This window comes from Pseudomonas sp. Au-Pse12 (genome assembly GCF_021341665.1).
GTDB lineage: Bacteria > Pseudomonadota > Gammaproteobacteria > Pseudomonadales > Pseudomonadaceae > Aquipseudomonas.
In genome coordinates, this window is the sequence record NZ_JAJTTH010000010.1 from 112450 (window position 1) to 170120 (window position 57671).

41 protein-coding genes and 2 riboswitches (1 of these 43 running past the window's edge) are annotated in these 57671 nt (G+C 65.7%); of the genes, 22 read left to right on the forward strand and 19 right to left on the reverse strand.

Annotated elements, in window-relative coordinates; genetic code table 11:
* Positions 1 to 78 precede the first annotated feature (78 nt).
* Positions 79 to 1113, forward strand: a complete 1035-nt coding sequence (sohB, locus tag LXM55_RS25320) for a protease SohB (RefSeq protein WP_233322890.1) — start codon at positions 79 to 81, stop codon at positions 1111 to 1113.
* A 118-nt stretch (positions 1114 to 1231) separates the two neighbouring features.
* On the opposite strand, the gene LXM55_RS25325 is transcribed toward sohB, so the two are convergent.
* Entirely contained in the window at positions 1232 to 1726 is a 495-nt protein-coding gene (locus tag LXM55_RS25325) for a DUF934 domain-containing protein (RefSeq protein ID WP_233322891.1), read from the reverse strand.
* Positions 1710 to 3368: a nitrite/sulfite reductase gene (locus LXM55_RS25330; RefSeq protein WP_233322892.1), complete on the reverse strand. Its 1659-nt coding sequence runs from the start codon at positions 3366 to 3368 to the stop codon at positions 1710 to 1712. The genes LXM55_RS25325 and LXM55_RS25330 overlap by 17 nt, the downstream gene beginning before the upstream one ends.
* Positions 3369 to 3961: 593 nt before the next feature.
* Between LXM55_RS25330 and LXM55_RS25335 the strand changes: the two genes are divergently transcribed.
* Entirely contained in the window at positions 3962 to 5047 is a 1086-nt protein-coding gene (locus tag LXM55_RS25335) for an ABC transporter substrate-binding protein (RefSeq protein ID WP_233322893.1), read from the forward strand.
* Between the two features lie 7 nt (positions 5048 to 5054).
* On the opposite strand, the gene LXM55_RS25340 is transcribed toward LXM55_RS25335, so the two are convergent.
* Both LXM55_RS25340 and metH read right to left on the reverse strand, forming a co-directional pair.
* Positions 5055 to 5276 carry a DUF2970 domain-containing protein gene (locus tag LXM55_RS25340; protein WP_025130386.1) on the reverse strand — a complete coding sequence of 74 codons (222 nt, stop codon included), beginning with the start codon at positions 5274 to 5276 and terminating at the stop codon, positions 5055 to 5057.
* Positions 5277 to 5415: 139 nt separating this feature from the next.
* A complete protein-coding gene (metH, locus tag LXM55_RS25345) occupies positions 5416 to 9126 on the reverse strand; it encodes a methionine synthase (protein ID WP_233322894.1) in 3711 nt (1236 codons plus the stop codon).
* A gap of 153 nt (positions 9127 to 9279) precedes the next feature.
* Between metH and LXM55_RS25350 the strand changes: the two genes are divergently transcribed.
* The gene (locus LXM55_RS25350) at positions 9280 to 11571 is read left to right on the forward strand and encodes a fatty acid cis/trans isomerase (protein WP_233322895.1); all 2292 of its coding nucleotides are present in this window, start codon (positions 9280 to 9282) and stop codon (positions 11569 to 11571) included.
* 143 nt (positions 11572 to 11714) lie between these two features.
* On the forward strand, positions 11715 to 12299 hold the full coding sequence (gene nfuA / locus LXM55_RS25355; protein WP_233322896.1) for a Fe-S biogenesis protein NfuA: 585 nt from the start codon (positions 11715 to 11717) through the stop codon (positions 12297 to 12299).
* Positions 12300 to 12461: 162 nt separating this feature from the next.
* Here the strand turns inward: nfuA and cobM are convergent, their stop codons facing one another.
* The 4 genes from cobM to LXM55_RS25375 all read right to left on the reverse strand — a co-directional run bounded on the left by cobM (position 12462) and on the right by LXM55_RS25375 (position 14603).
* Positions 12462 to 13208: a precorrin-4 C(11)-methyltransferase gene (gene cobM, locus LXM55_RS25360; protein ID WP_233322897.1), complete on the reverse strand. Its 747-nt coding sequence runs from the start codon at positions 13206 to 13208 to the stop codon at positions 12462 to 12464.
* An 83-nt stretch (positions 13209 to 13291) separates the two neighbouring features.
* Positions 13292 to 13705 (reverse strand): cobalamin biosynthesis protein, encoded by a 414-nt coding sequence (locus tag LXM55_RS25365; RefSeq protein WP_233322898.1) that lies wholly within the window; start codon positions 13703 to 13705, stop codon positions 13292 to 13294.
* A complete protein-coding gene (locus LXM55_RS25370; protein ID WP_233322899.1) occupies positions 13702 to 14403 on the reverse strand; it encodes a CbtA family protein in 702 nt (233 codons plus the stop codon). Before LXM55_RS25370 ends, LXM55_RS25365 begins: the two co-directional genes overlap by 4 nt.
* 11 nt (positions 14404 to 14414) lie before the next feature.
* A complete protein-coding gene (locus LXM55_RS25375) occupies positions 14415 to 14603 on the reverse strand; it encodes a CbtB domain-containing protein (protein ID WP_179600959.1) in 189 nt (62 codons plus the stop codon).
* A 98-nt stretch (positions 14604 to 14701) separates the two neighbouring features.
* A riboswitch (cobalamin riboswitch) is annotated at positions 14702 to 14934 on the reverse strand.
* 95 nt (positions 14935 to 15029) lie between these two features.
* A riboswitch (cobalamin riboswitch) is annotated at positions 15030 to 15241 on the forward strand.
* A gap of 98 nt (positions 15242 to 15339) precedes the next feature.
* Here LXM55_RS25375 and cobW point away from each other — a divergent pair.
* The 7 genes from cobW (at position 15340) to LXM55_RS25410 (ending at position 26610) form a co-directional block, all read left to right on the forward strand.
* Positions 15340 to 16410, forward strand: a complete 1071-nt coding sequence (cobW, locus tag LXM55_RS25380) for a cobalamin biosynthesis protein CobW (protein WP_325169916.1) — start codon at positions 15340 to 15342, stop codon at positions 16408 to 16410.
* Positions 16411 to 16413: 3 nt separating this feature from the next.
* Positions 16414 to 20187 carry a cobaltochelatase subunit CobN gene (gene cobN, locus LXM55_RS25385; RefSeq protein WP_233322901.1) on the forward strand — a complete coding sequence of 1258 codons (3774 nt, stop codon included), beginning with the start codon at positions 16414 to 16416 and terminating at the stop codon, positions 20185 to 20187.
* Between the two features lie 66 nt (positions 20188 to 20253).
* Complete coding sequence (locus LXM55_RS25390; RefSeq protein ID WP_233322902.1) at positions 20254 to 21261, forward strand: ATP-binding protein; 1008 nt, start codon at positions 20254 to 20256, stop codon at positions 21259 to 21261.
* The gene (locus LXM55_RS25395; protein ID WP_233322903.1) at positions 21186 to 21914 is read left to right on the forward strand and encodes a vWA domain-containing protein; all 729 of its coding nucleotides are present in this window, start codon (positions 21186 to 21188) and stop codon (positions 21912 to 21914) included. Before LXM55_RS25390 ends, LXM55_RS25395 begins: the two co-directional genes overlap by 76 nt.
* Before the next feature lie 602 nt (positions 21915 to 22516).
* On the forward strand, positions 22517 to 24163 hold the full coding sequence (locus LXM55_RS25400) for a phospholipase D-like domain-containing protein (protein WP_233322904.1): 1647 nt from the start codon (positions 22517 to 22519) through the stop codon (positions 24161 to 24163).
* Between the two features lie 132 nt (positions 24164 to 24295).
* Positions 24296 to 25873: a tyrosinase family protein gene (locus LXM55_RS25405; protein ID WP_233322905.1), complete on the forward strand. Its 1578-nt coding sequence runs from the start codon at positions 24296 to 24298 to the stop codon at positions 25871 to 25873.
* Complete coding sequence (locus LXM55_RS25410; protein ID WP_233322906.1) at positions 25873 to 26610, forward strand: copper chaperone; 738 nt, start codon at positions 25873 to 25875, stop codon at positions 26608 to 26610. The genes LXM55_RS25405 and LXM55_RS25410 overlap by 1 nt, the downstream gene beginning before the upstream one ends.
* Positions 26611 to 26712: 102 nt before the next feature.
* Here LXM55_RS25410 and LXM55_RS25415 read toward each other — a convergent pair whose 3' ends face one another.
* The 3 genes from LXM55_RS25415 to LXM55_RS25425 form a co-directional block, all read right to left on the reverse strand.
* Complete coding sequence (locus LXM55_RS25415) at positions 26713 to 28725, reverse strand: hypothetical protein (protein ID WP_233322907.1); 2013 nt, start codon at positions 28723 to 28725, stop codon at positions 26713 to 26715.
* Positions 28726 to 28847: 122 nt separating this feature from the next.
* Positions 28848 to 30578, reverse strand: a complete 1731-nt coding sequence (locus tag LXM55_RS25420) for a thiamine pyrophosphate-binding protein (protein ID WP_233322908.1) — start codon at positions 30576 to 30578, stop codon at positions 28848 to 28850.
* Positions 30565 to 32322: a flavin monoamine oxidase family protein gene (locus LXM55_RS25425; protein ID WP_233322909.1), complete on the reverse strand. Its 1758-nt coding sequence runs from the start codon at positions 32320 to 32322 to the stop codon at positions 30565 to 30567. Before LXM55_RS25425 ends, LXM55_RS25420 begins: the two co-directional genes overlap by 14 nt.
* A gap of 274 nt (positions 32323 to 32596) precedes the next feature.
* On the opposite strand from LXM55_RS25425, the gene LXM55_RS25430 reads away from it, so the two are divergent.
* From LXM55_RS25430 to LXM55_RS25455, 6 genes are all read left to right on the forward strand, one after another.
* On the forward strand, positions 32597 to 33499 hold the full coding sequence (locus LXM55_RS25430; protein WP_233322910.1) for a LysR family transcriptional regulator: 903 nt from the start codon (positions 32597 to 32599) through the stop codon (positions 33497 to 33499).
* Between the two features lie 161 nt (positions 33500 to 33660).
* On the forward strand, positions 33661 to 34773 hold the full coding sequence (locus LXM55_RS25435) for a tartrate dehydrogenase (RefSeq protein ID WP_233322911.1): 1113 nt from the start codon (positions 33661 to 33663) through the stop codon (positions 34771 to 34773).
* A 4-nt stretch (positions 34774 to 34777) separates the two neighbouring features.
* Entirely contained in the window at positions 34778 to 36226 is a 1449-nt protein-coding gene (locus tag LXM55_RS25440) for an aldehyde dehydrogenase family protein (protein WP_233322912.1), read from the forward strand.
* A gap of 48 nt (positions 36227 to 36274) precedes the next feature.
* Positions 36275 to 37033: an SDR family oxidoreductase gene (locus tag LXM55_RS25445; protein ID WP_233322913.1), complete on the forward strand. Its 759-nt coding sequence runs from the start codon at positions 36275 to 36277 to the stop codon at positions 37031 to 37033.
* Between the two features lie 55 nt (positions 37034 to 37088).
* Positions 37089 to 38063, forward strand: a complete 975-nt coding sequence (locus LXM55_RS25450; RefSeq protein ID WP_233322914.1) for a cyclase family protein — start codon at positions 37089 to 37091, stop codon at positions 38061 to 38063.
* Positions 38064 to 38142: 79 nt separating this feature from the next.
* Positions 38143 to 38655, forward strand: coding sequence for a hypothetical protein (locus LXM55_RS25455; RefSeq protein ID WP_233322915.1), 513 nt, complete (start codon positions 38143 to 38145; stop codon positions 38653 to 38655).
* A gap of 31 nt (positions 38656 to 38686) precedes the next feature.
* Here LXM55_RS25455 and LXM55_RS25460 read toward each other — a convergent pair whose 3' ends face one another.
* The gene (locus tag LXM55_RS25460; RefSeq protein ID WP_233322916.1) at positions 38687 to 39259 is read right to left on the reverse strand and encodes a LuxR C-terminal-related transcriptional regulator; all 573 of its coding nucleotides are present in this window, start codon (positions 39257 to 39259) and stop codon (positions 38687 to 38689) included.
* A gap of 145 nt (positions 39260 to 39404) precedes the next feature.
* Here LXM55_RS25460 and LXM55_RS25465 point away from each other — a divergent pair, with 145 nt between their 5' ends.
* Genes LXM55_RS25465 through LXM55_RS25475 form a run of 3 tightly spaced genes read left to right on the forward strand, consistent with a single transcriptional unit; the run spans position 39405 to position 43511 of the window.
* Positions 39405 to 40583, forward strand: a complete 1179-nt coding sequence (locus LXM55_RS25465; protein ID WP_233322917.1) for an acetyl-CoA acetyltransferase — start codon at positions 39405 to 39407, stop codon at positions 40581 to 40583.
* Positions 40584 to 40585: 2 nt separating this feature from the next.
* Positions 40586 to 42127, forward strand: a complete 1542-nt coding sequence (locus LXM55_RS25470) for a class I adenylate-forming enzyme family protein (RefSeq protein ID WP_233322918.1) — start codon at positions 40586 to 40588, stop codon at positions 42125 to 42127.
* A gap of 43 nt (positions 42128 to 42170) precedes the next feature.
* The gene (locus LXM55_RS25475) at positions 42171 to 43511 is read left to right on the forward strand and encodes an MFS transporter (protein ID WP_233322919.1); all 1341 of its coding nucleotides are present in this window, start codon (positions 42171 to 42173) and stop codon (positions 43509 to 43511) included.
* A gap of 54 nt (positions 43512 to 43565) precedes the next feature.
* On the opposite strand, the gene LXM55_RS25480 is transcribed toward LXM55_RS25475, so the two are convergent.
* The 3 genes from LXM55_RS25480 to LXM55_RS25490 all read right to left on the reverse strand — a co-directional run bounded on the left by LXM55_RS25480 (position 43566) and on the right by LXM55_RS25490 (position 47281).
* Positions 43566 to 44978 (reverse strand): amino acid permease, encoded by a 1413-nt coding sequence (locus tag LXM55_RS25480; RefSeq protein ID WP_233322920.1) that lies wholly within the window; start codon positions 44976 to 44978, stop codon positions 43566 to 43568.
* A 154-nt stretch (positions 44979 to 45132) separates the two neighbouring features.
* Positions 45133 to 46194: an ornithine cyclodeaminase gene (locus tag LXM55_RS25485; protein ID WP_233322921.1), complete on the reverse strand. Its 1062-nt coding sequence runs from the start codon at positions 46192 to 46194 to the stop codon at positions 45133 to 45135.
* 58 nt (positions 46195 to 46252) lie between these two features.
* On the reverse strand, positions 46253 to 47281 hold the full coding sequence (locus LXM55_RS25490) for a histone deacetylase family protein (protein WP_233322922.1): 1029 nt from the start codon (positions 47279 to 47281) through the stop codon (positions 46253 to 46255).
* 121 nt (positions 47282 to 47402) lie between these two features.
* Between LXM55_RS25490 and LXM55_RS25495 the strand changes: the two genes are divergently transcribed.
* Positions 47403 to 47903: an Lrp/AsnC family transcriptional regulator gene (locus LXM55_RS25495; RefSeq protein ID WP_233323006.1), complete on the forward strand. Its 501-nt coding sequence runs from the start codon at positions 47403 to 47405 to the stop codon at positions 47901 to 47903.
* 62 nt (positions 47904 to 47965) lie between these two features.
* Here the strand turns inward: LXM55_RS25495 and LXM55_RS25500 are convergent, their stop codons facing one another.
* From LXM55_RS25500 to LXM55_RS25515, 4 genes are read right to left on the reverse strand one after another with little or no spacing between them, the layout of a single operon-like run.
* Positions 47966 to 48619, reverse strand: a complete 654-nt coding sequence (locus LXM55_RS25500; RefSeq protein ID WP_233322923.1) for a response regulator — start codon at positions 48617 to 48619, stop codon at positions 47966 to 47968.
* A gap of 59 nt (positions 48620 to 48678) precedes the next feature.
* Positions 48679 to 51861: a hybrid sensor histidine kinase/response regulator gene (locus LXM55_RS25505; protein ID WP_233322924.1), complete on the reverse strand. Its 3183-nt coding sequence runs from the start codon at positions 51859 to 51861 to the stop codon at positions 48679 to 48681.
* A complete protein-coding gene (locus LXM55_RS25510; RefSeq protein WP_233322925.1) occupies positions 51813 to 53093 on the reverse strand; it encodes an EAL domain-containing response regulator in 1281 nt (426 codons plus the stop codon). The genes LXM55_RS25505 and LXM55_RS25510 overlap by 49 nt, the downstream gene beginning before the upstream one ends.
* A complete protein-coding gene (locus LXM55_RS25515) occupies positions 53090 to 55927 on the reverse strand; it encodes an ATP-binding protein (RefSeq protein ID WP_233322926.1) in 2838 nt (945 codons plus the stop codon). Before LXM55_RS25515 ends, LXM55_RS25510 begins: the two co-directional genes overlap by 4 nt.
* Before the next feature lie 143 nt (positions 55928 to 56070).
* On the opposite strand from LXM55_RS25515, the gene LXM55_RS25520 reads away from it, so the two are divergent.
* Positions 56071 to 57671, forward strand: the 5' portion of a protein-coding gene (locus LXM55_RS25520) for an autotransporter outer membrane beta-barrel domain-containing protein (protein WP_233322927.1). Its footprint extends 1522 nt past the window's final position; only the first 1601 of its 3123 coding nucleotides appear in the window; the start codon lies at positions 56071 to 56073; its stop codon lies off the right edge, out of view.

Consider the following 57671-nt stretch of genomic DNA (forward strand, 5'->3'; position numbering starts at 1 on the left):
GGTGGCCGACCGGTCACGCCGGTATGCTTTAGCCCATTGCGCTGCTGGTTGGCAGCGGTTCATGTTTGAGGAGTCCCTGTGGAGTTTTTCGCTGAATACGCCAGTTTCCTGGCCAAGACCGTGACCTTGGTGGTTGCCATTCTGGTGGTGCTGATCAGCGCCGCTGCACTGCGCAGCAAGGGCCGGCGCAAGGGTGTGGGGCAGTTGCAGGTCAGCAAGCTGAATGATTTCTACAAGGACCTGCGCGAGCGCCTGGAGCAGAGCCTGCTGGACAAGGATCAGCTCAAGGCCCTGCGCAAGGCCAAGAGCAAGACTGAAAAGAGCCAGAAGAAGCAGAAAAAACAGCCGGCCGACGCCAAGCAGCGGGTCTTCGTACTGGATTTCGATGGCGATATCAAGGCTTCGGCTACCGAAGGCCTGCGCCACGAGATCACCGCCTTGCTGAGCCTGGCCACACCCAAGGATGAAGTGGTGCTGCGCCTGGAAAGCGGTGGTGGCATGGTCCACAGCTACGGGCTGGCGTCCTCGCAGCTGGCGCGTATCCGTCAGGCCGGAGTGCCGCTGACGGTGTGCATCGACAAAGTGGCGGCCAGTGGCGGCTACATGATGGCGTGCATCGGCGAGAAGATTATCAGCGCGCCGTTCGCCATCCTCGGCTCCATCGGCGTGGTGGCCCAGCTGCCCAACGTCAACCGCCTGCTGAAGAAGCACGACATCGATTTTGAGGTGCTCACCGCTGGTGAGTACAAGCGCACCCTGACGGTGTTTGGCGAGAACACCGAGAAGGGCCGGGAGAAGTTCCAGGAAGACCTGGACGTGACCCATCAACTGTTCAAGAACTTCGTCTCCCGCTATCGCCCGCAACTGGCCATAGATGAAGTGGCCACCGGTGAAGTCTGGCTGGGCGTGGCCGCGCAGGAAAAACGGCTGGTGGACGAGTTGCAGACCAGTGATGAGTACCTGGCGGAAAAAGCCAAGAATGCCGAGGTGTTCCACCTGCACTATGCCGAGCGCAAGAGCCTGCAGGAGCGCGTTGGCCTGGCAGCCAGCGGCTCCATCGACCGCGTGCTGCTGACCTGGTGGAGCCGCCTGACCCAGCAGCGGTTCTGGTAGGCCACAGGCTTCAGGATCCGGTGTCCCAGGCGCCGGCTCCAGCGGTCGATGGGAGAGGCGGATACAAAAAAGCCCTGAAGCGGGAAACCGGTTCAGGGCTTTTTGTTGACGCCAGGGCTTAGCGGCGACGGAACAGCGGCAGCGGTTCGTCGGTGGCGGCCTGGTAGGTCACCGAGAAGTCCTTGAGGCTTTCCAGGGCTTCGTAGGGGTCCTTGTCGGCCCGCAACGCGTAGGCGTCGAAGCCGCAGCGGTGCAGGTAGAACAGCTGGTCGCGCAGTACGTCGCCAATCGCTCGCAATTCGCCTTTGTAGCCATAACGGTCACGCAGCAGGCGGGCGTTGGAGTAGTTGCGGCCATCGGTGAAGGCCGGGAAGTTCAGGGCGATCACCTGGAAATGGCCAACGTCGTCACCGATTTCCTCGGCTTCTTCGTCGGCATCCAGCCACACGCCCAGGCCGCCATCGCGGGCCTTGAGGGCGTGAGCATGATCGCGCCACAAGGCCAGCGGCACGATCAGGTCGTCGCAGTTGGAGATGCCGTCGAGGGTCGCGTCCTTGGGCAGCAAGTGCCAGGTTTCGTCGATGACCTCGTTGTTCTTAATGATTCGCTGCATAGACGCGCTCCTTGAAGAGGTCGATGCCAATACGTTGATAGGTGTCGATGAAGCGTTCGTCTTCGGTACGTTGTTCCACGTACACGTCGATCAGCTTCGAGATCACGTCGGGCATGTCGTCCTGGGCGAAGGACGGGCCGAGGATCTTGCCCAGGCTGGCGTCGCGGCTGGCGCTGCCACCCAGGGACACCTGGTAGAACTCCTCGCCTTTCTTGTCCACCCCGAGGATGCCGATGTGGCCGACGTGGTGGTGACCGCAGGCGTTCATGCAGCCGGAGATGTTCAGGTCCAGCTCGCCGATGTCGAACAGGTAGTCCAGGTCGTCGAAACGGCGCTGGATGGATTCGGCAATCGGGATCGACTTGGCATTGGCCAGGGAGCAGAAGTCGCCGCCCGGGCAGCAGATGATGTCGGTCAGCAGGCCGATGTTCGGCGTGGCGAAACCGTTTTCACGCAGCTCGCCCCACAGGGTGAACAGTTGGCTCTGCTCGACGTCGGCGAGAATCACGTTCTGTTCATGGGAGGTGCGCAACTGGCCGAAGCTGTAGCGGTCAGCCAGATCGGCGATGGCGTCGAACTGCTTGTCGGTGACATCCCCCGGTGCTACGCCGGTAGGTTTGAGCGACAGGGTCACGGCAACGTAGCCCGGCTTTTTGTGCGCCAGGGTGTTGCGCGCGCGCCAGCGGGCAAAGCCCGGGTGCTCCTTGTCCAGGGCCGCCAGTTCGGCGTCCTGGTTGCTCAGGGCCTGGTAGTCCGGGTCGACGAAGTGCTTGGCCACGCGATGCACTTCGGCATCGGTCAGGGTGGTCTGGCCGCCCCGCAGGTGGACCATCTCGGCCTCGACTTTCTCGGCGAACACTTCAGGGGTCAGGGCCTTGACCAGGATCTTGATCCGCGCCTTGTACTTGTTGTCACGCCGGCCATAGCGGTTGTAGACCCGCAGGATGGCATCGAGGTAGCTCAGCAGGTCCTGCCATGGCAGGAACTCGTTGATGAAGGCGCCGACCACCGGGGTGCGGCCCAGGCCACCACCCACCAGGACTCGGAAGCCCAGCTCGCCAGCGGCGTTGTACACAGGCTCCAGGCCAATGTCGTGGACTTCGATGGCCGCGCGGTCGGAAGTCGAGCCGTTGATGGCGATCTTGAACTTGCGCGGCAGGTAGGCGAATTCAGGGTGGAAGGTGGTCCATTGACGGACGATCTCGCACCAGGGACGCGGGTCGATCAGCTCGTCGGCAGCGACACCGGCGAACTGGTCGGTGGTGACGTTGCGCAGGCAGTTGCCGCTGGTCTGGATGGCGTGCATCTGCACGGTGGCCAGCTCGGCGAGGATGTCCGGCACGTCTTCCAGGGCCGGCCAGTTGAACTGCACGTTCTGCCGGGTGCTGATGTGCGCGTAGCCCTTGTCGTAGTCGCGGGCGATCTTGGCCATCATCCGCGCTTGGCGCGAGGTCAGTTGGCCGTAAGGCACGGCAACCCGCAGCATCGGGGCAAAACGTTGGATATAAAGGCCATTCTGCAGGCGCAGGGGGCGGAATTCTTCTTCGCTCAGCTCGCCTGCCAGATAGCGTCGGGTCTGATCACGGAACTGCTTGACGCGGTCCTCGATGATCCGCTGATCGTACTCGTCGTATACGTACATATAGGTCCAGTTCTCAGGCTACAGGCGGCGCTCAAGCGCACTTGGCAAATACAGCGGTTAACGGTTTCGGTGCGCTGCTTGGACGGCTGTCCGCCGGGTTTTCAGCGGTTTCACCGGTCTTGCCTGCGTTCACGCTCAACGCCACCCATGTAAGCAAATCTGCGCGCACGGCCGCGCACTCCCAACGGAGCCGCCGAACGATACCAGTTTGCGGTTATGCGCAAAAGTGATGTTTGAGTATATGCACAGAACCAAAACGACTAACGGTAGGGGCGAGAGAGTAACCCTGTTTGTGGTAGGGGCAATCCTGGTCTTAACTGTGGTCGTGTCTTTGAGCAGTCACCGACAAAACCTACTAGAGGCGATGCTATGAGCCATCCAACCAAAACAAGGAAAAGCGACAGTAGCGTTGATGCTTGGGCCATTCTCTTTCTGATCATACTGGTCGTGGGTACGGCCGTATTTTGGGTCAGTCACAAGTAGTCGAGCCCAATCCAGGAGCCCTAATTGTCGGACAATCATGACAATTTGCCGCCGTTGGCCAGTGCTTTGCCAGTTATACTGCCTGGGAAATTTCTGGGGCTCTTTTCGTAATGTTCAAGGTTCTGTGCAAATGGGCGCTATGCCTGAGTCTGCCGTTCTGGGCCGTCGCTCATGCAACGTCGGTGGTGTTTCTCAACCCTGGTAACTCGACGGAAACCTTCTGGGTCAGTTATTCGCAGTTCATGCAGGCCGCCGCACGGGACCTGGGCATGGACCTGCAGATTCTCTATGGCGAGCGCAACCCCCAGAACTCTCTCGATCAGGCCCGGGAGCTGTTTCAGCGGGCGCAAAAGCCCGATTACCTGATATTGGTTAACGAGCAGTATGTCGCGCCGCAGATCCTGCGCATGTCTCAGGGCGCCGGGGTCAAGCTGTTTATCGTCAACAGCCCGCTGACTGAAGATCAGCAGGCCTTGATCAGCCAAAGTCGCAGCAGCTACTCCGATTGGATCGGCAGCATGATGGGCAACGACGAAGAGGCCGGCTATCGGATGCTCAACGAGCTGCTGCGCAAGCACGGCCCATTGCCTGAAGGGCAGACCATCGACTTGCTGGCGTTCTCCGGGGTGAAAGTCACGCCGGCGGCGCAGTTGCGCGAGCAAGGACTGCGTCGAGCCCTGGCGGAGCACCCTCAGGTGCGTCTGCGGCAAATGGTGTACGGCGAATGGAACCGGCAGCGGGCGTACGAACAGGCGGGTCAACTGCTGCAGCGTTATCCGCAGACGCAACTGATCTGGTCGGCCAACGACGAAATGGCCCTGGGGGCCATGCGCGCCGCCCGGGAACAGGGCCGCAAGCCGGGAGCGGATCTGCTGTTCAGCGCGGTCAACAGCTCGCCCGAGGCCTTGCAGGCCTTGATTGACGGCAAGTTGTCGGTGCTGATGGCTGGGCACTTCACTATCGGCGGCTGGGCCCTGGTGGCCCTGCATGACGATGCGCTGGGGCTGGATGCCCGGCGCCTGGGAGGGCCTGACTGGCAATTGTCGCTGTTCCAGTCATTGACCCGCGCCCAGGCCCAGCAGCTCTTGCGCTTTGGCGATCAGGTCGGGGCCCGTGTCGATTTTCGCGGGCTGTCCGCCCAGGGCAAGCCAGACAGCTACCGCTATCCCTTCGGTTTGCAACTGTTGCTGCACTGACGCCGCTTCAGACGCCAGCCAGGTGCATCGCCAGCTTGGCGATGCCCAGCAGCACCAGTACGAACAGGGTGGTGAAGAGAATGCCCAGCACGATGAAGTGGCTGGGCTTGCCGTGGCTGAAGTCGCGGGCGCGGTTCTTCCCGCTTTGTACGCCAAAGGCCGCGGCCAGCACGCTTTGCAGCATCTGCAGGAAGGTCGGAGGCTGATTGTCCTTGCTTGGATCGTCCATAAATCCCTCGACACGGTGGGGTGTCAACAGAGCATAGACAATGCGGGCGGCGATGGCGGATGGGTGTAGGCGCTGGCTTGCCAGCGAAGAAGCCCCGGGGGAGCGCCTTCGCCGGCAAGCCGGCCCCTACCGCGCCTGATCAGTTGTCGTAGCCCAGGTTCGGTGCCAGCCAGCGTTCGCTCACGGCCAGGTCCTGGCCTTTGCGCTCGGTGTAGCTCTGCACCTGATCCTTGTCGACCTTGCCCACGGCGAAGTACTGCGCCTGCGGGTGGGCGAAGTACCAGCCGCTGACCGCTGCCGCGGGGAACATGGCGAAGTGCTCGGTGAGGAACACGCCGCTGCGGCCGGCGCGGCCTTCGCTGGCCTCGGGGTCGAGCAGGGCGAACAGGGTGCTTTTCTCGGTGTGGTCCGGGCAGGCCGGGTAGCCCGGGGCAGGGCGGATACCGCTGTACTGCTCCTTGATCAGCGCCTCGTTGTCCAGCTGCTCATCCTGGGCATAGCCCCAGTAGTCCTTGCGCACCTGCTGGTGCAGCCACTCGGCGCAGGCCTCGGCCAGGCGGTCGGCCAGGGCCTTGACCATGATCGAGTTGTAGTCGTCGCCGGCGTCCTGGTAGGCCTTGGCCACTTCCTCGGCGCCGATCCCTGCGGTGGTGATGAAGCCGCCCACGTAGTCGGTGATGCCACTGTCCTTGGGCGCGACGAAGTCGGCCAGGGAGAAGTTCGGCTTGCCGTCGGTCTTGATGATCTGCTGGCGCAGGTGGTGCAGGCGGGCCAGTGGCTGGCCGTCATCGCCGTAGACTTCCAGGTCGTCGTCCTGCACCTGGTTGGCTGGCCAGAAGCCGAACACCGCGCGAGCACTGATCAGCTTCTCGTTGATCAGCTTGTCGAGCATCTCCCGGGCGTCCTTGTACAGCGCGGTGGCGGCCTCGCCGACCACCTCGTCTTCAAGGATGCGCGGGAACTTGCCGGCCAGGTCCCAGGAGATGAAGAACGGCGTCCAGTCGATGTATTCGGCCAGTACCTTGAGGTCGATGTTGTCCAGCACCCGGGCGCCGGTGAAGGTCGGCTTGACCGGCTGGTAGCCGGCCCAGTCGAACTGCGGCTTCTTGGCGATGGCCGCGGCGTAGCTCAGGCGCTCGGTGCGGGCGCTGCGGTTGGCGGTGCGCTCACGCACTTCCACGTATTCCTCGCGGGTCTTCTGGACGAAGCCGGCCTTGAGTTCCTTGGACAGCAACTGGGTGGCCACGCCCACGGCGCGCGAGGCGTCGGTGACGTAGATCACCGCGTCGTTGCTGTACTTGGGCTCGATCTTCACCGCGGTGTGGGCCTTGGAGGTGGTGGCGCCACCGATCATCAGCGGCAGGTGGAAATCCTGGCGCTGCATCTCGCGGGCGACGTGGACCATCTCGTCCAGGGACGGGGTGATCAGCCCGGACAGGCCGATGATGTCGCACTTCTGTTCCTTGGCCACCTGGAGGATCTTCTCCGCCGGCACCATCACCCCGAGGTCGACGATGTCGTAGCCGTTACAGCCCAGGACCACGCCGACGATGTTCTTGCCGATGTCGTGCACGTCGCCCTTGACCGTGGCCATGAGGATCTTGCCCTTGGCTTCCGGCTTGTCGCCCTTTTCCAGCTCGATGAACGGAATCAGGTGGGCCACCGCCTGTTTCATCACCCGGGCGGATTTCACCACCTGGGGCAGGAACATCTTGCCGGCGCCGAACAGGTCGCCGACCACGTTCATGCCGGACATCAGCGGGCCTTCGATGACTTCGATCGGGCGGCTGAAGCTCAGGCGCGACTCTTCGGTGTCTTCGACGATGTGGGTGGTGATGCCCTTGACCAGGGCGTGTTCCAGACGCTTGTTGACGTCCCAGCTGCGCCATTCCTCGGTTTCCGCTTCCTTGACGCTGCCGTCGCCCTTGAACTGGTCGGCGATCGCCAGCAGGGCGTCGGTGCCATTGGCGGTGCGGTTGAGCACCACGTCTTCCACGGCGTCACGCAGTTGCTGCGGGATCTGGTCGTAGATCTCCAGCTGGCCGGCGTTGACGATGCCCATGGTCAGGCCGTTGCGGATCGCATACAGCAGGAACACCGAGTGGATCGCCTCGCGCACCGGGTTGTTGCCACGGAACGAGAACGACACGTTGGACACGCCGCCGGAGCTCAAGGCGTAGGGCAGCTCGTCGCGGATGTAGGCGCAGGCGTTGATGAAATCCACCGCGTAGTTGTTGTGTTCCTCGATGCCGGTGGCCACGGCGAAGATGTTCGGGTCGAAGATGATGTCTTCCGGCGGGAAGCCCACTTCATTGACCAGGATGTCGTAGGAGCGCTTGCAGATTTCCTTCTTGCGCGCCTCGGTGTCGGCCTGGCCGACCTCGTCGAAGGCCATCACCACCACGGCGGCGCCGTAGCGTTTGCACAGCTTGGCGTGGTGAATGAACTGCTCGACCCCTTCCTTCATGCTGATGGAGTTGACGATGCCCTTGCCCTGGATGCACTTGAGGCCGGCTTCGATCACTTCCCACTTCGAGGAGTCGATCATGATCGGTACGCGGGAGATGTCCGGCTCGCCGGCGATCAGATTGAGGAAGGTGATCATGGCCTTCTTCGAATCCAGCATCCCTTCGTCCATGTTGATGTCGATCACCTGGGCGCCGGCTTCCACCTGCTGCAGGGCGACTTCCAGGGCTTCGGTGTAGTTGTCCTCGCGGATCAGCCGGGCGAACTTGGCCGAGCCGGTGATGTTGGTGCGTTCACCGACGTTCACGAACAGCGAGTTGCGATCGATGGTGAAGGGCTCCAGGCCCGACAGGCGGCAGGCCTTGGGGATGTCCGGGATCTGCCGCGGGGCATAGCCGGCCACGGCCTTGGCGATGGCGGCAATGTGCCCCGGGGTGGTGCCGCAGCAGCCACCGACGATATTGAGGAAACCGCTCTGGGCGAACTCTTCGATGACCTTGGCGGTTTGTTCCGGCAGTTCGTCGTATTCGCCGAATTCGTTGGGCAGGCCGGCGTTGGGGTGCGCCGAGACGTGGGTGCTGGCCTTGTTCGACAGCTCTTCCAGGTACGGGCGCAATTCGCTGGCGCCCAGGGCGCAGTTCAGGCCCACCGAAATCGGCTTGGCGTGGGCCACGGAGTTCCAGAAGGCTTCGGTGGTCTGGCCCGACAGGGTGCGGCCGGACGCATCGGTGATGGTCCCGGAGATCATGATCGGCAGTTCGAGGCCCAGTTCCTCGAACACGCCCTGCACGGCGAAGATCGCTGCCTTGGCGTTGAGGGTGTCGAAGATGGTCTCGATCAGGATCAGGTCGGCGCCGCCTTCGATCAGGCCCTTGGTGGACTCGGTGTAGTTCTCCACCAGTTCATCGAAGGTGACGTTGCGGTAGCCAGGGTTGTTGACGTCCGGCGACAGCGAGCAGGTGCGGCTGGTCGGGCCCAGCACGCCTGCGACGAAACGTGGCTTGTCCGGGTTCTCCAGGGTCTTGGCGTCGGCCACCTTGCGGGCCAGTCGGGCGCCTTCTACGTTTAATTCGTAGGCGAGTTCTTCCATGCCGTAGTCGGCCATGGAAATGCGCGTGGCGTTGAAGGTGTTGGTTTCCAGGATGTCGGCGCCGGAATCCAGGTAGGCTTTTTCAATGCCACCGATCACGTCCGGACGGGTGATCACCAGCAGGTCGTTGTTGCCCTTGACGTCGCTGGGCCAGTCGGCGAAGCGCTTGCCACGGTAGTCCTGCTCTTCGAGCTTGTAGCTCTGGATCATGGTGCCCATGCCGCCATCGAGAATCAGAATGCGCTCTTTGAGGGCTTGCTGGAGAGCGTGGAGGCGAGCACTGCGATCAGACATGAGAACTACCTGGTAGGGCCATAACGAAGGGCGGCGATCATAGCAAACCTGCATGGTTTTGCGGCATGTGCGGGTTTTGCATGAATATCGCTCATGTTGGTCGTGGGGCGAGACCGATAGAATTGCGGCGTTTTTTATTTCGGGACCAGGGACATGCCGTTTCGTTTTATCGTCAGCAGCGCGCTGCTGCTTCTCAGTTCAGTGTGCATGGCCCAAGGTCCGGCGCCGGCGATTTCCTATACCCGCGACATTCAGCCGATCTTCACCGAGAAGTGCGTGGCCTGTCATGCCTGCTACGACTCCGCCTGTCAGCTCAACCTCGGCAGTGGCGAAGGCGCGGGCCGCGGCGCGTCGAAGATCCCGGTGTACGACGGCGAGCGCAGCAAGGCCCAGGCGCCCACGCGGCTGTTCTATGACGCCAGCGGCAAGGCGGCCTGGCAGCGCCAGGGCTTCTATTCGGTGCTCGATGCCCAGGGCAGCCAGGCGGCGCTGATGGCGCGCATGCTCGAACTCGGCCACCGCACCCCCTTGCAACCCAATGCCAAGCTGCCCAGCGAGATCGTGCTGGGCCTGAGCCGCGAGAACATGTGCCCGCAGCCGGTGGAGTTCGACGCCTATGCCGGTGCTCATCCCAAGGAAGGCATGCCCCTGGCCGTCACCGGCCTCACCGACCAGCAGTACCAGACCCTGCAACGCTGGCTGGCCTCCGGCGCGCCGATCGACGAACAGGGCCTGGCCCCCAGTGCCCGGGAAAGCCTGCAAGTGGCCCAGTGGGAGAACCTGCTCAACGCCCCCGGCGCGCGGGAAAGCCTGGTGGCGCGCTGGCTCTACGAGCACTGGTTCCTGGCCCATATCTATTTCGAAGGCGGCGAGCCGGGGCACTTCTTCCAGTGGGTGCGCTCGCGTACCCCCAGCGGCCAGCCGATCGACCTGATCAACACCCGACGCCCCAACGACGATCCGGGCACCCAGGTGTATTACCGCCTGTGGCCGGTGCAGGGGGTGATCGTGCACAAGACCCACATCACCTACCCGCTGAGCGCGGCGAAGATGGCCCGGGTCAAGACCCTGTTCTACAGCGGCGACTGGCAGGTCAACGCCTTGCCGGGCTACGGGCCGGCGCGCCGGGCCAACCCGTTCGAGACCTTCGAGGCGATTCCGGCCAAGGCCCGCTACCAGTTCATGCTGGATAACGCCGAATACTTCGTGCGTACCTTTATCCGCGGCCCGGTGTGTCGCGGGCAGATCGCCACGGACGTGATTCGCGATAACTTCTGGGCGCTGTTCCAGGCCCCGGAACACGACCTGTACATCACCGATCCGGCCTATCGCGGCCAGGCCACGCCGCTGCTGGCCATGCCCGGGCAGAACGACGACGTGGGCAGCGTGCTCAGCCTGTGGCTGGCCTACCGCGACAAGCGCAACGAGTACGAAGCCCTGCGCCGCGATTCTTATGCCGAGGCCCCGGCGCCCAGCTGGTCGAGCCTGTGGGCGGGCAACGACAATGCCTTGCTGAGCATCTTCCGCCACTTCGACAGCGCCTCGGTGACCAAGGGCTTGATCGGCGAGGTGCCGCAGACGATGTGGCTGTTCGACTACCCATTGCTTGAGCGCACCTATTATCAGTTGGCGGTGAATTTCGACGTGTTTGGCAACGTTTCCCACCAGGCGCAGACCCGGCTGTACTTCGACCTGATCCGCAACGGCGCCGAGCAGAATTTCCTGCGCCTGATGCCCGCTGGCACCCGTGAGGACTTCCTCGACGATTGGTACCAGAACAGTGGCAAGTTCAAGATGTGGCTGGATTACGAGTCCATCGACGATGGCAAGCGCAGCGCGCTGAAGCTTGACCTCAAGGACCCGAAGAAGGACTTCGCCAACCAGTTGCAGGCCCGCTACGGCGACCTCAACGCCAAGCCCGACCCGATCAACCGTTGTGACAGCGCCTACTGTTCGCGGCCGAACATCGACCCGGCGCTGCAGGATGCCGAGCAGGCCCTGAGCCGCCTGGCGTCGCGCCCGGCGGCGGGGCTCAAGGTCATCGAGCAGTTGCCGGAAGCGACGTTGCTGCGCATCCAGGCACCGAGCGGCAAGCGCGAGTTCTACAGCATGCTGCGCAACCGCGCCCACAGTAACGTGGCGTTCATGCTGGGCGAGTCACTGCGCTACCAGCCGGGGCTGGACACCCTGACCATTTTCCCGGGCATTCTCAGCAGCTACCCGAACTTCATGTTCAACGTCCCGGCCGAGCAGGTGCCGGCGTTTGTCCAGGCCATGCAAGAGGCCCGGGATGCCGCCAGCTTCGAGAAGGTCGTCGAGCGCTGGGGCATTCGTCGCAGCCACCCGCAGTTCTGGCAGTACTTCCACGACCAGACCCGCTACCTGCAGGAAACCGACCCGGTGGAGGCTGGGGTTCTGGACATGAACCGTTACGAAAACCTCTGACATAGAGCGTTCAGCGCCCCCCGGACTGCGCATTGGCGCGGCCCGGAGGCGCGCTATACCAAAGTCTATCCCGACAAAAATACTAGGACTTTGTCAGCGGCTTCGATTGGCGTAAACTGCGCCCACGTCTGCGAGGAACCACCATGAGCGCCATAACCATTACCGACGCCGCCCACGATTATCTGGCTGATCTGCTGTCCAAGCAGAACACCCCGGGGATTGGCATCCGCATCTTCATCACCCAGCCAGGGACTCAGTACGCCGAGACCTGCATCGCCTATTGCAAGCCAGGCGAAGAGAAACCCGAAGACAAGGCCCTGGGCCTGAAAAGCTTCACCGCCTACATCGACGCCTTCAGCGAAGGTTTCCTCGATGACGCGGTGGTCGATTACGCCACCGACCGCATGGGCGGCCAGCTGACCATCAAGGCACCCAACGCCAAGGTGCCGATGGTCAACGCCGACAGCCCGATCAACGAGCGCATCAACTACTACCTGCAAACCGAAATCAACCCGGGGCTGGCCAGCCACGGCGGCCAGGTCAGCCTGATCGACGTGGTCGAGGACGGCATCGCCGTGCTGCAGTTCGGCGGTGGTTGCCAGGGCTGCGGCCAGGCCGACGTGACCTTGAAGGAAGGCATCGAGCGCACCCTGCTCGAGCGCATCCCGGAGCTCAAGGGCGTACGTGATGTCACCGACCACACGCAGAAAGAAAACGCCTACTACTAAGGCGTTCGCTGCGAACAAAAAAACGGCGCCCCGTGAGCGCCGTTTTTTTATGCCCGCTCCCCCCCCAAAAAAAAAAGAACATCCAATGCCGGCGAACAGGCCCTTGAACCCGGTGTTGCCGGTGAGAGCGCCTGTTCGCTGGCGACAGGGTGGGGCGATGTTTCAGGGGCGGTAGAGGTGCGCGTGCCCAGCGCGGTACAGCGATGACTCGCTGAACGCATCCGTGGCCAGCACCCGGCCAACCAGAATCAGCGCCGTACGCCGGAAACCCTTGGCCGCAACCTTCTCGGCAATGTCCGCCAGGGTGCCCAGCGCCCAGTCCTGGTCCGGCCAGGTAGCCCGGTGCACCACGGCAATCGGGCAGTCGGCGCCGTAATGAGGCAGCAGTTCGGCGACGATCTTCTCCAGGTGATTGACCCCCAGGTGAATCGCCATGGTGGCGCCGTGGGCCGCCAGGCTGGCGAAGTCTTCACCGGCCGGCATCGAGGTCTTGTCCGCATAGCGGGTCAGGATCACGCTCTGGGACACATCCGGCAGGGTCAATTCGGCCCCCAGCAGTGCGGCGCAGGCGGCGGTGGCGGTGACTCCGGGGACGATCTCGAAGGGAATGCCCAGTTCCCGCAGGCAGCGAATCTGTTCGCCAATGGCGCCGTACAGGCTCGGGTCGCCGGAATGCACCCGGGCCACATCCTGGCCCTGGTCGTGCGCGTGCTTGATGGCCTCGATGATCTGTTCCAAGTGCAGTTCGGCGCTGTTGATCACCCGTTCCGCGCGATGCCCATCAAGCACCGCCTGGGGCACCAGCGAGCCGGCATAGATGATCACCGGGCAACGATGAATCAGGCGCTGGCCCTTGACGGTGATCAGTTCCGGGTCGCCGGGGCCGGCACCGATGAAATAGACAGTCATGGCTGTGTCCTGTGCAAAAAAGGGCGGGAGCTGAGCGGTAGATGAAGAGCGCTCATGTTCGAAGAGGGGAATTGTCGGCGATTCTACCGGGCAACGGCCAATGCCAGGGTGGCCTGGGCGCATTTTTGCCTGGGAACCCGCAGTTCGGCCGAGCCACCGGACAGCCTTTCGGCCAGGGCCAGGGCGGCACTTTCGGCGACGCCATAGCAGCCGCTGTGCTCGAAGGCGATGGGCGAACGATGGCTCAGGCGCGGGGCATAGGGGGCGAGCTGACTGCTGCTGAAGCAGGTCAGCGGCAGTTGCAGCTGTTCGGCCAGTTGCAGCAGGCCGGGCTCGTTGCGCTTGAGGTCGATGCTGGCCAGGGCCTGGATCTGCCGCGTTTGCAGGCGGTGCGCGGCCAGGACCTGGTCGAGCAGGGCGCGCAGTGTGGTCACCGGGCAGCCTTTCTGGCAGCCCAGGCCGACCACCAGGGTCGGCGCTGCGCTCACCTCGATCATGCCGGGTACTGGCCCGCGCCCTTGCGTCGGAACAGCCAGGCGCTGATCAGCCCGAGGGCCAGCCAGAACGCCGCGTTGGTCAGCTGCGAGGCGATCTTGAACTGCGCTTCCAGTTCTTCCGGGGCCAGCATCGAATGCACGTCCGGCTGTGGCGCGCCGATCACATGGGGCACGACGAGGATGGCCGCGCCGAGGATCTTCAACAGCCAGTGCTGGGCGAACACGATCAGGGCAATACCCACGGCGGTGGACGCGGCGGTGCCGACCCACCAGATCTGCCGTTGCGCCAGGTCGGCCGCAGCGGTGCCCGGCAACTCCGGCGGCAGGCCCAGGGTTGGCGCCAGGCAGAAGGTCGCATAGCCGGCCAGGCCCCAGAGCAGGCCCTGGGACGTGCGGTTGGGCGCGCGCAGGGTATAGAGCCCGGCCAGCATCAGGGCAAAGCCCACGGCCACCACCAGGTTGCCGCCGGTGGTCGACAGCACGCGCTGCCAGCCGTCTTCCGGTTCCCAGGCCTCGGCGTCGTGGCTGTGGCCGGCCATGGCGCCGTCGGCGTGCTCGTGGACTTCGGTCGCCGGGGCTTTTTCATAGGTTTCCGCCTGCAGAATCAGCGGGGCGACCCAGAAGCTTTGCAGCAGGGTCAGCAGCAGGGCGGCCAGCAACCCGGTGAACCCCGCGGTTTGCGCGATACGCTTGATCATGTCGGCAGGTCTCAGTGGCAAGGGAAGGCGGCGCTGTGGCGGGTATCGTGGGCCGCGTTGTGCACCGCTTCGATGTGCGAGAAACCGGCGAAGTACACCAGGCAGGCGCCGAGGATCGAGGCGCCGATGGCGGCCACCAGGCGCTGGCTCAGGGTGGAGGTGCTGCTGGCGGAGTGGCTGGTGCTGCTGATGATCGACATGGCGCTTCCCTTTTTTGAGTATCGGCGGGTAGCGGCGCAGGAAAACCCCGCGTGACCGGCACGCAGGGTTTGCAACAGCGCCCGCCCACCGCGGGTTTGTTATGTAGGTGTTGCGGGCCGGTCTCCGGGCTCGCGAGGGGCAGGGGCCGAGTCATGTCGTACCGTGCCGGCAAGTGTCGCCTTCCCATGCCATGGGCACAGTGGATCTGACACTTCGCTCGCTTACCGTTGCGGGGGCAGCACCGGACTGGCCACGGCTTTTTAGTTAAGCACGTGATTCACCGGTTTCCCGTTTCACCCTGTGAAGGGCACCCGTAACAAGGCGCGTAGGAAATCATGGGCGGGGCAGGGGCGTCAATTGTCGTGAACGGGGCGCTCGCCGGGCGCCGCCGGCGCATTGCCGATTGACCGTCCTCCGCGCTCTGCGTAGCCTTGCGCGTTCGAGGTTCTTCGGCCGGCGGTCGAAGCTAAGAAGGGAACGCGGTCGATGCCGCGGCTGCCCCCGCAACTGTGAAGGGTTTCGTTTCTGCAAGGCCACTGCCTGCGCGTCCAGAACGCCGGCGGGAAGGCGCAGCAACCGCCGGTCCGACGACTGGCAAGCCCTCAGCCAGGAGACCTGCCTCGATCCCAGATTCTCACTACAACCGGGCGGGGTGATCCGGTGGCGAAATCTCCGCGCGCCCTTGCGCCGCGGCTCTCGTCCCGTATGCCCGCCACCTTTGCCAAGGGGCATCCGATGAAAACACTGGCCAAACTTCCCGTCACCATCGTCACCGGCTTCCTTGGTTCGGGTAAGACCACCTTGCTGCGGCACATGCTGGACAACGCCCAGGGCCGGCGCATCGCGGTGATCGTCAACGAGTTCGGCGAGCTGGGCATCGACGGCGAAATCCTCAAGCAATGCGCCATCGGCTGCACCGAGGAAGAGGCCAGTGGCCGGGTCTACGAACTGGCCAACGGCTGCCTGTGCTGCACCGTGCAGGAAGAGTTCTTCCCGGTGATGCGTGAACTGGTGGCGCGCCGTGGCGACCTGGACCACATCCTTATCGAAACCTCCGGCCTGGCCCTGCCCAAGCCCCTGGTCCAGGCCTTCCAGTGGCCGGAAATCCGCAGCGCCTGCACCGTCGATGCGGTGATCACCGTGGTCGACAGCCCGGCCGTGGCCGCCGGCACTTTCGCCGCCTTCCCCGAGCAAGTGGACGCCCAGCGCAAGCTCGACCCCAACCTGGACCACGAATCGCCGCTGCACGAGCTGTTCGCCGACCAGCTGTCCAGCGCCGACCTGGTGATCCTCAACAAGACCGACCTGATCAACCCCGCCGACCTGGCCAAGGTGCGCCTGGAAGTGGCCGAGGAACTGCCGCCGGCGGTGAAAGTCATCGAAGCCAGCAGCGGTCGCCTGCCGCTGGACGTGCTGCTGGGCCTGGGCGCCGGTTCCGAGGAACACATCGACGCTCGCCACAGCCACCACGACCATCACCACGACGGTGATGACGATCACGACGACCACGATCACGACGCCTTCGATTCCATCTCCATCGAACTGCCCCAGGCCGACGAAAGCCTGCTGCTGGACGCCCTGACCCAGCTGGTGGTCAAGCACGGCATCCTGCGGGTCAAGGGCTTTGCCGCGATCCCCAACAAGCCGATGCGCCTGCTGATCCAGGGTGTGGGCACCCGCTTCGACAAGCACTTCGACCGCAAGTGGGGCGCCGATGAAGCCCGCACCACGCGCCTGGTGCTGATCGGCCAGGAACTGGATGCCGCCCAGCTCGAAGCGCAACTGCGCGCCGCGCTCAGCGTGTAAGCCATGCACCTGCTCAGGACCCAGCCCGGCGGTTTCGTCTCGGATGACAACATTGCCGACCTTGGACAAACCCCCGCCGAGCTGGTGATCCTGTGCAGCGGTGATTCCAGCCTGGCGCTGCTGGCGGACGCCGCCGAGCAGTTGCCCGAGGATTACCCCAGTTTTCGCCTGGCCAACCCGATGCAGGTGCAGAACCACGCCTCGGTCGACCTGTATGTCGACCAGGTGCTGCGCCACGCCAAGGTGATCCTGATTTCCCTGCACGGCGGCATTGCCTACTGGCGCTACGGCGTTGAACAGTTGGTGGCGCTGTCCCAACGTGGGGTGCAGCTGATTCTGGTGCCGGGGGACGACCGCCCGGACCCGGAGCTCAGCGACCTGAGCACGCTGCCTGCCGTCGAACGCGACCGCCTGTGGCAGTTCCTGCGCCAGGGCGGGCGGGACAACGCGCTGAATTTCTACCGTTGCCTGGCCAGCGGCCTGCTGGGGCGCGACTACCCCTGGAGCGAACCGCAGACCCTGCCACGCACGGCGATCTACCACCCGCACAAGAGCCAGGCCGTCCTCAGCGACTGGCAAGTCGATTGGCAGCCTGGTCAAGCAGTGGCGGCGCTGCTGTTCTATCGCTCCCACTTGCAGGCGGCCAACACCGGCTTTATCGACCTGTTCTGCCAGCGTTTGCTGGCGGCGGGCCTCAACCCCTTGCCAATAGCGGTGGCCAGCCTCAAGGAGCCCGGTTGCCTGAGCCAGGTGGAGGACTGGCTGGATGAAACCGCGGCCGGGGTGATCCTCAACACCACCGGCTTTGCCCAGTCCAGCCCGGAAGCCCCGCACCTGCGGCCGTTCCGGCGCAATATCCCGGTGATCCAGGCCATTTGCGCCCAGGACAACGAGCCGGGCTGGCGCGACAGCGAGCAGGGCCTGGGCCCGCGGGACCTGGCCATGCACATCGCCTTGCCGGAACTGGACGGGCGCATCATCAGCCGACCCATCAGCTTCAAGGACCTGGCCTGGCGCAGCGAACGCAGCCAGTCGGACGTGGTGTGCTACCGCGGCCAGCCCGAACGCATGGATTTTGTCGCCGAGCTGGCGCGGCGCTGGGTCGAGCTGGGGCGCCTGGACAACGGCCACAAGCGCATTGCCCTGGTGCTGGCCAACTACCCGACCCGGGATGGGCGCATCGGCAACGGCGTCGGCCTGGACACTCCGGCGGCGGCGCTGAACATCCTCATGGCCCTGCACGCCGAAGGCTATCCGCTACCGGCCGAGCTGCCCGCCAGCGGCACCGAGTTGATCCAGCAGTTGCTGGGCGGGGTCAGCAACGACCTGGACAGCCTCGACCAGCGTCCGTGCCAGCAAAGCCTGGCCCTGGACGACTACGCGGCGATGTTCCAGGCCCTGCCGCCCGCCAACCGTCAGGCCGTCCTGGCGCGCTGGGGCAGCCCGCAGCAGGACCCGATGTTCCGCAACGGGCGGATGATGATCGCCGGCCTGCGCTTTGGCCTGACCTTCGTCGGCATCCAGCCGGCCCGGGGCTACCAGGTGGACCCCAGCGCGGTGTACCACGACCCGGACCTGGTGCCGCCCCACGGCTACCTGGCGTTCTACTTCTGGCTGCGCCAGGCCTACGGCGCCCACGCGCTGATCCACGTCGGCAAGCACGGCAACCTGGAGTGGCTGCCGGGCAAGGGCGTCGGCCTGTCGGAGAACTGCTGGCCGGACGCGTTGCTGGGGCCGCTGCCAAACATCTACCCGTTCATCGTCAACGACCCGGGGGAGGGCGCCCAGGCCAAGCGCCGCACCCAGGCGGTGATCATCGACCACCTGATGCCGCCGCTGACCCGCGCCGAAACCTACGGCCCGCTGCGCAACCTGGAACTGCTGGCGGACGAATACTACGAAGCCCAACTGCTGGACCCACGGCGTGCGCGGGAGCTGCAGCGGGACATCCTGCAACTGGTGCGCGAAACCCATATCGACCGCGAGCTGCAACTGGAGGGCGCGCTCGACAGCGACACCGACGCCGCCCTCTGGCTGCCACGGCTGGACACCTACCTGTGCGACCTCAAGGAATCGCAGATCCGCGACGGCCTGCACGTGTTCGGCGAGTCCCCCGACGGCCGCCTGCGCATCGACACCTTGCTGGCCTTGCTGCGCATTCCCCGGGGCGATGGCAAGGGCGCCCACGCCAGCCTGTTGCGGGCCCTGGCCAAGGCCTTCGGCCTGGGCTTCGATCCGCTGGACTGTGCCCTGGCCGAACCCTGGACCGGGCGCCGGCCGCAGCCGTTGCGGCAGATCAGCGATGGGCTCTGGCGCACCGCCGGCGATACGCGCGAGCGCCTGGAACTGTATGCCGCCGAGTTGATCGAGGCGGCGCTCCAGGGCCCGCTGGCGCAGCTGGATGAACCCGGCTGGGAGCCGGTGCAGAGCATTATCGAGGGCCTGCGTGAAGTGGTCGCGCCGCGCCTGGACGCCTGCGGCCCGGCGGAAATGCGCGGCCTGCTGGAGGCCCTGAACGGGCGTTTCGTTCCGGCCGGCCCCAGCGGCGCGCCCAGCCGTGGGCGCCTCGATGTGCTGCCCACCGGGCGCAATTTCTACTCGGTGGACGTGCGCAACCTGCCCACCACCACTGCCTGGCGCATCGGTTTCCAGTCGGCCAGCCTGATCCTCGAACGCCACCTGCAAGACCACGGTGATCACCTGCTGCACCTGGGCCTGTCGGTGTGGGGCACCGCGACCATGCGCACCGGCGGCGACGACATCGCCCAGGCCATGGCCCTGATGGGCGTGCGCCCGGTGTGGGCCACCGGCAGCCAGCGGGTCGACGATTTCGAGATCCTGCCCCTGAGCCTGCTGGACCGGCCGCGGGTCGACGTGACCCTGCGGGTGTCCGGGTTCTTCCGCGACGCCTTCGCCAACCTGATCCGCCTGTTCGACGCGGCGGTGCAGGCGGTGGCGGCCCTCGACGAACCCGATGACCTGAACCCGCTGGCGGCCAGGGTTCGCGCCGAGCGCGCAGCCTTGATCGCCTCCGGCCTGGACCAGGACACCGCGGCGCGTCAGGCCGGCTGGCGGATCTTCGGCGCCAAGCCCGGGGCCTATGGCGCCGGGGTCCAGGGCGCTATCGACGGTCGCCTGTGGCAGAGCCGCGAAGACCTGGCCGAGGTCTACCTGAACTGGGGCGGCTACGCCTATGGCGGCCAGGATGAAGGCACCGCCGCCCGCGAGCAGTTCGCCTCCCGCCTGAGCCGGGTGCAGGCGGTTGTGCAGAACCAGGACAACCGCGAGCACGACCTGCTGGATTCCAACGACTACTACCAGTTCCAGGGCGGCATGCTGGCGGCGGTGGAAAGCCTCGGCGGGGCCAAGGCCGCCAGCTATCACGGCGACCACAGCCAGCCGGACCTGCCGAAGATCCGCACGCTCAAGGAGGAACTGAACCGGGTGATCCGTTCCCGGGCGGCCAATCCGAAGTGGATCGAAGGGGTCAAGCGGCACGGCTACAAGGGCGCCTTCGAAATGGCCGCGACCCTGGACAACCTGTTCGCCTTCGACGCCACCACCGAGCTGATCGACGATCACCAGTACGCCTTGCTGGCCGATGCCTACCTGCTGGACGACTCGACCCGCGAGTTCGTCCGCCAGCATAATCCCCACGCCCTGCGCGACATGACCGAGCGCCTGCTGGAAGCCCAGCAGCGCGGCCTGTGGCAAGAGCCCGGCGAGTACCGCGAGGCCCTGGAGCACCTGTTGCTGGATATAGAAGAAGACTCCTGACCCGGCGCAGATCGCGAGCAAGCGTTCCCCCAGACACCACCGACCCGACCCAAGCGAGCCCCCGACATGAGCGACACCCCCCATTTCCCGCTGTCCGCCGTGGTCGGCGCCGAAGCGCTGAAACTGGCCCTGTGCCTGACCGCCATTGACCCGAAGATCGGCGGCGTGCTGATCGAGGGCCCGCGTGGCATGGCCAAGTCGACCCTGGCCCGGGGCCTGGCGGATCTTCTGGCCAGCGGGCAGTTCGTCACCTTGCCCCTGGGCGCCAGCGAAGAGCGCCTGGTGGGCACCCTGGACCTGGACGCCGCCCTGGGTGAAGGCCGGGCGCAGTTTTCCCCCGGCGTGCTGGCCAAGGCCGACGGCGGGGTGCTCTACGTCGATGAAGTCAACCTGCTGCCCGATCACCTGGTGGACCTGCTGCTGGACGTGGCCGCCAGCGGCACCAACCTGATCGAGCGCGACGGCATTTCTCACCGCCATTCGGCGAAGTTCGTGCTGATTGGCACCATGAACCCGGAAGAGGGCGAACTGCGCCCGCAACTGCTGGACCGCTTCGGCCTCAACGTCGCCTTGAGCGGCCAGCCGGCACCCGAAGAACGCGGGCAGATCATCCGCCGCCGGCTGGATTTCGACAGCGATCCTGAGGGGTTCTGTGCCCAGTGGGCCCCGGCCCAGGCGGTTTTGCGCGAGCGTTGCCAGCAGGCGCGGGCGGCCCTGGCCAGCATCCCGCTGGACGACCAGGCCCTGGCGCTGATCACCGAGCGCTGCTTTGCCGCTGCGGTGGACGGCCTGCGCGCCGACCTGGTCTGGCTGCGCGCGGCCCGGGCCCACGCCGCCTGGCGCGGTGCTCCGGCGATTGCCGAGGAAGATGTCGACGCCGTGGCCGAGTTCGCCTTGCGCCATCGGCGCCGGGAGACTGCGCCCAGCGCGCCGCCATCGGGGCCAAGCCCCCAGACGCCGGCATCCGCCAACGCCAACCCCAGCGAAGGCCAGGGCCAATGGGGCGAAATGCCGGCCCAGGCCTTGCCCACCGGCGCCCGTCGAGAAGTGCCCAGCTGGCCAAAAAAGCCCTAGGCATCCGCCCCCGTACTGACCAGGGGGCGGATGCCAAGCCCCGGGCGGGGCACCTGGATCAAGGTCGGCACGGCGCCAGTCGCGCGGCCGGCAGCGGCGCGATCAACTGGCCCGGCACCTTGCTCAAGGGCCGGCCACGGTTGCGCGAAGACCTGCTGTTTCGCCTGCGCCGCCGCGCGCCCCACGAACTGTGGCTGGTGATCGTCGACGCCTCGGCCTCGACCCGTCGCCACCGTGCCCTGAGCGACGCCAAGGGCCTGCTGGCGCAACTGTTCGACGACGCCTACCGCCAGCGCGCGCGCCTGGCCTTGCTCACCGCCAGCGGCCGCGCGCCGAACTGGCAGGTGCAGGGCCTGAAGGCCTCCAAGGACTTGCGGTACTGGCTCGACGGCCTCGGCGCCGGCGGCGGCACGCCCTTGCCACAGGCCCTGAGCGAAGCGGCCCGGTGGCTGGAACAGCGCCAGCGCCGCCTGCCGGCGGAGCAGCAGCGTGTGCTGCTGATCACCGATGGCCGGCTGAAAAGCCTGCCGCCGCTGCAGCCCCTGAACTGCCCGACCTTGCTGCTCGACATCGAACGCGGCCCGATCCGCCTGGGCCGGGCCCGCGAACTGGCCGCCGGCCTCGACGCCGCCTACCAACATATCGACCTGTAGCCGCTGCCGCAGGCTGCGAACGGCCCGCAGGGCCGCAAAAACCCTGAGAGCGCTAGAGGTTCGTCGGTCGATCGCCAGGCAAGGTCCTGCGGACCTTTACGCAGCCTCGCCGAGGCTTGGCAGCGGCTACACCAATCCGAGGTTGTAGCCGCTGCCGCAGGCTGCGAACGGCCCGCAGGGTCGCAAAAACCCTGAGAGCGCTAGAGGTTCGTCGGTCGATCGCCAGGCAAGGTCCTGCGGACCTTTACGCAGCCTCGCCGAGGCTTGGCAGCGGCTACACAAATCCGAGGTTGTAGCCGCTGCCGCAGGCTGCGAACGGCCCGCAGGGCCGCAAAAACCTGAGAGCGCTAGAGGTTTGTCGGTCGATCGCCAGGCAAGGTCCTGCGGACCTTTACGCAGCCTCGCCGAGGCTTGGCAGCGGCTACACCAATGCGAGGTTGTAGCCGCTGCCGCAGGCTGCGAACGGCCCGCAGGGTCGCAAAAACCCTGAGAGCGCTAGAGGTTTGTCAGTCGATCGCCAGGCAAGGTCCTGCGGACCTTTACGCAGCCTCGCCGAGGCTTGGCAGCGGCTACACTGCCTGCGCCAACACAGGAGTGATTTCATGCGGGTAGTGGTGCGTAACGACAAGGACGATTTCCGGGTCAAGGCTTATGCCGGAACCAACGGGGTGCTGCTGGCCGTGGACCTGGACGCTTCACGGCGCCAGGGCCTGCTGGGGTTTGCCATCGAGAAGCAAACCGGCAGCAAGCCCTGGCTGTTCCTGTTCAACAGCCTGACCTTTCCCGGCAAGGCCCACAGCTTCCCGCAATACAACGCCACCCCCAGCGATCAGGCGCCGCTGCAGAAGTTTCGCTGGGCCGACTACGCGGTCAACCCCGGTGCCACCCTCAACTACCGGGTGCACCTGGTGTATGGCAGCCCCGAGGCGCCGCAACTGGGTGAAGCCCTGGAACTGAGCATCAGCGCCGACAACGGCCAGCCACCGGGACAGCGGGTGATCTTCAATCGCGCGGTGGCCGCCAGTCAGGCCTTCTCGCGCAAGTTTCCCGAGCTCGATGCGCTGCTCAGCGCCAACAAGAACCTGGCTATCGAGGCGTGGCCGGATGCGCCCAGGCAATGGCTGGAAAACGGCCTGCTGGAGGAGCTGCTGGGCTTTATTCAGCGCGCCACGGACGCCAGCTGGAGCCTGGACATCGCCATCTACGAGTACCAGTTGCAGGCGATCATCGATGCGGTGAACGCGGCCTTCGACCGTGGCGTGCAGGTGCGGGTGCTGTACCACGCCGCCCCCGGCGATACCGACACCACGATGAACCAGGCCAGCCTGCAGCACCTGCCGCAGGACTGTCAGCGCGGGCGGGTGACCCACGCCATCTTCCACGACAAGTTCATCGTCCTCAGCCGCCTCGACGCCACCGGCCAGCGCCAGCCGCAGTCGGTGCTCTGCGGCAGCACCAACTTCACCGCCAACGGCGTCTACCGCCAGGCCAACGTGCTGCACAGCCTCGACCGCGCCGACCTTGCCGCGCGCTACCTGGAGGTGTTCGAACAGGTCTGGGCGACCCCGGCGGACGTCGGCGCCACCCGTCAATGGCTGACCCAGCACAACCCCATGCAAGCCGATGCGCCGCTGTTCGCCGGGTTTTCCCCGCGCAGCGGCCAGGGCGACCTGAGCGAATTCGTCGAGATCATCAACGGCGCCCGCCGCGACCTGCTGTTCGTCACCGCCTTCGCCTTGCCCGACAGCATTCTCGATGCCTTGCTCGGCCAGCCCCATGACGATGTGCTGCGCTACGGCCTGCAGAACACCGCCAGCCGCATCACCGGTTTCCACGCCGACCGCACCGCCGAGTTCGCCGCCACCGCGCTGCTCAACAACGGCCTGGAGGGCTGGCTCAAGGAGGGGCTCAAGGGCCAGAAGGGCAACCTGCTGGTGCACACCAAGGCCATCGTCACCGACTTCACCAGCGAGGCGCCGGTGATCATCAGCGGCAGCCACAACCTCAGCGTCGGCGCCAGCCAGAGCAACGACGAGAACTTCCTGATCATCCGTGGCGACACCGACCTGGCGGACCGCTACGGCCTGGAACTGCTGCGCTTCTACGAGCACTACCGGTTCCGCTACTTCGCCAAGCAGCTGGCCCTCAAGCAGGTGCAGCCGCTGGCGGTGGACGACAGCTGGAGCAACGACTACTACCTGGAAGGCGATTTGCGCCAGTTGTCGCGGCTGCGCTTTTCCGGGCGTTGAACGAGCCGCCGGACGGCCTGCCACCGGTCCGCTTTTACGGGGCCGGAACAGGCAGATTGATATCACCTGATCTAGCGTTGCCAGCGGAGGAAATGCTTCCTCCTCAACGCGGTTTTATCAGGGAGATAGGCCATGGTTCATGTACGGCGTGACGTGTGGAAAATGACCAGCGATTGGGATGCCACCTTGCTCTGGTACGCCAAGGCGGTTGGCGTCCTGCAACAGCGACCGATCACCGACCGCACCAGTTGGCGGTTTCTCGCGGCGATCCACGGTTTTGACGAGGACATGTGGATCGACGCCGGTTATCTGCAAGAGGGTGAGAAGCTGCCGGGCGATGACGACCGTGGGCTGTACTGGAAACAGTGCCAGCACTCCAATTGGATGTTCCTGCCCTGGCATCGCGGCTACGTGGCCTCCTTCGAGCAGATTGTCCGCGATGCCGTCGTCTCGCTCGGTGGCCCCAAGGATTGGGCCCTGCCGTACTGGAACTACAACGGGGCGCAGAAAACCCTGCAACTGCCGCCGTGCTTCGCCGCCCGGACCCTGCCCGAGGGCGGTGGCAGGAACCCGTTGTACGTCGAGCGTCGCTACGGCCCCGATGGCAATGGCGAGGTGGTGCTGATAGCCGACTTGATCGGCCTGGGCTGCCTGGATGACCCGGTATTCGAAGGCGGCTACATGGGCAACCCACCGGGGTTCGGGGGCACCCCCAGCAGCCAGGGCGGGCACAAGAGCGGCATCCGTGGCGGCCTGGAGGCGCGCCCGCACAACATTGTGCATACCGAAGTGGGCGGCGAGGATCAGGTCACGCCGGTGCCTGCGGGCCAAGACCCGACGCAGGGCTTGATGAGCTACCCCCAGACTGCGGCCCTGGACCCGATCTTCTGGTTGCACCACGCCAATATCGACCGCCTGTGGCAGGTCTGGCTGGACCGCAACGAGGACCACCAGAACCCTGATGTGGCCGACTGGTACAACGGCCCGACCGGCCTGAACCGGCCCTTTGTCGTGCCCACCGTCAGCGGTCAGCCGTGGAAGTTCAAGGTGGCGCAGATGCTCGACACCCAGGCGCCCGGGCTCGACTATCGCTATGACACCAGCGCCGCGGCCAAGCCTGGCGTCCACCCCTTGCACCAGCGCCTGGCGCGCCTGGGGCTGGCGGCCGAGCAAGTGCAGCAGTTCTCTACCCAGGGGCTACTGATGAGCAACCAGCAGAACAGTGAATTGATCGGTGCCAACCAGGCGCCGCTGGGCCTGGTCGGCCGTTCGACGCAGACCCGCGTGCTGCTGGACAAGGCCACCACCCAGAAGGTGTTCGGCAGCCTCAAGTCGAACCTGCTGGCCGCCAGCCTGACCCCGCCGGACCGGGTATTCCTCAACCTGGAGAACATCCGCGGCAAGCGCGACTCGATCGTGTTGCAGGTCTATATCAACCTGCCGCCGGGTGCCGATCCGGACCAGCATCCGGAATTGCGCGCCGGGGTGCTGTCGCTGTTCGGCTTGTGCCAGGCCTGCCAGGTGGACGGTGATCACGGCGGTCAGGGCATCACCGAGGTGTTTGAAATCACCGACATCATCGACGCGCTGCATTTGAACGGCATCACCTCGGCGGATCAGCTGGACGTGCGTTTCATCTCCAAGACCCCGATCCGTCCGGAGGACCAGGTGACGGTCGCCCGGGTCAGCCTCACGCGGCTGGGTGGCTGATGAGCTTCGGGGCTTACCTGCAGCGCCTGGAGCGCAGCGCGGTGCCCTGGCTGCTGCTGGCCAGCCTGTGTGGCTGGGGATGGCTGTTGGGGTCGACGGCGCTGCTGTCGATCCCGGCGTTCTGCGGCAGCTTGCCATTGGCCGGCTATGCCCTGGGCTGGCAGGGGATCGAGCAGGCGCTGCTGTTCAACCCGCCGGGGCCCCTGGTACTGGCCTGGCTGCTGATGCTGCTGGCCATGACCCCGTTGTTGCTGGTGCAGCCACTGCGTTACGTCTGGCACCGCAGCTTGCGGCGCAAGCGCTGGCAGGCCGCGAGCCTGTTCGTGCTGGGCTTTGTCGCGGCCTGGAGCCTGATGGGGGTGTTGTTGCTGAGCCTGGTGGTCGTGGCGCGGCTCTGGTTGGGCTTGTCGGCGCTGCAGAGCGTCGGCGCGGCGCTGGCCTTGTGCCTGGTGTGGCAGGCGTCGCCGTTCAAGCAGCACTGCCTGAACCAGTGTCACCGGCAACCGCGCATTGCCCCGTTCGGCTGGCGCTTTGGCCGTGACTGCCTGGGGTTTGGCCTGGTGGTGGGAGGTTGGTGCGTGGGGGCCTGCTGGCCGTTGATGCTGTTGCCGATGCTGGCGCAGCAGGGGCATGTGTTGCTGATGCTGTTGGGCATGCTGTGGATGCTCTATGAACGGCTGCTGCCTTCACGGCCGGCCCGTTGGTACTGGCCGTTGGCGTTGCGTTGGCGCACCTGAGGCAGCGGGGCGAGCCTGGGGCAAAGCGGCGCTTGCCCCAGCCTGCCCTGCAAGGCCAAGGCTCCCTGGGCCTTGGCCTGGCAGTCATTCGCGGGCCCGCGCCTAGAGCTTCGGCACCGGGCTCACCGTGGCATTGCGCCAGGCGGTTTGCAGTTGCTCGTCGAGCAACGCCGGCACCTGCTTGTCGGGCTGGTTTTCCAGGCTCAGCTTGAGGCCGTTGAGGGAGCGGCCACTGAGGCGATTGCCCGCCAGGTCTTCACGGAACACCTGTTCCGCCTCGGCATAGCGTTTCTGTGCCAGCAAGGCATAACCCAGGGACTCGCGCAGGGTGTAGTACCAGTCCGGTGGCTCGTTGTAGGCCAGGGCGTCCTGCACTTGCACCGCCTTGCGCCAGGCGGCGATCTGCTGCTGCCCGGCATCCCCAGTCAGGGCCTGCAGGTCGGCGTTGAGGCCTCCCTGATCGTTGTTGAACACCTGGTTGCTCAGGCTCTTGAGGGCGGCCAGGTCCAGTGGGCCGGCGGCGCCGGCCTGGGCGCGGTTGAACAGGGTCAGGTTGGCGATGCGCAGCAGTTGCAGCGCCGGGTTGTTGCCGTATTGCAGGGCGCCCTGGCCGGTCAGGGGCTGGGGCGAGGTGGCGACGGCCTGCCAGAACCCCTTGAGGGCATCGCGGGCCGCGTCCTGGTTCAGGTCCTGGGCCCCCAGCTGGCGGTAGGCCAGGGCATAGGCCTTCATCAGCTGGCTGTAGGGCTTGCTCAGCTCTTGCCAATCCGGGTTTGCCGCCTTGCACGTCTGGTTGACCTTCGCCAGGCCGGCGTCGATCTTCGGCTCGATCCGCGCCAGGGCGTCCCAGGCTTCGAAGCGCACGGCGAAGTAGTAGGGCACGGCGTAGAAATAGTCGGTCTTGGTCTTCAGCTCGTCGCGGTATTGCTGGCAGAGGAAGGGCACGGCCGAGTACTGGGTGGTGTTTTCCACCAGTTCCTCGGCCATGTTCAGGGATTCGTTCTGCCGCCCTTCGATGGACAGGGTCCAGGTCAGGAAGTGCAGGTTGTGCCCCAGGTAGTGCAGGGCATAGGGGCTTTGCGGCTGCACCTGGTGGGCGTAGGCGCGGTCCACCGAGACGGCGGTGTAGTTGGCCACGCTGGCCAGGTTGTTGTTGCCGGTGCGCTGGTAGATGTGCGACGCCATGTGCACCAGATGGCCGATGGCCGGGTTCTGCTCGCGAAAGCGATCGGCCATGGGCAGGCCGCTGTCGGGGAACGGCGATTCCTCGATGGCATGGATGTAGAAGTGATTGGCCCCGGTGTGCTGCTGGTCCTGCACCAGCACCCGGTTGAGCACTTGCAGGGCCTCATAGGCGGCGTCGGTCGGCTTGACCTGATTGGATACGGCCTCGGTGCCGTCCCACCATTTCCACGGGTCGCGGCTGAGCAGGGCGTCGGCGTACAGGGTCGCGGCATCGAGGTCGTCGAAGTAGTTCTCCGACAGGGCCTTCATGGCCTCGGCGTAGCGCTTGTTGCCTTCATCGCCGAGGCTGACCTGGCCGTCCTTTTCGCTGTAGAGGCTCAGCAGCGCCTTGGCGTAGTCCACCTCGCGCTGCAGCTGGCGCTGGCTGAAGGCGGCTTGTGCGGCGCTGTCCTTGAGCCGTGCGCTGGCGTGCTCCAGGGCGATCTGCGCGGAGCGGTAGGCCAGCTGGTTGCAACCGGGGGTGGCGACGCTGTTGATGTTCGAGTTGGCCGACAGCGCGATGCCCCAATACGGCATCGCCGAGCCCTCGTCGAAACGGCTGGCCTGGTAGAACGCGCGGATCGCCGCGGAGAAGTTGAAACCGTATTGCAGGGCCATGCCCTGGCTGTAGAAGGCCTGGACTTGCTCCGCCTGCTTCAGGCTGACCAGCCCGTAGCGGGTGCCCCCCAGGCCCGAGAGCAACTGGTCGGCTTCGGTGTCCTGGGGGCTGACGCACTGGTGCAGCACTTGCAGGTAGGGCGTGTCCGGTGGCACCGGGGTGAAACCGCCGCTGTGCTCATCGGCGCCGTGGTTCATGGTGTGGGCCAGGGCAGCGGTGCTGGCCAGCAGCAGGCCGGCGGCCAGGGTCGAACGCAGGAAGGGGACGTCCATGCTGTGTTGCTCCTGAGAGAACAGGCTCGGTAGGAGCCGGCTTGCCGGCGAAGGCGATCTGGGTGACCTGTTCGCCGGCAGTCGGCTCCTGCAGTGGGAGGGGCAATGACAACCGCCGGGGTTCAGTCGTTGTCGTGGCTGTGGCGGGCGACGAACAGCTCGCCATCCGGCTTGGCCAGGCGCCTGATCTGTGGCGCCAGGTCCTGCTGGGGAATCACCACCTGGATCAGGGCCGGGCGATCCTTGAGCTTGAGCAACTGCGGCAGCAACTGTTCCAGCCCGGAGCGGGTCGAGACCTTGAAGCCCTCGGCGCCAAAGCCCTTGGCCAGGGCCAGGTAATCCCAGCCGGGCAGGATGTCGAACGGGGCGAACTGGCCGCCCGGCTCGAAGGCGCTGATGTCGACGAAGGCCTGCTCGATGGCATACACCTCGTTGCTCATGACGAACACCAGGGCGTTGACCCGGTTGCGCGCCAGGGTCGACAGCGACTGGCAGATCATCATGAAACCGCCGTCGCCGGCCACCACGATGGGGCGTCGGCCGCTGCCCAGGTAGACCCCCAGGGCACAACCGGTCTCGTGGCCCAGCGAGCCCCAGATGGCATCGGCGACAAAGCTGTCCCGGGGCAGGCCGTTGATGTTGCTGGCGGCATACAGCGCCGAGCTTTCGCCGAGGATCAGGCTGCTGTCGGCCCACAGGTCCTGTTGCCGGGCAAAGCCGTCGAGGATCTCCAGGAACAGCTCATAGCCCAGGGCATCGTCGGCCAGGCCCTGTTGCAACAGCGGCGGGCGCACAGGTTCAGGCGCGTGGTTGCGCAGTGGGTAGTCGCTGTCCAGGCCCATGGCCCCCAGCAGCCTTTGCAGGTACTGCGGCAGCGGCACGTGGGGGTAGTACTGCAGGCCGGTGCGGGCCAACTGGCTGTTGACCAGGATGATCCGGCTGAAATCCTTGTTCAGCAGTTGCAGGTAGTCGTCGGTGAAGATCACCCCCAGGGCCAGGATGCAGTCCACGTCCTGCATGAACGCCTGGGTCCATGGCCGCGAGGCCGGGCCGGCGTAGGTGCCGATGAACTGCGGGTGACTTTCGTCGACCACGGTCTTGGCTTCCAGGCTGGTGGTGAAGGGCAGGCCGCTGGCTTCGATCAGGCGCATCGCCTGCTCCTGCAGGCCATAACGGGCGATTTCGATACCGAGCATGATCAGTGGCGAACGGGCGCCGTCCAGGCGCAGCAGGCTGGCCTCGATGGCGGCGTTCATCGACACGGTGTCGCAACGTGCCGGCAGGGCGCGCAGTTCGCCCTGCGGTCGTGGGCAGGGCTCGCCCCAGACGTTCTGCCAGGCCTCCAGGTAAATCGGCCGGCGCTCGCTGATGGCCTTGACCAGCGCCTCGTCGATCAACTCCGGGGCGCGGCGGCTGTCGTCGAGGATCAGGCTGGCCACGGTCACCGGTTCGAAGACCTTGCGGCCCACCTCCAGGTCACCGGTGGAATGGTGGAACAGCACATCCTGGGACCAGATCAGTTCGCGGTTCTGCGCCGTGGGGCTGGCGCTGATCAGCACCACCGGGTTGCGTTCGACGTAGGCGCCGGCGATGGCGTTCAGGCCACTGAAGGTGCCGACGCTGTATTGCAGCGATACCGCGCCGATCCCGGCGTAGCGGGCATACCCGTCGGCCGCGTAGGCCGCAGCCATTTCATTGATTTCGCCCACCGCGTCGATGCCGTCGAAGTCTTCCAGGGCCGACATGAAATGCGAGACGTAGTCCCCCGGCACCTGGAACACATTGCGCAGGCCCAGTTGCTGCAGGCGGGTCAGCAGGTAGTCGGCGACGCTGAAGGTGTCATTGCTGGCCATGGTCGATCCCCTCGTAGGCAAAGGTGGTGACCGCGTTCAAGGTCTTGCCGCAGTCCTGGCAGGGCAGCGGCTCGGTGCCGGGCAGCGCGCAGCCATCCGGGGTCGGCACCGGCAGCAGGTCGTAGCCCTTGGGCAGCCAGTTGGGGCGTTTCAGGCCAAAGAAGTCCTGCAGGGTCGACTCGGCCACGGTCAGCGCGCCCTCGACCCAGCCCTGGCCCATGGAATAGGCCTCGCCGACGATATGGATCTGCTGGTCCGGCACCGGGTGGCGCATGCGGCAGAGGATCTGGTCGATCCGGTAGTTGGCCTTCCATTCATGCCAGCCACCGCCGTAAGGGTCGGCGTCCCAGGCGTGATAGACCGCCGAATAGGGCCGCGGCAACTCCACCTGATCATGGACCTGGGTGACTTGCATCTGCGCCACCCGGACCATTTCATCGCTGACCTGGAACTCGCAGCGCGGCACCACCTCGGCGGCTTGCAGCTTCCCGGCGAGGCTGGACGGTACATGGCCGACAAAGGGCGCGCCGTCTTCCAGGCCCTTCCAGAACGGCACGGTGCCGATGTCGTTGTAGGAGGCCATGAGCAACGAGTTGAGGGTCGGCTCGCCGCCCGGTTGCTCGCATTCGGTGCCCATGTAGTAGACCTGGCGCACCGGCAGGTCGGTGACCGAGCGCCCGGCCACCAGCCCGAGGCTGCGCCACCAAGGCTGTTCGTAGGCCAGGAACAGCTTGAACGCGGATTGCATCAGCACCGAACCGAGGTTTTCCTTGAGCCAGGGATCGTCGAACAGCGGCGCGTCGATCAACTCCAGGGCCCGGCGCGGCATGGCCAGAATGATCTTCTTGGCCTTCACCACCTGGCTGCCCCCGGCGTCGCGGGTGCTGCCTTCCTCGGTGACGGTGCTCTGAAAGTGCAGGCGATAGGGGAAGTCGCGGTCCTTGGCGTAGGTGATGTTCACCAGGCGCTGGTTCTTCTGCACCCGCTGCTTGGCGGGCAGCAGCCCCGGCAGCTTGCGGAACTTGGCTTCCAGGGCCAGGGGCAGGCTCTGGAAACCCTTGGTCAGGGTCAGAAAGGTGGTGTCGTCGCTGTATTCGGTGGCGGGCAACTGAGTCACGGCGCTGGCGTTGGCCACGTTGGCGTCGTAGCCGCCGGCGTCCTTCATGAACTGGTAGCCCTCGTTGCTCATGACCCGGTACAGCAAGTCCCAGAAGCCGTATTTCCAGATTTCCTTGCCGAACACCTTGACCTGCATCTGCTGGCACAGGCTGAGCTGGTCGAAGCCCGGGTACACGTAGTTCATCACCTTGACCTGCAGGTCCTCGGGGCCGAAGCCGCGCTCGGACCAGGCCAGGTCATAGGGGATCTTGTGCGGCGCTTCCTTGAAGTCGCGATAGCGAAAGCGTTTGCCGCGCAGGTAGAACAGGTTGTTCAGCGAGCCCACCGGTGGTGGCGCGCCCATGGGGAAGGCCTTGCTCGGCAGGCGCAACTGCTTGACCAGGTTGTCCACCAGCACATGGCCCGTGGGGCCGGGGATGTAGCGCATGCCGCCGACTTCCGCGACCACGTTGGGCAGGCCCGGCAGGTTGATGCTGAACAGCCGGCCGCCGATACGGTCGCTGTATTCGAACAGGCCGATCCTCAGTTGTTCACCTTGTTCATGTTGCAGGCGCCAGGCGCTGTAGGTGCCTGAAGCCCCCCCGCCGACAACCGCCACATCGAGTTCGAGTTCTTGAGCGTGCATGCTGGAATTCCCTTTCGGTTGAAGGCGGACACGGCGTCCTGCCGTGGCCTAGTATTGTCGAGTTCTGGCGGAATTCCAGTTTGCCATCATTGGCGCTACGGCCCTGTGTGGACGGGGCTTTGGCGATGATTGTCGGACGAAATACCGCGCCCCGTGCCGGGTGGCCGGCAGGCGCCGCGGGGCGTCTTTGCACAGGCTCGCCAGCAGCGCCACAAGGTTGGACAGGGGGCGCCCGACTGGGTAGTTTCCACGGACCGCGCACAAGGAACCTGCCATGGCCCCGGACCTGACTTCCATCGAGCTGTTTCTCAAGGCCTTGACCCTGGGCAACCTGTCCCGGGCTGCCGAGCAGTCGCACCTGTCGCTGTCGGCCGCCAGCCGGCGCCTGTCGCTGCTGGAGCAGCATTTCAAGGTGGCGCTGCTGCTGCGCACCTCCACCGGGGTGCTGCCGACGGCAGCCGGGCAGGCCCTGGCCGAACATGCCCGGTCGTTGCTGCGGGCGGTGGATGTGATGCACGCCGACCTGGCCGACTTCGCCAAGGGCGCCACTGGCCGGGTCAGCCTGTATGCCAACAGTTCGGCCATGAGCCAGGAGCTGCCCCGGCAACTGACCGAGTGGAGCGACCTGCATCCGGGCATTCGCGTGGACATCCGTGAGGAGCGCAGCCGCGAGATCATCCTGGCCGTGCGTGACGGTGTCGCCGATGTGGGCATTGTCACCACGCGCCCGCGGGGCCAGGACCTGCACTACATCCCTTATTGCCGCGACCGGCTGTGCCTGATCGTGCCCCGGGAGCACCCGTTCAGGATGAGCCATGCGCGCTTCCAGGACCTGTTGGGCTACGACTTCGTCGGCCTGGAAGACAACGCCGCGATCACCTCGCTGATCAGCGAGGCGGCCGCGGCGGTGAGCATGCCGTTGCGCCTGCGGGTGCAGGTGCGCAGCTTCGAGGCGGTGTGCCGGCTGATCGCCGCCGGGCAGGGCGTGGGGGTGCTCCCCCAGGGCGCGGTGCAGATCTTTCGCAAGGAGATGGCCTTGCGTTTTATCGAAATCGACGATGCCTGGGCCGATCGGCAGATGTACCTCTGCCGACGCCAGGAACAGCCGTCCCTGGCCAGCCGCGAGCTGTTCGACTACCTGGCCGGCTGCGGGCAGGCCGTGACGCAGGCTGGCTAGTCGCGGGGCAAGGCCGGACCTCCCTGACGCGCCTTCGAATTTTGCGAAGGCGGTTTCCATAATGAGCAATTCCCACTGGTGCTCCCCTGTGCCCAGAATGGGCTCGCCCGTGCGCTTGACCTGCCTCCATAACAACAACACGTCAGACCAGGAGAGACGGCTTGTCCAGGATCAATCCCGCTGTAAAACCTCCCCATCGCATCGCGGTGATCGCCGGTGACGGCATCGGCCGCGAGGTGGTTCCCGAAGGCTTGCGCGTGCTGGAAGCCGTCAGCCGGCGCTTCGGCATCGCCTTGCAGTTCGATCATTTCAACTGGTGCAGCGAGCACTACCAGGCCCACGGCAGCATGATGCCCGCCGACTGGGCCGAGCAGATCGGCGACCACGAGGCGATCTTCTTCGGCGCCGTGGGCGCGCCGGACATCGTGCCCGACCATATTGCGGTGTGGGATTCGCTGCTGAAGATCCGCCGCCAGTTCGACCAGTACGTGAACATCCGCCCGGTGCGGCTGATGCCCGGGGTGCCGTGCCCGCTGGCCGGGCGGGTGCCCGGCGACATCGATTTCATCGTGGTCCGGGAAAACACCGAGGGCGAGTATTCCAGCGTCGGCGGCCGCATGTGGGAAGGCACCCCGCGAGAGATCGCCCTGCAGGAGTCGGTGTTCTCCCGCCACGGCGTGGACCGGGTGGTGAAGTACGCCTTCGAGCTGGCCAGCCGCCGGCCCCGGCGCAACCTGGTGGCGGCCACCAAGTCCAATGGCATCGCCATCACCATGCCGTTCTGGGACGAGCGAGTGGAGGCACTGGCCAAGGCCTACCCCCAGGTCGACACGCGCAAGTTCCACATCGACATTCTCTGCGCGCACTTCGTCCAGCACCCGGACTGGTTCGATGTGGTGGTGGCGTCCAACCTGTTCGGCGACATCCTTTCCGACCTCGGCCCGGCCTGCACCGGCACCATCGGCATCGCGCCCTCGGCCAACCTCAACCCGGAGCGCCAGTACCCCTCGCTGTTCGAGCCGGTGCATGGCTCGGCGCCGGACATCGCCGGCCTTGGCGTGGCCAACCCGATCGGCCAGATCTGGTCGGCGGCCTTGATGATCGAGCACCTGGGGCAGGGCGACGCGCTTTACCAGCAGGCCGCGGCGGCGATTGTCCAGAGTATCGAGACGGTGCTCGCCGAAGGCCCGCGTACCCGGGAAATGGGCGGCAATGCCAGTACCACGGAAGTGGGCAGGGCGATTGCCGAATGTCTGGCTGGCAACAGGAGCTGAACAGATGAGTCTGGAACACTACATCGACAACCAATGGCAAGCCTCGTCCTGGGCCGAGGACATTCCGGTACTCGACCCCAGCACCGGGATCAGCTACGCGCGGATCGCCCGTGGCACCGCCGAGGACGTCGACCTGGCGGTGCAGGCCGCGCAGCGGGCCCTGGGCGACAACTTCGACGGGCCTTGGGGCGGCCTTTCGGCCCTGGAGCGCGGGCGCTTGCTGGCGCGCCTGGGCCTGGCGGTGCTGGAGCACCACGAAGAACTGGCGCAGATCGAGGCCCGGGACACCGGCAAGGCGCTGAAGGTGGCCCGCGCCGACGCCACCGCCCTGGCGCGCTACTTCGAGTACTACGCCGGAGCCGCCGACAAGCTGCACGGCGAGACCTTGCCCTACCAGGCCGGCTACACCGTGCTCACGGTGCGCGAGCCGCATGGCGTCACCGGGCACATCATTCCCTGGAACTACCCGATGCAGATCTTCGGCCGCAGCGTCGGCGCCGCCCTGGCAGCGGGCAACGCCTGCGTGGTCAAGCCTGCCGAAGACGCCAGCCTGTCGCTGCTGCGCCTGGCGGAACTGGCCGCCCAGGTCGGCTTCCCCGCGGGCACGATCAACGTGGTCAGCGGCTACGGCCACGAAGCCGGCGCGGCGCTGTGCGCTCATCCCGGGGTGGCACACATCTCCTTCACCGGCTCCACCGGCACCGGCGCCCTGGTGGCCAAGGCCGCCGCGCAGCGTCATTGCCCGGTGACCCTGGAACTGGGGGGCAAGTCGCCGCAGATCGTCTTCGCCGACGCCGATGTGGAGCGCGCGCTGCCGGTGCTGATCAACGCCATCGTGCAGAACTGCGGGCAGACCTGTTCCGCCGGCAGTCGCCTGCTGGTGCAGCGCAGCCTCTATGAACCGCTGCTGGAGCGCCTGGCCCAGTGCTTTGGCCAACTGCGCGCCGGGCCCTCGGAGCTGGACCTGGACATGGGCCCGCTGATCAATCAGAAGCAGCTGGGTCAGGTCCAGGCGTTCGTCCGCGAGGCCGAGGCCGCCGGCATCCGAGTGGCGGCGCGTGGGCAGGTGGTGGCCGAGGCCGGCAGCGGCGGCTACTTCCAGGAAGCGGTGCTGTTTCGCGATGTGCCGCCAGACAGCCGCCTGGCCCGGGAGGAAGTGTTCGGCCCGGTGCTGGCGGTGATGCCCTTCGAGGACGAGGCCGAAGCCATTCGCCTGGCCAACGACAGTGCCTTCGGCCTGGTGGCCGGGGTCTGGACCCGCGACGGCGCGCGGCAGTTGCGCATGGCCCACAAGCTGCGCTGCGGCCAGGTGTTCATCAACAACTACGGCGCCGGCGGTGGAGTCGAACTGCCCTTCGGCGGAGTCAAGGCCAGCGGCTACGGGCGCGAGAAAGGTTTCGAAGCGCTGTTGGGTTTCACCACCTTGAAGACCATCGCCATTCGCCACGACTGAAGGCCGCCCGTGGGGCGGTCAATAACAACAAAAACAGGAGTCACTTCCATGCGTCTAGCCAACAAGACTGCCATCGTCACCGGCGCCGGTTCCGGCTTTGGTGAAGGCATCGCCAAGACCTTCGCCCAGCAGGGCGCCAACGTCATCGTCGCCGACATGAACGCCACCGGCGGCCAGCGGGTGGTCGACGAGATCCGCGCCGCTGGCGGCCAGGCCCACTTCATCGAGGTCAACGTGGCCCAGGACGCCAGCGTTGGCGCCTTGCTGCGCAACACCCTGGAGCAATACGGCGGCCTCGACATCGTGGTCAACAACGCCGGCACCACCCACCGCAACCGGCCGATGCTGGAAGTCGACGAGGCCGAGTTCGACCGGGTGTTCGCGGTCAACGTGAAAAGCATCTTCCTCAGCGCCAAGCACTTCGTGCCGCATTTCCGTGGCCAGGGCGGCGGGGTGTTCATCAACATCGCCTCCACGGCGGCGATCCGCCCGCGTCCCGGCCTGGTCTGGTACAACGGCAGCAAGGGCGCGGTGGTGGTGATGAGCAAGACCATGGCCGCCGAGCTCGGGCCGGACAACATCCGCGTCAACTGCGTCAACCCGGTGGTGGGCGCCACGGCGCTGCTCAGTGAGTTCATGGGCGTGCCGGACACCCCGGAAAACCGCCAGAAATTCATGGCCACCATTCCCCTGGGGCGCTTCTCCACCCCCCAGGACGTGGCCAACGCCTGCTTGTATCTCGCCTCCGACGAAGCCGCGTTCATCACCGGCACCTGCCTGGAAGTGGATGGTGGACGTTGCGTCTGATGATCTGTAGAAACCCTGTTGGCCAGACCTGAACCAGCTACGGAGTGCAGTCGACATGTGTGGGATCGATAACGACCAGAACCACCCCAATACCAAGCAGCTTCTTGAAGGCCTGCCGAAGAACTGGGGCAAATGGGGGCCGGACGACGAGGTTGGCGCCCTCAACTACCTGCAGCAGGCCGAGGTGCTGCGCGGTGTCGCCGCGGTGCGCCAGGGCAAGACCTTCACCCTGCAAGTGCAGATCGGCCACCCCGGCGGTGACCCGATGTGGCCGGCGCGCAACCCTTCGATGCGCTTCAACACCCTGGACCGCAGCCACTACCAGGCCGGCAAGCAACCGTCCATGACCGGCGGCGCCGAGTACTGCGACGACGTGATCTTCATGCAGCTGCAGGGCTCGACCCAGTACGACGCCCTGGGCCATGCCTGGTACGACAACCAGCTGTGGAACGGCTACGACGCCAGCAGCACCGTCGGCGGCATGGCCAAGGCCAGCGTGCTGCCGATTGCCGAGCGCGGCGTGGTGGGCCGCGCGGTGCTGATCGACATGGCCCGGCATCGCGGCAAGAAGTACCTGGGCCGCGGCGAAACCTTCAACCACCTCGACCTGCTGGCCGCCGCCAAGGCCCAGGGCGTGGCCATCGAGAAGCGCGACATCCTGATCATCCGCACCGGCTCCATGGGCGCCTTCTACGAGTACGGCAAGACCGAGTTCTTCAAGGACCTGGTGGAGCCGGGGCTGACCTACAGCCGCGAATTGGTGGACTGGTTCAACCAGATGGAAATCCCCAACCTGGTGACCGACACCATCGCCAACGAAGTGATCACCGACCCGGTATCGGGCGTGCAGATCCCGCTGCACTGCGCGCTGATGCGCAACCTGGGGATCGCCTTCACCGAGATCGTGCTGCTGGAGGACCTGGCCGAGGATTGCGCCGCCGACGGCCAGTGGAGCTTTCTCTATACCGCCGCGCCGTTGAAGATCGTTGGCGGCAGCGGGGCGCCGGTCAATCCCATTGTGATCAAGTAGCCGACACTGCTGGTTTTGCGCTGGGCGCAGGGTTTATCCTGCGCCCCCTCACCAGACCGATAGGGATCATCGACCGATCATGCATGACGATTCACATTCGCCAGACTGTAGCTGTTGCCTGGATCACACCCGCGCCCATCAAGGCGTGCTCGACACCCTGGAATTGATGGCCGGCCATCCCGAGGCCAGCGAGGATGAGATCGTCCAGCAGTTGCAGGAGCGTGGCTACTCGGCCATTGCCGCGGAAAAACTCAACGCCTTCGTGCCCTCGGCCCTGGCCTGGATCGTGCTCAAGCGCCTGGGGGTGGAGCACCTGCCCAACCACTTCATCGCCCTCGACGAGGCCGGTGAGGAAGTACGGATTCCGGTGTCCAGCCAGCACTACTTCACCGCCGCGCTGACCCTGGCCTACAACACCTTTGAAAATGGCTGGAGCGAGGTTCTGCCGCGTGCAACCTACAAGGTCGTTGCCGACCGAAGCGCGGAAATGGACGCTGCCAACAAGGTCCTGAATGCGGGCGAGTCCCTGCAGGGCACCACGCTGGGGGCTTTGCATCTGCTGCGCCTGAGCGCCAGCGAGGTACTGGCGTAGCGGCAGGCGCCTGGCGCTCGGCGGTGGCGCATCAGCGGATGTAGATGATCTTCGACACCAGCTCCGCGCTGTTCTTGGCTTGCAGCTTCTTCATCAGCCGGGCGCGATGGACTTCCACGGTGCGGTGGGAAATCGCCAGTTTGCGCGCCACTTCCTTGCAGGTCAGGCCGTTGACGATGTGCAGCGAGATCTCGCGCTCGCGTGGGGTCAGGCGCACCGTTGGCGCCAGTTGCCGGTCCAGGCGTTCGAAGTGCCAGATCATCAGCCCGAACGGGTCTTCGGGGGTCAGGGAAAAGCCGTGGGCCCGGGCCCAGAACACTTCGCCATTGCGGTGCTGCATAAAGCGTTCGTCCGTGTAGGAAGCGCCGTGGCCGTTGCGCAGCCAGTGTTCGCTGCGCTCGCCAATGCTCTGGTAATCGGCCTGGGACGGATACAGCAGCAGGGTCAGGCGGTCCAGCAACTGCTCGCGCTCATAGCCGAACAGGCGCAGGAAGGCCTGGTTGCAATCGAGCATGCGCCGATGCCCAGTGATCAACTGCGGTGCGGGTGAAACCTGGAAGGCCAGGCGCTCTAGGTCCTGGAGCTGCTGGGCATATACGGTCATGGGGCATCCTGCCTCGTGGAAGTCGTTGCGCCGCTCTAGCGAGCGGGGCACTACTTACTGTTGTACGTAGTTGCCCCAACTAGCGTCGGATTCCGGCGCTCGCCATTGTAGGGAATGCCCGCTTCAAGCACAGAAGAAAATCACCATGAATCATGCTTCCGTTTCCATTGTCGCTGCCGCCCACACATCATTCGGTCGTCTCCAGGGGCTGACCCTGGAGGACCTGATTGTCCAGGTCACCCGCGAGGCCCTGGCCGACGCCGCGATCGATGCCGCCGAGATCGACGCGCTGTTTCTCGGGCATTTCAACGCAGGCCTGGTGCCGGACGGGTTTCCCGCCTCGCTGATGCTCCAGGCCGACCCGCAGTTGCGCTTCAAACCGGCCACCCGTTGCGAAAACGCTTGCGCCTCGGGCTCGGCGGCGATCCTCGCGGGGGTCAATGCGATCCGCAGTGGCGCCGCTGAGCTGGTGCTGGTGGTGGGCGCGGAAAAGATGACCAGCAACTCCACCGCCGAGGTCACCCAAGCCCTGGCCGGTGCCGGCTACCAGAACGATCCGCAGGAAGCCGGCCTGAGCTTTGCGCAGCTGTTTGCCCGGGTCGCGCAGCAGTACACCGAGCGCTACCACAGCCCGCTGGCCTCGATGGCGGCGATTGCGGTGAAGAACCACGCCAATGCCATGGCCAACCCGCTGGCGCAGATGCACCGGCCGATGGACTTCGAGCATTGCAACCAGGTGTCCCAGAGCAATCCGCTGATCGCGCCGTCCTTGCGCCTCACCGACTGCTCGCTGATCAGTGACGGCGCGGCGGCGATTGTCCTGGCTTCGCCGCAGCGCGCGCGCTCGTTCCGGCGTGAAGTGGCGATCCGCGCCCTGAGCCAGGTCAATGACCTGCTGCCAATGGCCAGTCGCGACATCCTGGCCTTTGACGGTCCGCAGCGGGCCATTCATGGCGCCTTGCGCGAGGCCGGGGTCAGCCTGGGAGACATGAGTTTTGCCGAGGTCCACGACTGTTTCACCATCGCCGAGCTGCTGATCTATGAAGCCATGGGCCTGGCGCCCAAGGGCGAAGGCCATCGGGCCCTGGACGAGGGCATCGTGCGCCACGGCGGCCGTTTGCCGGTCAACCTGTCCGGCGGGCTCAAGGCCAAGGGCCACCCGGTGGGCGCCACTGGCGTGTCGATGCATGCCCTGGGCTTTCGCCAGCTGATCGACGAGCCGATTGGCCTGGGCGTGCCCCGGGCCGAGTTCGGCCTGCTGTTCAACATGGGCGGGATGGCCGTGGCCAACTACGCCACGGTCCTGCAAGCGCTCAGGGCCTGAGCATGAACATCGCCCATTGGCTGCTGGACGCGGCCCAACGCTGGCCGCAGCGCCCCGCGCTGTTCGAGGGCTGCCGCCAGGTGGCCGACTACCAGGGCTTCGCCGCGCGGGTCCGGGCCCGCGCCCTGCACCTGCGGCATGACCACAGCATCGCCGCCGGGGACCGGGTGGCCTTGCTGCTGAAGAACAGCTGCGACTACCTGGAACTGCTCTACGCCATCTGGTGGAGCGGGGCCGTGGCGGTGCCGGTCAACAGCAAGCTGCATCCGCGGGAGGCGGCCTGGATCGTCGGCAATGCCGGGGCCAGGTTGATCTTCACCGACGGCGGCCGGACCTTCGAGCTGCAGGACTTGCCCGCCGATTGCCGCGAGGTGCCGGCCGACGTCATGCCGGTGCCGGCGGGCGCGGTGGACGCCGAGCTGCGCGAGCCCTGGCCGTGCGCCGACGACGAGCTGGCCTGGCTGTTCTACACCTCGGGCACCACCGGCCGTTCCAAGGGGGTGATGCTGTCCCACGGCAACCTGATCGCCATGTCGCTGTGCTACCCGCTGGATGTCGACCCGGTGCAGGCCGGCGATGCGCTGGTCTATGCCGCGCCGATGTCTCACGGCGCCGGGCTGTACAACTTCATTCACGTGCGCTGTGGTGCCCGGCACGTGGTGCCGCAATCCCGGGGGTTCGATGCGCCAGAGCTGTTCGGGCTGGCGCAGCAATTGGGGCAGGTCAGCCTGTTTGCCGCGCCGACCATGGTCAAGCGCATGGTCGAGCAGGCCCGGCAGCAAGGCTATGACGGCACGGGCATCAAGACCATCGTCTACGGCGGGGCACCGATGTACCAGGCGGACCTGGCCCAGGCCCTGGACACCTTCGGCCCGAGGCTGGTGCAGATCTACGGCCAGGGCGAGTGCCCGATGAGCATCAGCGCGCTGTCCCGGGAGCTGATTGCCGACCGCCAGCACCCGGACTGGCCGGCGCTGGCGGCGTCGGTGGGGCGCCCGCAGGCCTGTGTCGAAGTGCGCATCCTCGATGCCGGGGGGCAGCCCCTGCCGGCCGGCGCGCCCGGGGAAATCGCCGTGCGCGGCGCCCCGGTGATGCACGGCTACTGGGACAACCCGGCCGCCACCCGGGCGACCCTGGTGGAGGGCTGGTTGCTCACCGGCGATATCGGTTTCCTCGACAGCCGCGGCTTCCTGACCCTGACCGACCGTTCCAAGGATGTGATCATTTCCGGCGGCAGCAACATCTACCCGCGGGAAGTGGAGGAGGTGCTGATGCAGCATCCCCAGGTGTTCGAGGTGTGCGTGGTGGGCGAGGCGGATGCCGAGTGGGGCGAGTCGGTGGTGGCCTTCGTGGTTGCGCGCAGCCCCGACAGCCTCGACCCGCAAGTGCTCAACCAGTGGTTCGTGACGCGCATGGCGTCGTTCAAGAAACCGCGCAAATACCTGTTTTGCGCCGAGCTGCCGAAGAACAGCTACGGCAAGATTCTCAAGACCCGCTTGCGTCAGTGGCTGCTGGACCCCTCCGGGGCCCTCGGCGACCACTGAACGCGCTTTCCCATGGACCGCAGTACGACAGGAGTCTCCCAACATGGACGTGTCCTCTTGCAACCCCCAGCGCCAGCGGCGCCGGGCCTTTATCGGCGCCACCTCCGGCCACTTGATCGAGTGGTACGACTACGGCGTCTACGGCTTTCTGGCGCTGTACATCGGCAAGGCGTTCTTCGTCTCCGATGACCCCACCAGCAGCCTGCTGGCGAGCTTCGCGGCCTTTGCCCTGAGCTTTTTCATCCGCCCCCTGGGCGGCCTGTTCTTCGGCCCGTTGGCGGACCGCATCGGCCGGCGCCGGACCCTGATCACGGTGCTGGTGCTGATGGCCGGCTCGACCTTCCTCTTGGGCCTGTTGCCGACCTACGCCAGCATCGGCATCGCCGCGCCGGTCATCCTGGTGCTGATCCGCTGTGTGCAGGGGTTCTCCGCCGGTGGCGAGATCGGCACCATCACCAGCTTCATTGCCGAATACGCTGGCCCCGGGCGCCGCGGCTTCGCCACCTGCTGGCTGATGGTCACCGCGGTGCTCGGCCTGTTGCTGGGCGGCGCGGTGGCCAATGGCATGACCTGGGTCCTGGGCGCGGAACTGATGCAGAACTGGGGCTGGCGCATTCCGTTCCTGCTCGCCGGTCCTTTGGGCTTCATTTCCCTGTACATCCGCCTGAAGCTTGAAGACAGCCCGGAATTCCTCGCCCTGGCGCAGGCCGGGCAGACCTCCAAGGCGCCGCTGCGCGAAGTCTGGCAGTGGAAACGCTCGATTGCCCTGGTGTTTTTCATCATCACCCTGCACAGCTCGATCTTTTACCTGGTGCTGACCTTCGCCTCGACCTACATGTCCAACACCCTCAAGTTCGACAGTGGCACCACCTTGCTCTATGTGTTCGTCGCCAGCCTCTCGGCGGCGCTGGTCATGCCCCTGGGCGGGGCCTTCACCGACCGCTACGGACGCAAGCCGTTCCTGATGGTGATCGGCACCCTGGCCACCCTGGCGATGTACTGGTTCTTCAAGACCGCGCCCAACGCCACCCCGGCCACGCTGTTCTGGCCGTTGATGGCGGTGGCGATCCTGTTCGGGCTCTACGCGTCGTCGACCTACGCGCTGATGAGCGAGCTGCTGCCCACCCGCATCCGCTCCACCGGCATCGCCGTGGCCTACAACATTCCGGTGGCGGTGTTCGGCGGCAGCGCGCCACTGATTTCCACCTGGCTGATCAAGCTCACCGGCGACATCACCGCGCCCTGGTACTTCTACGTGGCCACTGGCGTGGCGTCGCTGATTGCCCTGGTGGTGCTGCGCAAGGAAGACTTTGTTGCCTGTGCTCCCGGCTTGCAAAACCATCACAGCCTGGCATCGCCGTTGCTGGTCAACCCGGCGCCCTGAGCCGGATTGAGCGAAACATTCATTCATCCCAGGCGCCGTCTGCTGCTGTCCTTCTCAGCGGTATTGCGCCGCCGGCACGGGGCCTTGATCCTTGCGCCCGGCGGTCAGGCGGTAGGCAATGCCCAGCCAGACAAACCACGCCGGCATCACGCACAGCGCCAGGCGGGTGTCCGGACGCAGGGCCAGCAGGCCGAGGACGAACAGCAGGAAGGCCAGGGCGAACCAGGCCATGGGCACGCCACCGGGCATCTTGTAGTGCGAGCGGGCGTGCAGTTCGGGGTGCTTGCGGCGGTAGGCGATGTAGGAGGCGAGGATGGTCGACCAGGTGAAGATCACCAGGATCGCCGACACCGTGGACACCAGGGTGAAGGCGGTCATCACCTCGGGCACTACGTACAGCAGCAGGACCCCCAGCAGCATCAGCAGGGTGGTGAAACTCAGGCTGATGACCGGCACGCTGTGGTTCGACAGGCGCTTGAACAGCCGGGGGGCATTGCCCTGGTCGGCCAGGCCGAAGAGCATGCGGCTGGCGGAGAAGACCCCGCTGTTGGCCGAGGAGGCGGCGGACGTCAGCACCACGAAGTTGACGAGGCCCGCCGCCGCCGGGAAGCCGGCAATCAGGAACAGCTCGACGAACGGGCTCTTGCTCGGCGACACCTGCTGCCAGGAGGTCACCGCAATGATGCAGGCCAGGGCCAGCACGTAGAACAGGATGATCCGCAGCGGAATGGCGTTGATCGCCTTGGGCAGGGTGCTGTGTGGGTCGCGGGTTTCCGCGGCGGCGGTGCCGATCAGTTCGGTGCCTGCGAAGGAGAAGATCGCCATCTGGAAACCGGCGAAGAAACCCAGCAGGCCGTGGGGAAAGGCCGCTTGCCGGTCCAGCAGGTGGCCCAGCGAAGCGGTCACGCCGGAGGGCGAGACAAACGCGCTGGCGATCAGCACCAGGCTCACGCTGATCAAGGTGACCACGGCAATGATCTTGATGATGGCGAACCAGAATTCCACTTCGCCGAACAGCCGCACGGTGAGCACGTTGAGGGCGAACAGGGTCAGCATCATGCTGATCGCGGGCATCCAGGCCGGCACGCCGGGGAACCAGTACTGGAAGAAACCGCCGACCACCACCGCGTCGCCGACCACCGCCACGCTCCAGCTCAGCCAGTAGGACCAGCCGAGAAAGAACGCCGCGCGCGGCCCCAGGTAGGCGCCGGCAAAGTCGGCGAAGCTCTTGAATTGCAGGTTCGACAGCAGCAGCTCGCCCATGGCGCGCATCACCAGGTACACGAACAGGCCGATGATCATGTAGATCAGGATGATCGAAGTGCCGGACATGGCGATGATCTTGCCCGAGCCCATGAACAGCCCGGTGCCGATGGCGCCGCCCATGGCCATGAGCTGGATGTGACGGTTATGCAGGGTGCGTTGCAGTGCAGGGCGCGCAGCGGCGCCGAGGGTGTCTGGAGTCATCACAAAACCTCTTGATTTTATAGTTGTCGAGTTTTGGCAGTGAAAGGTTGCTGGGGCTGCGCCTTGTGGTTGTAGGTCGGGGCGGCGCAGTCGGGGCAGGGCGCTGAACAGGGGCACGCGCGCTTGCCCTGTTCAGCGCTCATCGGGCCGGGCCTCAGCCGCTGGCCAGCCGGCGCGGGGCGTTGGTGGCGGCTTCGGCGCCCGGGCCGATCAGTTGGAACAGGTCCTTGAGGTTGGCCGGGGTCGGCACCAGGTGGATCTGCTCGCCTATGCCGTGTTCACGCGCCAGGTCGTGCAGGTAGCGCAGCGACGAAAAGTCCTCCAGGGCGAAGCCCACCGAGTCGAACACCGTGACCTGGGCGGCGTGCTCGCGCCCAGGTTCCAGGCCCTGGGCAATGCGAAAGTATTCGGTGACCGCAAAGTCTGCCGGCAACTGCTGGATGTCGCCCTCGATGCGCGTCTGCGCCTCGAATTCGACCACCACCCGGGCGTTGCGCAGGATCTGCGCGTGCAGCTCGGTCTTGCCCGGGCAGTCGCCGCCCACGGCATTGAGGTGCATGCCGGGTTCGATCAGCTCCGGGGTGAGGATGGTGGCGTAGGCCTTGTCCGCGGTCACCGTGGTGACGATATCGGCGCCCCGGACCGCCTCGGCCACTGAGCCGGCGATCTGCACCTTGAGCCCCGGCCAGGCGTGCAGGTTGTGCTGCAGCTTGCGCGAGGCGGCCGGGTCGATGTCGAAGATCCGCAGTTCGTCGATGCCGAGCATGTCGTGGAAGGCGATGGCCTGGAATTCGCTCTGGGCACCGTTGCCGATCAGCGCCATGACTCGGCTGTCCGGGCGCGCCAGGGCCTGGGCCACCAGGGCCGAGGTGGCGGCGGTGCGCACCGCAGTGGTCAGGGTCAGCTCGCTGAGCAGCACCGGGTAGCCGCTGTCGACGTCCGCCAGCACGCCGAAGGCCATCACCGTCAGCAACTGCCTGGCGGGGTTGCCGGGGTGGCCGTTGACGTACTTGAAGGCGTATTGCCGGCCGTCGTCTGTGGGCATCAGCTCGATCACCCCGGTGGGCGAATGGTTGGCCGTGCGCGGGGACTTTTCGAACGCCTGCCAGCGCTGGTAGTCGGCCTGGATGTAGCCGGCCATTTCACGGATCGCCCGGGCGACCCCCAGGCGCGAGTACAGGGCGGCTGCCTGATCCACATCGATATACAAGGTCATGTTGATTTCCCTCTCGGTCGGAACGTTGAACACTGCTGGGGAACGCGTCGGGCGCGCGTTAGCGGTTGGCATGGCCGTGCAGCACATTGACCGCGTTGATGCCGATCTCATCCACCATGTAGCCGCCTTCCATCACGAACAGCGTGGGCACGCCCACCGTGGCGATGAGCTGGCCCATGCCGAGGAAGTCCTGGCTTTCCAGGAGGAAGTGGCTGATGGGATCGTCCTTGAAGGTGTCCACCCCGAGGGACACCACCAGCAGCTCCGGAGCGAACGCGCGCAGTTGCCGGCAAGCCAGCTCAAGGGCTTCGCGGTAGCGCGGCCAGGTGGTGTTTTTCGGCAGGGGCAGGTTCAGGTTGCAGCCTTCGCCGGGCCCCGTGCCGCGCTCGTCGGCATGGCCGGAGAAGTAGGGGTAGGACACCGTCGGGTCGCCGTGCAGCGAGACGAACAGCACGTCGCCGCGGTCGTAGAAAATGTTCTGGGTGCCGTTGCCGTGGTGGAAGTCCACGTCCAGCACCGCCACCCGCTTGGCGCCCCGGGTGATGGCCTGCTGCGCGGCGATGGCGGCGTTGTTCAGGTAGCAGTAGCCGCCCATGTATTCACGCGCGGCGTGATGGCCCGGCGGGCGGCACAGGGCGAAGGCACTGTCCTGGCCTTCGTCGATCAGCGCCAGGGCGGTGAGGGCGATATCGGCGCTGGTGCGCGCCGCGTCCCAGGTGGTGGCGGTGATCGGCGAGCCGGCGTCCATGGCGAAGAAGCCCAGCTTGCCGTCGATGAAGTGCGGCACTTGCTGGTTGGCCAGGTCGCGCACCGGCCAGACCAGGGGCAGGGCGTCGTGGCGGCGGCCGGTGGCGCTCCACTCGTGCCAGGCGTTTTCCAGGAAGGCCACGTAACGTTCGCTGTGAGCGGCGACGTAGCAGGCGCGGTCGAAGCGCCGTGGCCCGATGATCTCGCCAAGCCCCACGTGGCGGACCCGGTCACGCACCGTATCGGCGCGGCTGGGTTGTTCGAAGGAGGGCTTGAGCACGCCATCCTTCAATTCGGTGCCGTGGTGCAGGCGGTGGGATTCGCTGAAGACGGTAAGCATGCTGAACGCATCCATTGTTATTGTCCGGTGCAAATAGTTTGTTCCGGCATGGCGGCGATTTCTTTGCTTTTTGTTCGGGTGGAAGTAGATTTTTGGGTAATATTTTTCCTATTGGTGGCTGATTGTGAAAAAAACCACTCGTCGCGTCAGTCTCGACGACACCGACCTGGCCATTCTTGCGCTGTTGCAACAGGACGCGAGCATTTCCAACGCCGAACTCAGCGAGCGCCTGTCACTGAGCCTTACCCCCTGCTGGCGGCGGCGCAAGCGCCTGGAGGAAGAAGGGGTGATCAGGGACTACCAGGCCAACCTCGACCGGCGCCTGCTGGGGCTGGACATCCTGGCGTTTGTCCATGTGCGTTTCGCCACCCACTCCGACCAGACCCCGGACGATTTCGAACAGGTGATCATGCGCCTGCCCGAGGTCCAGGCCTGCCACAAGATCACCGGCGATGCCGACTACCTGCTGCAGGTACTGGCCCGGGACCTGGACAGCTACAGCGACTTTGTCGAGCACGTGCTCAGGCGCCAGCCGGGCATCGCCTCGATCCAGTCGAGCCTGGCGCTGCGCGAGGTCAAGGCCACCAGCCGCCTGGCGATTGCCCAGCCGCTGCCCAGGTAGGGCAGCGATTTCCCAAGCGGCGGCGCCTGGCCGCGGCGCGGTGGTTGTCCAAGCCCTAGCGCCTACTGGAACTCGCCGGACTCCAGGCAGAAGGCGACCAGCGCCTGGTCGCTGTCGAGGTTGAGCTTGCGGATCGCCGAGATCTTCTGCGCGCTGACGGTCTTCACGCTGCGCTTGAGGTTGGCGGCGATCTGCATCATCGACTCACCGCGCACGAAGTGCCGCAGCACCTCGTATTCCTTGGGCGTGAGGCTGCTCAGGCCGTCGGCCATGGAGCGCACCGGGCTGCTGTGGAATTCGTTCGGCACCAGGCTCGGCGGGTGGTGGATGCGCCCCAGCCGGACGTTTTCCAGGGCACTGAGCAGTTCGCTCATGTCGTGGCGCTTGAGCAGCACCGAGCGCACGCCGATGTCATACAGCGCGGCCACGATCATCGGGTTGGACATCATGGTCAGCACCAGCACCTGGACCCTGGGAAAGTGGCGGATCAGGTAGGTCACCAGGCGAATGCCGTCGCCGAACTTCTCGTCGCCCTCCATGAAGTAATCGGTGATCACCACATCGATCCGCGGGTCGTCCGCCAGTTGCTGGACCAGCGCGCTCGGGGTGGTGACGGCGGCCACCACTTCATATTTACCGGTCTTGTGCAACAGGTCGCTGACGGCAGCGAGCACCAGGGGATGATCGTCAGCCAGGGCAACTCGGATTTTTTTCATGGTGGACACGATCCATTTTCGTCAAAGGAGATGCGCAGGGATGCGGGTGCTGCGAGAGGTCAGTCGGGCTGGCTGATGTCCTGCAAGGCGTGCAACAGCGTCAGGCTATTCGTGCGCGTGGTGGCCGTCAAACCGGCTTCGCGCAGGCTCTGGCCCAAGGCTTCCAGCTGTTGGATCAGGGTTTCGTAGCCGGCGACCGCCAGCGACCCGCGAATCCGGTGCAGCAGGTGGAAGATGCGTTCGTAGTCGTGTTGATCAAGGGCCCGGCGCAGGTGTTCGAGGTCGAGCTTCATGGTGTGGGTGAAAATCTGCCGCAGGTTGGGCGGCAGGCTGCCGCTATCCGGGGGCGTCGGTACGTCGGGCAACAGGCCCTGATCGTCCTCGGGGGCCACCTGGGTGAGCCGCGCCAGGCTGGCCCGCAGGGTCTGCAGGGGCACCGGCTTGACCAGCCAGGTGTCCATGCCGGCGGCCTGGCAACGGGCTTCTTCATCGCACATGGCGTTGGCGGTGATGCCGATGATCGGCCGGTCATCCCCCGAGGCCCGCAGGATGCAGGTCAGCTCATAGCCGTTCATGCGCGGCATGTTGACGTCGGTCAGCAGCAGGTCGTAGTCGCCCACCCGCCACAGGTCGAGGGCTTCGGCGCCGTCGGCGGCCAGGGTGTTGCGACAGCCCAGTTGCTGCAGCTGATGGCTCAGGGTCGCCTGGTTGATTGGGTTGTCCTCGGCCACCAGTACGTTCAAGCCCAGGGCCGGCAGGCCGCTCAGGTCACTCGGCGACGGCTCGCTGGGCTCCGGCGCGCGCCCCAGGCGGCGTTCGATCAAACGGCCGATGGCCATGAAATCACAGGCCTCGGCCAGGCTCGTGCCCGGGGCCTGGTGCTGCCCGCCGAGGTCGATCCGCAGCAGGCCGGTGGCCGGCGACGGCGCTTGCGGGCCGTCGTCCAGCAGGCGCAGGAGGATGCCCTCGCCGTGGGGCATGGCAGCCGCGGTGTCCAGGGGGCTGGCCTGGGCGCCCCATTTTTGCAGCCACAGGCACAGGTTGTCGGTCAGCTCGTGGTGCGGGCTGTGGACATGGATCTGCGTGCCGCCGAGGTCCGGTACAGGCGCGTCGGGCACCTCGTCCGCCACCGGCAGTTCCAGGCTCATGGTGAAGCTGCTGCCCAGGCCCAGCTCGCTGGTGAGGTGGATCTGGCTGCCCATCAGTGCCGCCAGCCGGGCGCAGATCGACAGGCCCAGCCCGGCGCCGTGCACCGTGTGGGAGTGGGCGTCGATCTGATAGAAGGGGATGAACAGCTGCTGCTGTTCCTCCTGGCCGATGCCGATCCCGGTGTCCACCACCTGCAGTGACAAGCGCACCCGGCCCTGGCTGCCGGGCTCGCTGCGGGCCCGTACGATCACATGCCCGGAATGGGTGAACTTGACCGCATTGCTGATCAGGTTGGTGAGGATCTGGCTGATTCGCCCGGGGTCGCCCAGCAACGGCGGCAGCGCCGGGTCGACCGAGGCAAACAGCAGCAGGCCCTTGTTGCGGGCCGCGTCGACAAACGCCGCGGTACAGCGCTGCACCAGCGCCCTGGGGTCGAACGACTGATCGCCGAGGGACAGTTGGCCGGATTCGATGCGGGTGATGTCGAGGATGTCACTGATGATCTGCAGCAACAGGCCTGAGGACACCTGGATGCGTTCGAGCAACTGGCGTTGCTCGCGGTCCAGGTCGGTCAGGCCCATCAGTTCCAGCGAACCGAGCACGCCGTACAGCGGCGTGCGGATTTCATGGCTCATGGTCGCCAGAAACACCGACTTGGCGCTGTTGGCCTTGTCGGCCGCCTGTTTTGCCTGGGTCAGTTGCTGTTCCATCTGGGCCCGCACGCTGAGGTCGGCGAAGGCGCAGACCAGCACGTCCTGGTTGCGGTAGCGGGTCGGTGCGTAGGCGATGTAGAACGAGCGGCCGTCGTGGCTCTGATAGTTCTCGATCTCCCCCGGTTCCCTGGCCTGGCTGATCTGCTCCAGCAGCCCCGGTTCCAGGCCGCTGTCCTGCAGGCTCTGGCCGACCTGGGTGTCGAACCATTTCAGCGCCAGGGTGTTGGCGAAGACAATCAGGCTGCGCTCGCGGCGGAACACGCACAGCGCCACCGGGGTGGTTTCCAGCAAGGTCCGGTTGAACTGGTCGCTTTCCACCAGCTCGCTGTGGGCCCGCTGCGCCGGCACGATGACCCGGCGCTGATACCAGCGGGCGTAGGCGCGGCCGGCCACGGGGCTGAGCACCAGCAGCAGGAGGATCCCCGCCAGGGGCCAGGAATGGCCGAGGAACAGGGTCCGGTAGCTCAGCAGGTAGTAGCCGGTCCAGGTGGCACTGTCGTCACTGACGCGAAAGACCAGGCCGTCGCTGCGCAGGTTGACCGCCCGGTCCATGTCCGCCGGTTGCGGGCGTTCCCCCAGCAGCAGGCCATCGTGCTGGCTTTCCAGCCAGAAGGCGTCATAGAAGGTCGGTTGCCTTGGCCGGGAAAAGACATTGATGCGCTGGCGGTAGCTCAGGGTGGCGGCGTAGGTGTCGGTGGCGCTGTCGCTGAAGCGCGGGTTGCGCAGTGCTTTGAAGGCCAGCAGGTGGCCGGCAAACCCCGGCAGGCGGATCCAGCGGACCTCGTCGTTGCCGCCGCCGCGGGCGCTGTTGCGGATGGCCTGGATGCTGGCCATGACCTGGGCGGCGGACAGAGACGGCTGGTGCGCGCCGACGGTCGGCACGGTAAAACTGCTGCCGGTACCGGCATCCACCACCAGCAAGGCCGAGGCCGGGTAGCTGGAGCGGACCCAGAAGCTGGAGTAGAGGTCCGCCAGGTAGCGGCCGAAGCTTGCGGCCCGGGCGCTGTCCAGGGGGCAATGGAGCATGTCCTCGCAGACCAGGGTGAAGGGGGTTTCCACAGGCGACGGGCTGCCCTGGAACAGGGTCGCGCCGAGCGCCTGCTGCTGGTCCATCAGGCGAAAGATGCGCGCCGTGCTCTGCGGGTCGTCGTCGCCGAACGGCTCGTTCTTCAGGCGTTCGAGCAGGGCTTTCTGCTCGCCCATGTAGCGGGTCAGCAGTTTGAAGTCCACGGCGATCCGTTCCTGCTCCTGGCGAATGATCCGTTGGCCACCCCAGAACAGGGCGCCCCCCATGATCAGCAGCAAGGGCAGGATGACGAACAGAACCAGATTCAGTCGTCGGAAGTTTTGTGCAATGCGTCGTAGCGGGATGTCTGGCATGGATGTGGAGAGACGGGCCGGGTGGGTGAAGAAAGAAGGGGTGTGACACTGCATCCCAGCAATTGTGTAAAAGCGTCCAGCTCCAATGCCGCCGAAATAAGATAGCCCTGGGCGCTATCGCAGCCAATCAAGCGCAAGAACTCCAGGTCGCGGGCCGATTCTACGCCTTCGGCCACCACTTCCAGGCCTAATTGCCGGCCCAGCTGCACCGCCGCCACCAGGGCCGCGGCACGGGCGTCATCGGCGGCGGCGCCATGGACGAAGTGGCGATCGATTTTCATCTCGGTGAATGGCGTGGAAATCAGCGCGTACATCGAACTGTAGCCCATGCCGAAGTCATCCTGAGCCAGGCCGAAACCTTTCAGGCGCAGGCGGCTGGCGCCCATGTGGTACTGGCCTGGGGACAGCGGCCGTTCGGTCTCCAGCAGCTCGAAGCACAGGTCGCTGGTGGACAGCCCGGCGGCAACGGTCAGGCGCTGCAACTGGTCCGGCAGGCCGGGGTCGTCCAGCAGCCCGGTGGGCAGGTTGACCGAGACCTTGAGGCGATAGCCCAGGCGCTGCCAGTGCTGCTGCGCCTGGATCGCGTCGTCGAGCATCAGCAGCAACAGTTGATGGTCCAGCTGGCAGCGGCTGATCGAGGCCAGGAACGAGTCCGGCATCAGCAGGCCGAAGGACGGGCTGTCCCAGCGCACCAGGGCCTCGGCGCCGACGATCCGGCCACTGCTCAGCGAGCGCCGGGGCTGGAACCTGGCCTTGAGTTCGCGACGCTCGATGGCCCGCTCCAGCACCTGGCGGTCGAACACCGCCGCATGCTCGGGCCGGGGCACGACCCCGTGGCCCTGGTGGTTGCCGATGATGGCGCTGATCTGCTCGACGTGGGTCGCTTCCAGTGGCTTGGGGAAGGTCCCGAGCACCGCCAGGCCTTTCTCCTTGGCCATCAGGCTGACGCTGTTCATCAGCCGTCGCGAGCAGGAGGAAACGATCGCCAGGATCGGCACTTGCTCGACGCCGGTCAGGGCGTGGATGAACTGCACTCCATCCATTTCCGGCATGTGCAGGTCCACCAGCACCAGGTCGTAGACCTGGCGGTGCAGCATGGCCAGGGCCTGGCGCGCGTCCAGGGCGCTGTCCACCGGGCCGAACCCTGCCTGCTGCAGCAGTTGCCGGGCCTGCATGCAGTGTATCGGGTGGTCGTCCAGCACCAGGACGCGCAGGGTTTTGGGCAAGCTCACATGACTTTCCTCTTGATGGATTGCAGTACCTCGCTCAAGGCGTCCAGGGGGACCGGCTTGAGGAGCAGTTGGCGGATCCCGGCCGCTTCGCAGCGGCTGCGCAGCACCGGTGACAGTTCACCGGTGATGCCGATGATGGGGCCGCAGAACCCGCGCTCGCGCAGGGCGCGGGCAAACGCCAGGCCGTCCATGTGCTCCATCTGCAGGTCGGTCAGCACGCCGTCGAAGGACAGCAGGTCGTCGCGTTTCAAGGCGTCGATGGCACTGGCGCAGGCCACCATGTGGTTGCCCAGGTAGCGGCCCTGCTGAAAGATCACCTGCAGCGACAACGGGCTGTCGTCCACCGCCAGCAGCTTGAGGTCCAGGCTCGGAACCAGGGCCTCGGGGGAGGCGAAGCGGCGCTCGGCGACGATGCCGGACTGGGCCTGGGCCACGGCATTGCGCAGGCTGTCGAGGCTGAAGGTGCGGGCGATCCAGCTGTCGCTGGCCTGGCGCTGCGGCGGGCCCATGCCGGGCGCGTGCATGATCACTCGCGGGCCACTCCAGGCCACCGGCCGCGATGGGCCGAGAAAGGCCTCCACCAGCACCGCCTTGCGGGACGGCGGGTCGCGCTCGGCGACATAGGGGATCGCCAGCGCGCCCCAGCGGCGTAACCAGTGGCAGAGGTTGAGGTTCACTTCCCGGACATCGCCGCGCACATACACCGGGGTTACCCCCAGGCGCGGCAGGTCGGGCGCCGGTGCCGCGTTGCAGGGCTCCAGGGCCAGGCTAAAACTGAAGCTGGAACCCAGCCCCGGCTCGCTGATGGCGGTCAACTGACCCTGCATCATGCACGCCAGCCGTTGGCAGATGGCCAGGCCGAGGCCGGTGCCCGAGGTCTTCTGGCCCAGCCAGTTGGGGACGCGGTAATAGGGCTCGAACAGGTTGGCCTGGAACTCCGGAGCGATTCCCGGGCCGCTGTCCACCACCTGGAAACGCAGGCGCGGAGCCTGGCCCGCCGGTGCTTCGGCATGCAGGCGCAGCACCACGTGGCCGGATTCGGTGAACTTGATGGCGTTGCTCACCAGGTTGTTGAGGATCTGGCGAATGCGCTCGCCGTCGCCGAGCACCTGCTCGGCGACATTCGGGTCCAGGGTCACGTACAGGCGCAGGCCTTTGCTGCGGGCCCGGGCCGAGTAACTGAAGGCCACTTCCTCCACCAGCCGGATCGCAGAGAACGGCGCGCGGTTCAGGCTCAGCCGGCCGGACTCGATCAGCGATAGGTCGAGGGTGTCGTTGATGGTCCGCATCAACGCCGAGGAGGCTTGTTGGGTGGCTTCCAGGTAGTCGCCCTGCTGCGCGCTGAGGGCGGTGGTACGGAGCATTTCCAGGGAACCGAGGATGCCGTACATGGGGGTGCGGATCTCGTGGCTCAAGGTACTGAGGAACAGGGTTTTTTCGCGGTTGGCCTGGTCCGACAGCAGCTTGGCCTGCAGCAGCGACTGCTCGGCCACCTTGAAGTCGGTGACGTCGCTGATGCAGCACAATACCGCCGCCACGCCGTTGTAGCCGGTGGGCGCGCAGGTCAGCTGGATGAACGTGCCATCCTCCAGGGCATGGTCGATGGCGTGCACGCGGCTATGCGGCTCGCCGAGAATCCGCTCGCGCAAGCCGGGGACCGAGGTCAGCCAGCGCCGCCCGGACTCGTTGCAGAGGATCAGCCGGCCGTTGTCGCGGCGCATCAGGCACAGGCCCACTGGCGCGACCTCGATGAAGCGCCGGTTGAGCGAAACGCTGTCCGCCAGGGCGCTGTAGTGGCGCATCGCCGGCTCCACCAGGCGCAGGCGGATATAGCGCGCACCGAGAAAGATCGCCGCGAACAGCAGCAAGGTCACCAGCAGGGTGCCGTACAGCGGGCCGGAACTGTCTTGCAGCAGTTGGCTGACCGGCGCGTAGTACACCAGGCGCCAGCCGGCGTTGCCCACGGATTTGTTGAGCACGATGTAGTCGGGCAGCCCGCCCAGGCGGTGCAGGCCGAAGGAGTCTTCGTCGGCCTGCAGGCGCGCCAGGCTGCCGGGCACTTGCCAGTTGGCGCTGTGCAGCACCAGCGCGCCTTCGGCGTCATAGAGCAGGTATTTGCCCTGGTGCAGGCCCAGCGGGTCGAGCGCCAGGTCGATCTCGGTGAGTTCCAGGCCGAGCCAGCCCTCGCTGGCGTGATGCTCGTCCACCGGGCGCAGCAGGTACACCTGCTTGTTGCCGTCGGCACCGGCCCAGTACCACAAGGTGCGCGCCCCCGGGTGCAGGGTCAGCAGGTTCTGCGCGGCGCGCTGGTCAAGCTGCTTGAGCCAGGGGGCGGCGCTGGCGTCGTCGGATGGCGGGGTGGGTTTGCTGCCCGGTGGCTCGTAGAGGGTGCTGACCAGGCCCTGTTCCGGGGCCAGGTAGAGCAGTTGGCTGTGGGTGTTGTCGACCTCGACCAGATCGCGGGCGGTGAGCACCAGGGCCCAGCGCGGCGATCCGGCACGGCCGAATGGCAATACCCGCAGTTGCTCGTTAGTTGCCAGAAAGTTGCGGGTGGAAGAACTAAGGCGATCATCGCTAGTGCGCACCGCCGAGGAAGAAATGGCCTTCAACAGGCTTTCCCGTTGATTGAAGAATTGTTGGGCGTTAAATGCCGCGGCGTTCATCTGCCGGCGATAGTTGGAAAGTGTTTCATTAAGTGACCATTGAATCACGAAGCCGGCGATGATCAGGATGCAGAACAGCAGGCTGTACATGAACAGCCGCAGCAGGACCACCGGAATATAGGACCCGGAAAAGTGGCTGGTAAGGGCTGGAAAATGGGCTGGTGTATGCATTGCTCCATGGTAAGGAGAACTTTCCATACCCATCTTCAGAATATTCTTAATGCCAGGGGGTTTAAGAAGATTCTCATTTGTTAGTTTGCCTATTGGCTCGACCATTTCTGCCTCTTGTGCTCTAACACAAAGGCTTGGAAGTTATGGTTGTGCTTAAGAAAACCATCAGTCTCGCGGTCAGTTCCGCGTTGTCGTTGATGACATTTGTTGCTCCATCCGCCACCGCTGCCGACTATGAAAACATCGATGTTTCTTCCGCCGAAGGTGAATCGCGGGTGCTGGATGACGCGCGCGTCGACCACGCCGGCAGCGGCCCGGCGGTGCGCGTCAGCGGTTCGCAAAATCAGTTGCAGGGCAGCGGCTACGATATCCACGCCACCGCGGGTGGCCCGAGCAATTCGGTGGTGGGCGTGCAGGTGGAGGCGGGTGGCAAGGCCCAGCTGTCCGATGTGACCATCACCACCGGCGGCTCCGATTTCGCCACTGGCGCCACGTCTGCTGGCGCCGGCAGCCGCTTGATCCTGAACAACGTGAACATCACCACCCAGGGTAACCAGAGCCGCGGTGTGGTGGCCTCTGCCGGTGGTCAGGCGGAGCTGTCCGGGGGCTCCATCAGCACCTCGGGCAACCAGGCCTCGGCATTGTCGGCCACAGGCAAGGGCTCGGCGATCAAGGCCTCGAACCTGACCCTGAGCAGCACCGCGAGTGGATTTTCCTCGGTCGTGCAGGTCCAGGACGGCGCGAGCATCGAACTGGAGCAGGTTGACATCAACTACCAGGGCTCTTCCTCAGCGCTGTCCGCCGATGGCGTGGGGTCGTCCATCAACGCCAATGGCGTCAACATCAGTGCCAGCAACGGGCGCGGCGTGGGCGTCAACAGTGCTTCGCTGACCTTCAGCAACGGCACCATCAACGCCAAGGGCGACGGCATCACCTTGAGCGGCCTGTACCAGAAGCCGGGCGGCACGGCGGTGGTCAGCAACAGCCGGATCACCTCGCAGAATGGCTACGGCATCAACGTCAACGCCGACCAGTCCGCCGCCGACCTGGACAACGTGCACATCACCACCCTGGGTGCCTATGGCTCGGCGATCTGGATGCCGGGCAGCAACACCCGGGTAGACGTCAAGAACAGCATTCTGCAAACCAGCGGCACCCAGGCTGTGGCCATCGACAACCGTGGCGGCGTGTTCAGCATGGACGGCGGCTCCATCATCACCCAGGGCAACAGCTCCCATGCGCTGTACGCCTCGCCGGACACCCCTGACAGCCCCGGCGCGGTGTTCAACGTCAGCCGCGTGCTGATCGAAACCAGCGGGCGTGGCGCCGTAGGGGCACTGGCCCGGATGTCGGGGGCGAACATCAGCCTGAGCAACAGCCGCATCGTCACCCACGGTGATCTGGGCTATGGCCTGTTCGCCTCGGGCCGCGGCGCCAGCGTGCAACTGCTCGACAGCGACGTGCAGACCTCGGGCGCGCAGGCCCACGGCCTGGCCATCAGCAACAACGCGACCACCCGGCTGCAGGGCTCGACCCTGGTGACCGGCGGAACCGACGCCCACGGCATCGTCAGCTACGCCACGGGCGCCGGGGTGGTGAACAACGTCGAGGTCACCTCCAGCCATATCCAGACCCAGAACGGCGCCGGCATCCAGGTCAACGGCGGCGGCTTGACCACGCGCTTCACCGACAGCAGCCTGAGCGCCCGCAGCGGCGGCGAGCCGGGCATCGCCTTGTGGATCAC

Coding starts and splice junctions, on each gene's coding strand:
- LXM55_RS25455 (WP_233322915.1), top strand. CDS start 38,143: ATGCATGACGATTCACATTCGCCAGACTGTAGCTGTTGCCTGGATCAC.
- LXM55_RS25415 (WP_233322907.1), bottom strand. CDS start 28,725: ATGGACGTCCCCTTCCTGCGTTCGACCCTGGCCGCCGGCCTGCTGCTG.
- LXM55_RS25340 (WP_025130386.1), bottom strand. CDS start 5,276: ATGGACGATCCAAGCAAGGACAATCAGCCTCCGACCTTCCTGCAGATG.
- LXM55_RS25425 (WP_233322909.1), bottom strand. CDS start 32,322: ATGCACGCTCAAGAACTCGAACTCGATGTGGCGGTTGTCGGCGGGGGG.
- LXM55_RS25460 (WP_233322916.1), bottom strand. CDS start 39,259: ATGACCGTATATGCCCAGCAGCTCCAGGACCTAGAGCGCCTGGCCTTC.
- LXM55_RS25390 (WP_233322902.1), top strand. CDS start 20,254: ATGAGCGACACCCCCCATTTCCCGCTGTCCGCCGTGGTCGGCGCCGAA.
- LXM55_RS25410 (WP_233322906.1), top strand. CDS start 25,873: ATGAGCTTCGGGGCTTACCTGCAGCGCCTGGAGCGCAGCGCGGTGCCC.
- LXM55_RS25430 (WP_233322910.1), top strand. CDS start 32,597: ATGGCCCCGGACCTGACTTCCATCGAGCTGTTTCTCAAGGCCTTGACC.
- LXM55_RS25365 (WP_233322898.1), bottom strand. CDS start 13,705: ATGATCGAGGTGAGCGCAGCGCCGACCCTGGTGGTCGGCCTGGGCTGC.
- LXM55_RS25500 (WP_233322923.1), bottom strand. CDS start 48,619: ATGAAAAAAATCCGAGTTGCCCTGGCTGACGATCATCCCCTGGTGCTC.
- cobM (WP_233322897.1), bottom strand. CDS start 13,208: ATGACTGTCTATTTCATCGGTGCCGGCCCCGGCGACCCGGAACTGATC.
- LXM55_RS25330 (WP_233322892.1), bottom strand. CDS start 3,368: ATGTACGTATACGACGAGTACGATCAGCGGATCATCGAGGACCGCGTC.
- metH (WP_233322894.1), bottom strand. CDS start 9,126: ATGTCTGATCGCAGTGCTCGCCTCCACGCTCTCCAGCAAGCCCTCAAA.
- cobW (WP_325169916.1), top strand. CDS start 15,340: ATGAAAACACTGGCCAAACTTCCCGTCACCATCGTCACCGGCTTCCTT.
- LXM55_RS25480 (WP_233322920.1), bottom strand. CDS start 44,978: ATGACTCCAGACACCCTCGGCGCCGCTGCGCGCCCTGCACTGCAACGC.
- LXM55_RS25375 (WP_179600959.1), bottom strand. CDS start 14,603: ATGTCGATCATCAGCAGCACCAGCCACTCCGCCAGCAGCACCTCCACC.
- nfuA (WP_233322896.1), top strand. CDS start 11,715: ATGAGCGCCATAACCATTACCGACGCCGCCCACGATTATCTGGCTGAT.
- LXM55_RS25485 (WP_233322921.1), bottom strand. CDS start 46,194: ATGACCTTGTATATCGATGTGGATCAGGCAGCCGCCCTGTACTCGCGC.
- LXM55_RS25440 (WP_233322912.1), top strand. CDS start 34,778: ATGAGTCTGGAACACTACATCGACAACCAATGGCAAGCCTCGTCCTGG.
- LXM55_RS25370 (WP_233322899.1), bottom strand. CDS start 14,403: ATGATCAAGCGTATCGCGCAAACCGCGGGGTTCACCGGGTTGCTGGCC.
- LXM55_RS25400 (WP_233322904.1), top strand. CDS start 22,517: ATGCGGGTAGTGGTGCGTAACGACAAGGACGATTTCCGGGTCAAGGCT.
- LXM55_RS25465 (WP_233322917.1), top strand. CDS start 39,405: ATGAATCATGCTTCCGTTTCCATTGTCGCTGCCGCCCACACATCATTC.
- LXM55_RS25475 (WP_233322919.1), top strand. CDS start 42,171: ATGGACGTGTCCTCTTGCAACCCCCAGCGCCAGCGGCGCCGGGCCTTT.
- LXM55_RS25405 (WP_233322905.1), top strand. CDS start 24,296: ATGGTTCATGTACGGCGTGACGTGTGGAAAATGACCAGCGATTGGGAT.
- LXM55_RS25325 (WP_233322891.1), bottom strand. CDS start 1,726: ATGCAGCGAATCATTAAGAACAACGAGGTCATCGACGAAACCTGGCAC.
- LXM55_RS25395 (WP_233322903.1), top strand. CDS start 21,186: ATGGGGCGAAATGCCGGCCCAGGCCTTGCCCACCGGCGCCCGTCGAGA.
- LXM55_RS25420 (WP_233322908.1), bottom strand. CDS start 30,578: ATGGCCAGCAATGACACCTTCAGCGTCGCCGACTACCTGCTGACCCGC.
- LXM55_RS25505 (WP_233322924.1), bottom strand. CDS start 51,861: ATGCCAGACATCCCGCTACGACGCATTGCACAAAACTTCCGACGACTG.
- LXM55_RS25490 (WP_233322922.1), bottom strand. CDS start 47,281: ATGCTTACCGTCTTCAGCGAATCCCACCGCCTGCACCACGGCACCGAA.
- LXM55_RS25450 (WP_233322914.1), top strand. CDS start 37,089: ATGTGTGGGATCGATAACGACCAGAACCACCCCAATACCAAGCAGCTT.
- LXM55_RS25470 (WP_233322918.1), top strand. CDS start 40,586: ATGAACATCGCCCATTGGCTGCTGGACGCGGCCCAACGCTGGCCGCAG.
- LXM55_RS25445 (WP_233322913.1), top strand. CDS start 36,275: ATGCGTCTAGCCAACAAGACTGCCATCGTCACCGGCGCCGGTTCCGGC.
- LXM55_RS25335 (WP_233322893.1), top strand. CDS start 3,962: ATGTTCAAGGTTCTGTGCAAATGGGCGCTATGCCTGAGTCTGCCGTTC.
- LXM55_RS25515 (WP_233322926.1), bottom strand. CDS start 55,927: ATGCATACACCAGCCCATTTTCCAGCCCTTACCAGCCACTTTTCCGGG.
- LXM55_RS25350 (WP_233322895.1), top strand. CDS start 9,280: ATGCCGTTTCGTTTTATCGTCAGCAGCGCGCTGCTGCTTCTCAGTTCA.
- cobN (WP_233322901.1), top strand. CDS start 16,414: ATGCACCTGCTCAGGACCCAGCCCGGCGGTTTCGTCTCGGATGACAAC.